Here is a 44166-nt window from a genome sequence, read left to right as displayed (position 1 = left end):
GGTGCCGGCCGCTTCACTGGTGGATCCGCCGGCGCGCCTTCGCCGCGCAAGGCGGCGCGCGCGACGTCCCAGCCCGGCAGGGTGGGCGCCCACAGGGCTGGGCCTTCGATGTAGAGGGTGGGGGTGGTGGAAGGCGTGGTCATGCTGCGGCTCCCTTGCCGAAGATCAGGGCGCAGTTGTTGCCGCCAAAACCGAAGGAATTGCTCAGCGCATGGCGTACCTCGCCGCGCGCACCTTGCAGGCGGATCTGCGGCCCGCATTCCGCATCGAGGGTGCTGCTGTTGATGGTGCCGGGCATCCAGCCGTTTTCCAGCGCCAGCAGGCTGATCACGGCCTCCACGATGCCGGCGGCGCCGAGCGTGTGGCCGGTGAAGCCCTTGGTCGAGCTGGCATGGGTGGTGGCCGGGAAGCGCCGCGCCACCAGGGCGGCCTCCACCTCGTCGTTCTTGGTGCTGGCCGTGCCGTGCATGTTGATGTAGTCGATGGCGGCGGTGGACACGCCCGCGCGCGCCAGCGCGTCGTCCAGGGCGCGCTCGGCGCCCAGGCCTTGCGGATGCGGCGTCGACATGTGGTGCGCGTCGCTGGCTTCGCCGTAGCCCAGCAGCAGCGGTGCTGCGCCGCCGCCGGCATCGGCACGTTCGAGCAGGGCGAAGCCGGCGGCCTCGCCCAGGCTGATGCCGTCGCGCTGCGCGTCGAAGGGGCGGCAGGGCGCGGGCGACACCAGCTCCAGCGAGTTGAAGCCGAACAGCACGCTGCCGCACAGCGTGTCGACCCCGCCCACCACGGCCGCGTCGGCCAGCCCCAGGCGGATCAGGCGCTCGGCTGAGGCAAAGGCCTTGGCGCTGGACGAGCAGGCGGTGGAGATGGTTTCGCACGGGCCTTCGAGGCCCAGCGCCTGCTGCACGAACATGCCCAGCGAGTGCGGCGTGTGCACCAGCGGCCGGCGCTGTGCCGGCTGGAAGCGGCCATCCGCATCGACCTGGGTGTAGGCCGCCTCGGTCTCGCCGATGGCCGAGGTCGAGGTGCCCAGCACCAGGGCCACGCGGCTGGCGCCGTAGCGCTCGCGCGCCGCAATGGCCGCCTGGATGAAGCCGTCCGCCTGCAGGCCGAGCCAGGCCAGCCGGTTGTTGCGGCAGTCCCAGCTGGCCAGTTCCGCGGGCAGCGAAAGCGCCTCGAGTCCCTCCACCCGGCCGATCCAGGTGGGTAGCGGCGTCGGGCCGAAATCGTTGGCGCGCAGGCCGCTGCGACCGGATTGCAAGGCGTCGGCCAGGGCCGTCTTGCCGACGCCCACGGCCGTGGTGGCCGTGAAGGCGCTGATGCGAAGGGGAGGAATGGGAGAAGGCACGGGATGCAAGCGAGGATGGACGAAAGCGCCGTTTGTAACAGCTAGGGCCTGTGGGCGCCATGCAAGGGCCGGCCGGTGCTGCGCAACGCCAGGGCCACCAGCACCACCACCGGCAGGCCCAGGGCCGCGGTTGCGTTGAAGAACGCCGAATAGCCGAAGTGGTCGACGAACTCGCCGGAAAAGCCCGCGATGAACTTTGGGGCAAGCAGCATCATCGAGCTGAACAGCGCGTACTGTGTGGCCGAGTAGTTCACGTTGGTCAGGCTCGACAGATAGCCGATGAAGGCGGCCGAGGCGATGCCGCCCGCCAGGTTGTCGGCCGAGACCACGACGATCAACGCAGACAGGTCGCGCCCGTGCCCGGCCAGCCAGGCGAACAGCAGGTTGCTGGCGGCGCTGAGCACCGCGCCCAGCATCAGGATGCGCGCCACCCCGAAGCGCGCCGAGAGCACGCCGCCGACGAAGGCGCCCACCAGCGTCATGATCACGCCGAAGATCTTGCTGACCGAGGCCACCTCGTCCTTCGTGTAGCCCATGTCCACGTAGAAGGGGTTGGCCATGATGCCCATCACCACGTCGCTGATGCGGTAGACGGCGATCAGCGCCAGGATGAGCGCGGCCTGCCAGCGGTAGCGCCGGATGAAGTCGGCAAAGGGCTCGATCAGCACGTCGCGCACCCATTCGCCGGCATCGCGGGCGGCCGGCAGCTCGCGCCGCTGCGGCTCGGGCGAGAGCAGCACGGTGAACACGCCGACGAGCATGGATGCCGCCATCGCCAGGTAGGCGGCCTGCCAGGCCCCGTTCTGGTAGCCGCCGGCGCCCGGCACCTCGGCCCGCGCGGCCAGCCACAGCACGCCGGCGCCGGCCCAGATCATGGCCACGCGGTAGCCGGTCTGGTAGGCGGCGGCAAGCGCCGCCTGCTTGTCGGTGGCGGCCGATTCGATGCGGTAGGCGTCCAGCGCGATGTCCTGCGTGGCCGAGCCGAAGGCCACCAGCAGCGCGCACCACACCAGCGGCGTGAGCTGCGCGCTGGGGTCGTTGAAGGCCATGCCCACCAGCCCGGCCATGACCAGGGCCTGCGCCAGCAGCAGCCAGCCGCGGCGCCGGCCCAGCCAATGGGTGAGCGGCGGCACGGGCATCCGGTCCACCAGCGGGGCCCAGACCCACTTGAAGGCATAGGCCAGGCCCACCCAGCTGAGATAGCCGATGGCGGCGCGGTCGATGCCGGCCTCGCGCAGCCGGAAGCTCAGGGTGCCCAGCACCAGCAGCAAAGGCAGCCCGGCCGAAAACCCCAGCGCCAGCATGCGCAGCGTGGGCGGTTCGAGGTACACCGCAAGCGCTTCGCGCCAGGAGCGGGCGGGCTTGTCGGATTCCGGGGCGGCGGCGGGAGTGGACGACTCGGCGGCCTTCGAGGGAAGATGCATGCAGACAGTGAGGTGAGCTCTCCTTATTATTCCCGCATGTGTTTCCACTGCCACTTTTCTTCCGGTCGCCGCCTGCCTGAGGCGGCTCGCCGCGCCTTCCTCCTGGCCGCCGGCGCGGGCCTGGCGGCGCCGGCCCTGGCGCAGGTGAGCGTGGGTGCGCCTTCGGCGGCGCGCAGCCTCGTGCCGGCCGAAGACCTGGAGCAGGCTGGCGCGCAGCAGTACGCGCAGCTGCTGGCCCAGGCCAGGCAAAAGGGCGCGCTGGCGCCCGACAGCAACCCGCAGCTGCGCCGCCTGCGCGCCATCGCCGCCCGCATCATTCCCTTTGCGCCGCAATGGAATCCGCGCGCCGCGCAGTGGAAGTGGGAAGTCAACCTCATCGGCAGCAAGCAGGTCAATGCCTTCTGCATGCCCGGCGGCAAGATCGCCTTCTACACCGGCATCCTCGACCAGCTGAAGCTCACCGACGACGAAGTCGCCATGGTGATGGGCCACGAGGTGGCGCACGCGCTGCGCGAGCATGCGCGCGAGCAGCTGGCCAAACGCACCGGCACCGGCCTGGCCCTGTCGATCGGCGCGCAACTGCTGGGCCTGGGCCAGGTGGGCGACCTGGCGGCGCGCGGCGCCACGCAGCTGCTGTCGCTGCAGTTCAGCCGCACCGATGAATCCGAAGCCGACCTGGTCGGCCTGGAACTGGCCGCGCGCGCCGGCTACAACCCCGATGCTTCCGTCACCCTGTGGCAGAAGATGGGCAATGCCTCGGCGGCCAGCCAGAGCGGGGGCCTGAGCTTCCTGTCCACGCACCCGAGCGGCCCGGACCGCATCCGCAACCTGCAGGAGAACATCCCCAAGGTCGAGGGCCTGTACCAGGCCGCCAGGCGCTAGCGGGACTGGGCATGCGCTTCCTTGTCGGCACCGCCTCCTGGACTGACAAGACGCTGATCGACTGCGGGCGCTTCTACCCGGCCGACTGCAAGACGCCCGAGGCGCGGCTGCGCTTCTATGCATCGAACTTCCCGCTGGTGGAGGTCGATTCCAGCTACTACGCCATTCCGGTGCCGGCCACCGCGCAGCTCTGGGTGGAGCGCACGCCCGATGACTTCGTCTTCAACGTGAAGGCGTTTCGCCTCTTCACCGGCCACTGGACCGAGACGAAGGTGCTGCACAAGGACATCCAGCAGGCGCTGGGCGCGGGTGGCCAGCGTCTGTACTACAAGACCGTTCCCGAAGAGATCCGTGCGGAACTGTGGAAGCGCTTCGGCGAGGCGCTCGAACCGCTGCGGCTGGCCGGAAAGCTCGGCCTAGTGCATTTCCAGTTTCCGCCGGCGGTGCGCTACAGCAAGGAAGCGATGGCCCACATCGAGAAGTGCCTGGCCTGGCTGCCGCAGCACACGCTGAGCATCGAGTTCAGGCACAAGTCGTGGTGGGACGGGCCGGAACGCACGGCCAGCACGCTGGACTTCCTGCGCGAGCACCGGCTGGTTCACACCATCGTCGACGGACCGCAGGGTGCCGACAACAGCGTGCCGGCCCTGTGGGAAACCACGCACCCCGACTACCTGCTCTTGCGGCTGCACGGCCGCAACGCGCTCACCTACAACGCCAAGGGCGCCGCCTCGGCCGCCGAGCGCTTCGACTACGACTACCCCGACCAGGAACTGCGCGAGCTGATGGCCGAGGTCGTGCGCCTGGCCTACAAGGTCAGGAACGCGCACATCGTGTTCAACAATTGCGACGAGGACAAGGGCCAGCGCAACGGCATCAGCTTCCTGAAGATGCTGCTGGCCAACGAGTAGAGCTCCTCACACGTGGCGGGTGATGCCGCCATCCACCCGGATGTTCTGCCCCGTGATGTAGCCCGCGTCGTCCGACAGCAGGAAGGCCGCCGTCTTCGCGATTTCCTCCACCTTGCCCAGCCGCGCCATCGGAATGCCCTCGGCGATGTCCGGCTTGTGCGCCAGGCTGTCGATGTAGCCGGGCAGCAGCGCGTTCATGCGGATGTTGTGGGCTGCATAGCGGTCGGCATACAGCTTGGTGAATGCGCCCACGGCCGCGCGGTACACGCACGACACCGGAAACTTCGGCGAAGGCTCGAAGGCCGCGAAGGTGGTGATGTTCACGAACGCCCCCTTGCCCTGCTGGAGCATCAGCGGCGTGACCAGGCGCGCCATGCGCTGCACCGACAGCACCATCATGTCGTTGCCCAGCAGCCAGCTTTCGTCGGCGATGTCGAGCAGGTCGCCCTTGGGCGGATGGCCGGTGTGGTTGACCACCGCATCCACCCGGCCGAAGGCCTTCACCGTGCCGTCGACCAGGCGCTGCAGGTCTTCCAGGCTGGCCACCGAGCCGCTCAGGCCAAAGCCGCCGAGCTCCTTGGCCAGCGCCTCGGCGCTGCCGGAGGGCGACATCAGCGCCAGCCGGTAGCCCCGTGAATGCAACTCGCGCGCAATGGCAGCGCCCATGCCGCGGCCGGCGGCGGTGACGATGGCGACGGGCTTGTTTGGGTTGGAGCTCATGGTCTTCCTTTCCTTGTCTTGATTCTTGGCGGGACGGAGCGCGATTAGAACGCCAGCGCCTTGGCACACTGCTTGCATCGCATCTTGTACACAAGACAGGATGCTTGATGATGGTGCACGGTTCGGACCCGATGGCGACAGCAGCGGCCCCGGCGCAAGGGGGCGGCGCCGAATGGATCACGCGCCTGGACTCGCCGCTTCTCGGCGCGCCCACCGGCGCGCTGGCAGGCCTTGTCTTCGCGGCCAAGGACAACATCGACGTGGCCGGCCTGCCCACCACCGCGGCCTGCCCGGGCTTTGCCCGCACAGCCACCGTGCACGCGCATGTGGTGCAGCGCCTGCTCGATGCCGGTGCGGTGCTGGCCGGCAAGACCAACCTGGACCAGTTCGCCTGCGGGCTCAACGGCACGCGCTCGCCCTATGGCGCAGTGCCCAACAGCTTCGACGCGCGTTACGTGTCGGGGGGCTCCAGCTCGGGGTCGGCCGTGGTGGTGGCTTCGGGCCAGGTGGACTTCGCGCTCGGCACGGACACGGCGGGCTCGGGCCGCGTGCCGGCGGGCCTGAACAACATCGTGGGCCTGAAGCCGTCCAAGGGCCTCATCAGCGCGCGCGGCGTGGTGCCGGCGGCGCAAAGCGTCGATTGCGTTTCCATCTTCGCGCGCACGGTGAACACGGCCGTGCAGGTGCTGAAGGTGGCGGCCGGCTTCGATGCGCAAGACCCGTTTTCGCGTGCGCTGCCGCTCAAGCAAGAGCCTTTTGCGCCGCGCTTTCGCTTCGGTGTTCCCTCGGAGTTGGAATTCTTCGGCGACGCGCAGGCGGCCCACGAGTTCCAGAAGGCCATCGTGCAGCTGCAGGCCTTGGGCGGCGAGCCGGTGCAGATCGACTATGCGCCGCTGGCCGAGGCCGCCGGCCTGCTCTACGGAAGCGCGCTGGTGGCCGAGCGCTATGCCGCGGTGCGCGAGTTCTTCGATGCCCACGAAGCCGAAGTCATGGAGCCGGTGCGCAGCATCCTGGCCAGTGGCCGCGCCTACAGCGCCGCCGACCTGGTCGACGCGCAGGCGCAGCTGCGCGCGCTTGCGCAGCAGGTGGCCCCGATGTGGCAGCGCATCGACGTGCTGCTGCTGCCCACCGCGCCCACGCACTACCGCATCGACGAGATGCTGGCCAACCCCGTGGCGCTCAACCGCAACCTGGGCGCCTATACCAACTTCGTCAACCTGCTGGACTACGCCGCCATCTCCGTGCCCAGCAGCCTGCGGCCCGACGGCCTGCCCTTCGGCATCACGCTGGTGGGCCCGTGCGGCAGCGAACTGCAGCTGGCCGAGCTGGGCCAGCGCTATCACCACGCCACCGGTCTTACGCAAGGCGCGACCGGCGAGCCGCTGCCACCGCCCGCCGACCTGGGCCTGGCCGAGCCGGCGACGGTGCGGGTGGCGGTGGTGGGCGCGCATCTGTCGGGCATGCCGCTCAACGGCCAGCTGGTCGAGCGCGGCGCGGCGCTGCTGGAAAAGACGCGCACCGCGCCCCAGTACCGCCTGTATTCCTTGCCCGGCACCGTGCCGCCCAAGCCCGGCCTGGTGCGCGTACCGCCGGCCGAAGGCGCCGCCATCGAGGTGGAGGTGTGGCAGATGCCGGTGGCGCACTACGGCAGCTTCGTCGCGCTCATCGGCGCGCCGCTGGGCATCGGAACGCTGCAGCTGGCCGACGGCAGCAGCGTGCAGGGCTTCCTGTGCGAGGCCCTGGCCACCGAGGGCGCCACCGACATCACGCAGCTGGGCGGCTGGCGCCGCTACATCGAACTGCGGCAGCAAGCCGCTGCCTGAACCGCAACCTTCTTCATTCCCGCCAGGAGCTCTACCCATGAAACGCACCCTGCAACCCCAGGCCGCCTCCATCATCTCGACGCCGCGCCGCCAACTGCTGCAGGCGGGTGCCGCCGGCCTCGCCGTGCTCGCAGCACCGGCCATCGTCCGCGCACAAGGCGCCGCCAGGATCCGCGTGGGCTACTGGCCGATCGCCGCCGGCCTGCCGTTCTATGCTGCGGTGGAGCAGGGTTACTTCAAGGCCGCCGGCATCGACGTGGAAGTGCAGCGCTATGCCGGTGCGCAGCAGATCATGGAGGCCATGCTGGCGGACCGCTGCGACGGCAGCGCCAACGGCACCGGCTCGGCCAACATCGCCATCGGCGAGATCGCCGCGCCGGGCAGCTTCAAGATCTTCTGCTCCAACCCCAGCAACGCGAAGAACGTACTCGACCAGGTGCTGGTGCCGGCTTCAAGCACGGCCAAGGCGATGGCCGACCTCAAGGGAAAGCGCGTGGCCTCCGGGCCCGGTATCCAGAACGTGACGCTGGCCAGGACGGTGCTGGAGCGCGGCGGCGCCACCGGTGCCACGGTGGTGGAGCTGCCCATCGGCCAGCACGTGGCGGCGCTGGCGGCCGGCCAGGTGGATGGCTGCTACACGCTGGAGCCCACCGGCACCATCGGCCGCCTCAACGGCTCCACCCGCGTGCTGGAGTCGGGCGTCATTGCCAAGTACGTGCTGGGCGACCCGATGGCACCCTGGTTCGGCGGCTCGGCCTCGCTCACCTCGGCTTTCATCAAGAAGAACCCCGAGGCAGCGAAGAAGTTCATCGGCGCCTATGCGCAAGGCGTGCAGTACGTGCGCACCAAGCCGGCCGAGGCGCGCCAGTACCTCAAGGGCTACACCGCCATCGAAGGCCCGCTCACCGGTGAGGTGCCGCTGGCCGCCTACACGCTCTACAACGAGTTCACGCCGGCCGACGTGGCGTACTTCCAGAAATTCTTCGACCTGTTCGCCGAGAAGGGCATCTTCTCCTCGCGCCTGATGGTCGATTCCATGCTCTACAAGGGATGACCATGGCCGACTCCGCACAACAGGCTGGCGCCGCGCCCTGGCAGCCGCCTGCCGCCAGCGCGGCCGGCGCACCGACGCCGCCGCGTCCTTCGCCATGGCTCAAGGCGCTGCCTTTCATCGGGCCGGTGGTGCTCTTCATCGTGTGGGACCTGGCGGTGCGCTCGGGCCTCATCAAGGCCATCTTGCTGCCCCCGCCGGCGGACACCATCGCCACGCTCCTCACCGGCCTGGCCGGCGGGGCGCTGCTGGGCGACTTCGCCGTGACGGTGTGGCGCACGCTGCAGGCTTTTGTCATCGCCGCCGTCGTGGGCGTGCCGCTGGGCGTGCTGCTGGGCAGCAACGAGAAGGCGTACCGCAGCGTCGAGTTCCTGATCGACTTCTTCCGCTCCACGCCGTCGTCGGCGCTCATTCCGCTGTTCCTCATGATCTTCGGCGTGAGCGACGTCAACAAGGTGGCCATTGCCGCCTTCGGCGCGCTGCTCATCGTGGTGTTCAACAGCGCCTACGGCGTGATGAACGCCCGCAAGCAGCGCGTGATGGCGGCCAAGGTGATGGGTGCCTCGCGCTGGCAGATCTTTCGCGACGTGCTGGTGTGGGAAAGCCTGCAGCCCACCTTCGTGGGCCTGCGCTCGGCCGTGTCGATGGCGCTGGTGATCGTGATCGTGGCCGAGATGTTCATCGGCTCCGACTCGGGCCTGGGCCACCGCATCATCAACTCGCAGCAGGTGATGAATGTGCGCGACATGTACGCCTCCATCCTGGCGGCGGGTGCGCTGGGCTATGCGCTGAACATCCTCTTCCTTGTCGCCGAACGGCGGATCGTGCACTGGAGCGGACGATGAGAAGCGTCGACAACGTCATCAACGGCCCGGTGTACGCCGACGTGCCCAAGGCGCCCTTCGTGCCCGGGCCGGCGGGCACGCACATCACCATCCGCGGGCTGACCAAGTACTTCGCCGGCTGGCCGCTGTACGAGAACTTCGACCTGGACATTCCGAAGAACCGCATCGTGTCGGTGTTCGGGCCCAACGGCTGCGGCAAGAGCACGCTGATCAACATGATCGCGGGGCTCATTCCCATCGATTCGGGCGAGATCCTGTTCGACGGCAAGGCGCTCAAGGACACCAAGATCGGCTACGTCTTCCAGAACTACCGCGAGGCGATGTTCCCGTGGATGCGCACCATCGACAACATCGCCTACCCGCTCAAGCTCGAGGGCCGCAGCAAGGCGCAGGTGGACCGGCGCATGGAAGAGCTGGTGGCGTCCTTCGATGTGAAGTTCGACCTCAGGCGCTATCCGTACGAGCTCTCGGGCGGGCAGCAGCAGACGGCGTCGATCATGCGCGCGCTGGCGCCCGAGCCGGAGGTGCTCTTCCTCGACGAGCCCTTCTCCGCGCTCGACTTCGAGATGACGCTGTTCATTCGCGAGAAGCTGCAGGAAGTGTTCATGCAGACCGGCACCACCATGCTGCTGGTTTCGCACGACCTGGAAGAGGCGGTGTACCTGGCCGACCAGGTGCTGCTGCTCACCAAGCGGCCCACGCGGGTGGCCGAGATCCTGCCCTACGGCGATGCGCGGCCGCGCACGGTGGAGACGCTGAGCGAACCCAGCTTTGTCCGCACCAAGAAGCGCAGCCTCGAGATCTTCCAGCGCGAGGTGCGGCGATGACGCGCATGACGCCGGCGCAGATCGAAGCCTATGTGGATGCCAGTGCTGCCGCGCTGGACCTGAAGCTGCGCCCCGAGCACCGCGAGGGCGTGCTGCGCTACTTCCAGCTGGCCGCCGACATGGCTGCCCTGCTCGATGCGGCGGCGCTGGACCCGCATGTCGAGCCGGCCGTCAATTTCGTGCCGGTGCCTGCCGGCCACAAGGCGCAGGCATGAACGCCGCTGCCGATCTGCTGCGCAAGAGCGCCGCCGCCATGGCCGAGTCGGTTCGCGCCGGCTCGGTGAGTGCCGGTGCGCTGGTGCAGGCCAGCCTGGCGCGCATCGAGGCCACCGATGGCCGCGTCAACGCCTTCACCGAGCGCACGCAGCAGCGGGCGCTGCAGCGCGCCGCCGCGCTCGATGCGCAGCTGGCGGCCGGCGGCGAACAGGCGCAGGCGCTGCGTGCGTTGCCGCTGCTGGGCGTGCCCTTCGCGGTGAAGAACCTGTTCGACATCGAGGGCGTGCCGACGCTGGCCGGCTCGAAGATCGAACGCGACAGCCCGCCCGCCAAGGCGGATGCGGCGCTGGTGCAGCGCCTGGAAGCCGCCGGCGCCGTGCTGGTGGGCGCCCTCAACATGGACGAGTACGCCTACGGCTTCACCACCGAAAACAGCCACGAAGGCCCGGCGCGCAATCCGCATGACCTGACGCGCATCGCCGGCGGTTCGTCCGGCGGCTCGGGTGCGGCCGTGGCGGCGGGGCAGGTGCCGCTCACGCTCGGATCGGACACCAACGGCTCGATCCGCGTGCCGGCCTCGCTGTGCGGCGTGTTCGGCCTCAAGCCCACCTTCGGCCGCTTGCCGCGCACCGGCAGCTATCCCTTTGTTTCCAGCCTCGACCACCTGGGGCCGTTTGCCCGCTCGGTGCGCGACCTGGCGTTGGCCTACGACGCGATGCAAGGCCCGGAGACGGGCGAGGCGCGCGATCCAGGTTGCCTGCAGCGCGCCGCCGAGCCGGTGGCACCACTGCTCGTGCAAGGGGCGCACAGCCTGCGGGGCTTGCGCATCGGCGTGCTGGGCGGCTACTTCCGCGCGCGCGCCCTGCCCGAGGCGCTGGCGGTGGTCGACCGGGCCGCCGCCGCGCTCGGCGCCAGCGAGACGGTCGAGCTGCCCATGGTGCAGGCCGGCCGCGCCGCCGCCTTCCTCATCACCAATTCGGAAGGCGCGGCCTTGCATCTGCCCGACCTGCGAAAGCGGCCCGAGGACTTCGAGCCCCTGTCGCGCGACCGCTTCCTGGCCGGCACCCTGCTGCCGGCCGCCTGGGTGGCCCGTGCGCAGCGCGTGCGCCGGCTCTATGCCGAGCGCGTGGCCCGGGTGTTCGATCGATTCGACGTGCTGCTGGCGCCCGCCACGCCCTGCGCGGCCACGCCCATCGGCACCGAGCACCTGGACATCGACGGGCAGCGCCTGCCGTTGCGGCCCAACCTGGGCGTGCTGACGCAACCCATCTCCTGCATCGGCCTGCCGGTGTGCGCGGTGCCGGTGTGGGGCGGTGACGAACGCGCCGCGCCCTTGCCGTCCAAGCTGCCCATCGGCGTGCAGGTGATCGCCGCGCCCTGGCGCGAAGACCTGGTGCTGCGCGTGGCCGCCGCCCTGGAAGCCGCGGGCGTGGCCCACGCCCCGGTGGCTCAACTCTGAATACGAGCAAGACCATGATCGACGCCGACAAGGACATCAACCTGCCCGACGTGCTGGCCGAAGTGACGGCTGCCTTCGCCCGTTATGAAGACGCGCTGGTGAACAACAAGGTCGAGGTGCTCGACGAACTGTTCTGGGCCAGCCCGCACACGCTGCGCTACGGCGCCACCGAGAACCTGTACGGCTACGAGGCCATCCAGGCCTTTCGCGCGGCCCGCCCGGCGCAAGGGCTGGCGCGCGAGGTGCTGCGCACCGCCATCACCACCTACGGGCGCGACTTCGCCCACACCGCCATCGAGTTCCGCCGTGTGGGCGGCAACCGCGACGGCCGCCAGACCCAGACCTGGGCGCGCACTGCGCAAGGTTGGCGCGTGGTGGCCGCGCATGTGAGCCTCATCGCCTGAATCCGCACCGGCTTGATGCGCGGGGCCCGCCAAAAGGAGCACTTTTTTCGGCACGCTTTATGCATCCAGTCTTGTATCCAAGATCGATCCGTCAGCCAACCTAGTCCGGAGAGCACCATGCAGATCAAGGTCAATCGTCGCGATTCCATGAAGTCCCTGGCCGCGCTGGGCGCGGTGGGAACCCTCGGCGGCTGGAGCGCTCTGGCGCAGGCCCAGGCCAATCCGCTCACGGTGGGCGTGATCTACGTCGGCCCGCGCGACGACTATGGCTACAACCAGGCGCATGCCATGGCCGCGGCCGAACTCAGGAAGCTGCCGGGCGTGAAGCTGGTCGAGGAAGAAAACGTGCCCGAGACGGCGGCCGTGCAGAAGACCATGACGGGCATGATTTCGCAGGACGGCGCCAAGCTGCTCTTTCCCACGTCGTTCGGCTACTTCGACCCGCACATCCTGGCGCTGGCGCCCAAGAACCCCGACGTGCGCTTCGCCCATTGCGGCGGCCTGTGGTCCGAGGGCAAGCCCAAGAACGTGGGCAGCTTCTTCGGCTACATCGACGAGTGCCAGTACCTCAACGGCGTGATCGCCGGGCACATGAGCAAGTCCAAGAAGATCGGCTTCATCGCGGCCAAGCCGATTCCGCAGGTGCTGCGCAACATCAACGCCTTCACGCTGGGTGCGCGCTCGGTCGATCCGTCCATGACCACCGCCGCCATCTTCACCGGCGACTGGTCCATGCCCGTGAAGGAGGCCGAAGCCACCAACAGCCTGGCCGACCAGGGCGTGGATGTGTTCACCATGCACGTGGACGGGCCCAAGGTCATCGTGGAGACGGCGGCCAAGCGCGGCAAGATGGTGTGCGGCTACCACGCCAGCCAGGCCAAGCTCGCGCCCAACGCCTACCTCACCGGTGCCGAGTGGAACTGGATCACCGCCTACAAGACGATCCTGGAAGCCGCACAGGCCGGCAAGCCGCATCCCAACTTCCTGCGCGGCGGCCTGAAGGAAGGCTACGTGAAGATGTCGCCCTACGGCGCGATGGTGCCCGAGGGCGCGCGCAAGCAGGCCGAGGACATCAAGGCCAGGATGGTGGCCGGCAGCTTCGACATCTTCAAGGGCGGGCTGAAGGACAACAAGGGCGCGGTGGTCGTGCCCGCCGGCAAGTCCTTCAGGCAGACCGACGTGGAGCTTGAGAAGATGAACTACCTCGTCGAAGGGGTTGTCGGCACGCTGTAGGCGCGAGGCGAGGCATCCGATGCGTGATTCGTTGCGTGAATTCGCCCTGCCCGTGCTGGCCATCGCGGCGGCGCTGCTGCTGTTCGGCCTGCTGGTGTCCTTCACCGGCGTGAGTCCGCTCGAGGTGTGGTTCATTCTGTTCAAGGGCGCCTTCGGCGACTGGTTCTCCTGGCAGAACACGCTGCAGCGCGCGGCACCACTGATGCTCACCGCGCTGTGCGTGGCCATTCCGGCGCGCGCGGGGCTGGTGGTGATCGGCGGCGAGGGCGCGCTGGTGCTGGGCGGCCTGGCCGCCGCGGCCGTGGCGCACGCGGTGCCACTGCCTTTCAACATGCTCGGCAGCCTGGTGGTGTGCCTGGCCGGCGCCGTCGTGGGCGCCGCCTGGATCGCGCTGGCAGGCTGGCTGCGCCAGCACCGCGGCATCAACGAGACCATCAGCAGCCTGCTGCTGGCCTACATCGCCATCGGCATCTTCAAGCACCTGGTGGAAGGCGCGCTGCGCGACCCGGCCAGCCTGAACAAGCCGTCGACCTACTCGCTGGACGCGGGCCTGCTCATCGGCGGCATCGCCGGCTCGGATGTGCACTGGGGCCTGGTGATCGGCGTACTCGCCTGCATCGCGCTGGGCTTCTGGCTGCGCGCCACGCCGTCGGGCTTCTCGGTGCGGGTGGTGGGCGGCAACCCGCGCACCGCCCAGCTGGTGGGGCTGCCCGCCGGCAAGCTGATCGTCGGCGCCTGTGCCATCGGCGGCGCCTGCGCGGGCCTGGCTGGCGCCATCGAGGTGGCGGCGGTGCACACCAATGCCAATGCCTCGCTGATCGCGGGCTACGGCTATGCCGGCATCCTGGTCGCCTTCATCGCGCGGCACAACCCGCTGGCCATCATTCCGGTGGCCATTCTCTTCGGCGGCTTCGGCGCGGCCGGCAGCATGCTGCAGCGGCGCCTGGGCCTGCCCGACGCCTCGGTGCTGGTGCTGCAGGGCATCGCCTTCGTGCTCATCCTGGCCAGCGAAGGGCTGCGCACGCTCGACTGGAAAGGCTTCGGCGCCCGGCAGCTGCAGCAGCTGCGCCTGGTGCCGAAGATGCCGACATGACCGCCGACCAGTGGATCGCCTTGATCGCCGGCATCGTCGGCGGCGCACTGCGCGTGGGCGCGCCCTTTCTCTTCGTGAGCCTGGGCGAATGCCTCACCGAGAAGTCGGGCCGCATCAACCTGGGCCTGGAAGGCGTGCTGGTGCTCTCGGCCATGGCCTCGTTCGGCGGCGCCTACCTGACGGGCTCGCCCTGGCTGGGCGTGCTCATCGGCGCGAGTGCCGGGGCGCTGCTGGCGCTGCTGCATGGCCTCTTGTGTTCCATCGATCGGGTGAACGACGTGGCCACCGGCATCGCGCTCATGCTGCTGGGCATGGGGCTGGCCTTCTACCTGGGCAAGCCGCTGATCCAGCCGCAGGCGCCGCAGATTCCGGCCATTGCGCTGGGCGACTGGAGCAGCAACGCGGCCGTGCGCGCGGCGCTGCAGGTCAATGCGCTGGTGCCGGTTGGCGTGGTGCTGGCGCTGCTCATGGCGTGGGGCTTTGCGCGCACGCGTTTCGGCCTGCTGGTGCGGCTGGCGGGGGATTCGTCGAGCGCGGCGCGGGCGCTGGGCTACTCGGTGTCGGGCATCCGCATCGCGGCCACCACGGCGGGCGGCTTCATCGCGGGCCTGGGCGGCGCGTCGCTCACGCTCTTCTATCCGGGCAGCTGGAACGAGGGCATCAGCAGCGGCCAGGGCCTGATCGCGGTGGCGCTGGTGATCTTCGCGCGCTGGAGCCCCCTGCGCTGCGTGGGCGCGGCGCTGCTGTTCGGCGGCGCGGGCGCCATCGGGCCGGCGCTGCAGTCGGTGGGCATCGGCTGGGGCTACCACCTGTTCAACACCGTGCCCTATGTGCTCACGCTGGCGATCCTGTACCTGAGCTGCAAGCCGGGCGAGGTGGCCGCGGGCAGCCCGGGCGAACTCTCTTCCGCACGCTAGCATGAAAGCTCCCCCCAGCCTTGCCCACTTCGTGTGGCTTCTGCACCCCCTCAAGGGGGCAACACCAGCGGCCTGGCAGAGCCAGTTCCGCGGTGTTTCCCGGCTCGGACGCGCCGATTTCATGCGGCGTTGGTGGCGCGCGTTGCAATGGACCATTGACATGACCGAACGCTTCGTCGACGCCAACCCCTACCCCTGGCCCTACAACGGCGCGCTGCGGCCCGACAACACGGCGCTGATCGTGATCGACATGCAGACCGATTTCTGCGGCAAGGGCGGCTACGTGGACGTGATGGGCTACGACCTGTCCCTCACGCAGGCGCCCATTGAACCCATCCGCGGGCTGCTGGAGGTGATGCGCGCCCAGGGCTTTCACGTCATCCACACGCGCGAAGGCCACCGGCCCGACCTGGCGGACCTGCCGGCCAACAAGCGCTGGCGCTCGCGGCAGATCGGCTCAGGCGGCGTCGGCATTGGCGACGCGGGGCCGTGCGGCCGCATCCTGGTGCGTGGCGAGCCGGGGTGGGAAATCATTCCGTCGCTCGCGCCCCTGCCGGACGAAGTCGTCATCGACAAGCCGGGCAAGGGCTCGTTCTATGCCACCGACCTGGACCTGGTGCTGCGCACGCGCGGCATCGAGAACCTGATCCTCACCGGCATCACCACCGACGTGTGCGTGCACACCACGATGCGCGACGCCAACGACCGCGGCTATGAATGCCTGCTGCTGTCCGATTGCACGGCCGCCACCGACCACGGCAACCACCTGGCGGCGCTGAAGATGATCACCATGCAAGGCGGCGTGTTCGGCGCGCATGCCAGCTCGCACGCGCTCATCGCCGCGCTGGAGGCATCCGCATGATCGCGCCGCTCGACCCGCAGCCGCGCGAGACTGGCGCACTGGCGCTGGACACCTACGAGCTCACCAAGCGCTTTGGCGCCTTCACGGCGCTGGACCATGTGACCATGCGCGTGGAGCCGGGCAGCGTGCATGCACTGCTGGGCGAAAACGGCGCCGGCAAGAGCACGCTGGTGAAATGCGTGGCGGGCTTCCAGGTGGCGGAGGAGGGCAGCATCCTCATCGACGGGCGCGAGCAGAGCATTGCCAACCCCATCGTCGCGCGCGCCCTGGGCATCGGCATGGTCTACCAGCACTTCACGCTGGCGCCGGGCATGACGGTGGCCGAGAACCTGCTGCTGGCCGGCGGCCGCACGCCGGCCGTGATCGACTGGAAGACCCAGCGCGCCGAGCTCCAGGACTTTCTCGCGACCACGCCCTTCAGCCTGGACCTGGACGCGCGCCCCGCGGACATGGCCGCCGGCGAAAAGCAGAAGCTCGAGCTGCTCAAGCAGCTGTACCTCCAGCCCCGCCTGCTCATCCTCGACGAGCCCACCTCGGTGCTCACGCCCCAGGAGGCCGATGAAGTGCTGGGCCATGTGCGCGAGTTCGCCCGAAGCGGGCTGTGCAGCGTGCTCCTCATCACCCACAAGTTCCGCGAGGTGATGCAGTACGCCGACGACGTGACCGTGCTGCGCCGCGGCAAGGCCGTGCACCACTGCAGCGTGGCCAGCACGCAGCCGGCGCAGCTGGCCGCCGCGATGATGGGCGAGGCCGCAGGCTCGCCGCAGGTGGCGGCCGAGGCCGCCTCGGCGCGCATCCCGCGCACGCCTGTATCGGCCACCGCGCCGAATGCCTTGCAGGTCGAGGGGCTGCGCGCCCTGGGCGACCGGGGCACGCTGGCCGTGCACGACCTGAGCCTGCAGGTGCGCGCGGGCGAAATCCTGGGCGTGGCCGGCGTCTCCGGCAACGGCCAGCGCGAACTGGTGGAGGCGCTGGTGGGCCAGCGCGCGCGGCTGGGCGGGCTGGTGCATGTCAACGGCAAGCCCTATCACGCACGCCGGGAAGAAAACCGGGCGCTGAAGGTGCGCAGCCTGCCCGAGGAGCCGCTGCGCAACGCCTGCGTGGGCGACCTCAGCGTGGCCGAGAACATGGCGCTGCGCGACTTCGACGCGCCGCCGCTGGCGGCCCGGGGCGTGCTGCGCTTTCCTGCCTGGCGCAGCCGCGCGCGCGAATGGATTCGCGAATACGGCGTGAAGACCCAGGGCGAGGATGCGCCCATCCGCAGCCTGTCGGGCGGCAACGTCCAGCGGGCTGTGCTGGCACGCGAGCTGGCCGGCGAGATCGCGGTGCTGATCGCGGCCAATCCGGTGTTCGGCCTGGATTTCGCGGCGGTGGCGGAAATCCACGCGCGCATCCTGGACGTGCGCGCGCGCGGCGGCGCGGTGCTGCTCATCAGCGAAGACCTGGACGAACTGCTGGGGCTGGCCGACCGCATCGTCGTGATGAGCGAAGGCCGCATCGTGTTCGAAACACCCGCGGCGGGCGCCGAGCGCCACGTGCTGGGGTCGCACATGGGCGGCGGCGAGCACGGCCACGCCCATCCGCCTTATCAACACGCTGCCTGAGGCCCGGCCCATGACAAGAAAGCTGCAGTTCGACGCCCAGCCCTTCGGCTTCGAGTGCGAGGTGGAGCGCACGGCGCTGGTCATCATCGACATGCAGCGCGACTTCATCGAGCCGGGCGGTTTCGGCGAGAGCCTGGGCAACGACGTGGCGCTGCTCGCGGCCATCGTGCCGGCCTGCCAGGCCGTGCTGACGGCCTGGCGCCAAGCCGGCGGCCTGGTGGTGCACACGCGCGAGTCGCACCGGCCCGACCTCGCCGACTGCCCGCCTGCCAAGCGCAACCGCGGCAACCCGCTGCTGCGCATCGGCGACCTCGGGCCCATGGGCCGCATCCTCGTGCAGGGCGAGCCGGGCAACCAGATCATCGATGCGCTCAAGCCTGCGGCGCTGGAAATCGTGATCGACAAGCCCGGCAAGGGCGCCTTCTATGCCACGCCGCTGCAGGCCAGGCTGCAGGAGCGTGCGATTCGCAAACTGCTCTTCATGGGCGTGACCACCGAGGTGTGCGTGCAAACCAGCATGCGCGAGGCCAACGACCGGGGCTACGACTGCCTGCTGCTGGAAGACTGCACCGAAAGCTACTTTCCCCGGTTCAAGACAGCCACGCTGGAGATGGTGCGCGCCCAGGGCGGCATCGTCGGGTGGACGGCCCCGAGCGCCCACCTGCTGGCGGCCATGGGCAAGGCCCAAAACGCCTAATATTTGCCCGTGACCCTCGTCCGCTCACCTTCTCGCTCTTCCTCGTCGCCCGAATCCGTCGTGTTCCGCACGCGCGCGGACGAGGTGTATGCGCAGCTCAAGCGCGACGTGGCCGAGTTCCGCCTGGTGCCAGGCGACCGCTTCACCGAGAACGAGATCAGCGAGCGGCTGAACGTGTCGCGCACGCCGGTGCGGCAGGCGCTGTTCCGGCTGCAGCAGGAAGGCTTTGTCGAGGTGCTGTTCAGAAGCGGCTGGCGCGTGCTGCCCTTCGACTTCGACCAGTTCGAGCAGCTGTACGACCTGCGCATGGTGCTGGAGACCACCGCCGTGCACCGCCTGTGCGAGGCCGACCACCGGGTGGACCGCAGCCTGCTGGCCGAGCTGGCGGCCATCTGGCTGGTGCCCGCCGCGCAGCGCAGCGCCGACACCGCCCAGGTGGCCCAGTGGGACGAGGAATTCCACTGCGCGCTGGTGGCCGCCGCCGGCAACAACGAGATGGCCCGCATCCACCGCGACGTGACCGACCGCATCCGCATCATCCGGCGCCTTGATTTCACCGTGCAGCGCCGCATCGACACCACCTACGACGAACACGCCAAGATCCTCAAGGCCATCCGCGCCAACCGGGGCGACCAGGCCGCCATGCTCTTGCGCGCGCACATCGAGACCAGCCAGGCCGAGGTGCGCAAGATCACGCTGCACCAGGTGCACATGGCGCGGCACGCGGTGGGGTCGGGGCGCTGAGGTGTTCGCGCTCAGGCCAGTTGCGCGAGGCGCTCGCGCAGGAACTCCATGAAGGCGTAGGCAATGACGGGCAGCTGGCGTCCGCGCAGGCTCGCCAGCACCAGCTCGCCGCGCGGAAAGCCCCGGTCTTCGATCTCCCGCGCCACCACGTCACGCTCGTCGGGCAGGACGCCGATGGCCATCTGGAATGAAATCGAGCGCTGGTCGAAGACGCAGCCGCGCAGGAACTCGAAGCTGTTGCTCTCCACCATCGGCCCCAGCCGGATGGAGCTGCGGGAGAGAAAGCGTTCCAGCAGCTGGCGGCCGCCGGTGTCGCGGTTCGGCAGCACCAGCGGGTAGTCGGCGCAGTCGCGAAGTCGCAGGCCGCCGCCTGTGCGCCGCGCCAGCGGGTGCTGTGCGTGCATGAGCGCCACCAGGCGCTGCTCCAGCGAGGCGCTGCGCTCGATGTCGCTTTCCGGTTCGAGGTTGAAGACCAGCGCCAGGTCGGTGCCGAAGCTGCGCAGCGCCTCGGCGGCCTGCACATGGTCGCCGATCCGCACATCGAAAGCCACCAGCGGATGCGATTGCCGGAATGCCTGGATGGCCTGGGGCAGGAAGCGCGGTGCGAGCGCCTGGCTGGCCACCACCCGCACCGTGCCCCGGCGCAGGCCCTTGAGCTCCTCGATCTCGGAGCGCACCTGATCCAGCTCGGCCGCGCGGCCGCGCACGTAGCGCATGAACAGCTCGCCGGCGGTGGTCAGGCGCATGCCGCGCGGCAGCCGCTCGAAGATCGGCGTGCCCAGCTCCTCCTCGATGTCCTGGATGCGGCGGTTCACCGCCGAGGGCGCCACGTGCAGCCGTTCGGCGGCCTGGCGGATGGAGCCCGCGCGCGCCACCTCGTCGGCATAGCGCAGGAAGCGTAGATGGTTCATGCCTCGTGACCTGTGAATCCGGATGACGCGCCAGCTGCATGAAGCGGGCCAGCGTCGTGAGCGCCAGCGTTGCCGAAACGGCAACGCACAGTACGTCAAACGGTACGAATTCGGAGCGGCTTCTGGCACGTTGACTGCGTGCTTGCTGCGCATGAACCGCAAGACCGCCGCCCGGCGCACCAAAGTCGATCAGCCCATGCGTTTCGGCCCCGCGCCGCACAACGCCTGGACCCTCGACGACCAGGGCCTGAGCCTGGTGCGCACACCGAAGCGCCCCAGGCCGGTGCGCATCGAGGCGCGCCCCCAGGCCATCGAATTCGACCTGGCGCGCAGCGCGCTGCTGGTGGTAGACATGCAGAACGACTTCTGCCACCCCGAAGGCTGGTTCGGCCAGAAGGGCCTGGGCGTGAAGGCGGCGCGCAAGCCCATTCCCGTCATCGCCCGATTGCTTGATGCCTGGCGTGCGGCCCAAGCGCCGGTGGTGTGGGTCAACTGGGGCATTCGCGCCGATGCGCGCAACCTGAGCCCGACGATTCATTTCAAGGGCAAGCGCAGCGCCGAAGGCGTGGGCTATGCCGAGCGCTCGCCCATCGACCACGGGCCCGCGCTGGTGCAGGGTGAGTGGGGCGCCCGGGTGGTCGATGAACTGAAGGTGCTGCCCGAGGACATCACGGTGCACAAGCACCGCCTGAGCGGCTTCTGGGACAACGAGCTGGACAGCCTGCTGCGCCAGCAGGGCATCGGCACGCTCTTCTTCGCCGGCATCAACACCGACCGCTGCGTGTTCTCGACGCTGCAGGACGCGGCCTTCCTTGGCTACGACTGCGTGCTGCTGGAAGACGCATGCAGCACGCCGTCGCCCGCGCATGTGACGCGCGGCATCCACTTTCTCGTCGAGACGCTGCATGGCTTCGTGGCCCGGGCAGATGCATTGACGAGCGCACTTCCTTCTTCCCAACGCAACACCAGGAGTTCCAGATGAACATGCTCCGCTTCTTTCCTCGCGTCCATCGCCGAACGGCCTTTGTGATCGGCGCCGGCGTGCTCGCCTTGTCCGGCAGCGTCGCCAGCGCGCAGACCTCCATCCGCATGGTGCTCAACTGGAAATACGAAGGGGCGCAAGCCTGGTTCTTCCTCGCCCAGGACAAGGGCTACTTCAAGGCCGAGGGGCTGGACGTGACCATCGACCAGGGCGAAGGCTCCGCAGCCTCCATCCCGAAGGTGGCGGCCGGCGCCTACCAGGCTGGCTTTGGCGACAGCAACGCGCTCATCGACCTGGCCGCCAAGCGCCCGGACGAGGCCCCGGTGGGCGTCTTCATGCTCTACAACACGCCGCCCTTCACGCTGGTGGTCAAGAGCGACAGCCCGATCCGCACGCCCAAGGACCTGGAAGGCAGGACGGTGGGCGGCCCGGCCAACGACGGCGCGCTCAAGCTCTTCCCGGCCTTCGCCAAGATCGCCAAGGTCGATGCGTCCAAGGTGAGCATCACCAACATGGCACCCAACCTGCGCGAGCAGATGCTCTCGCGCGGCCAGATCGACGCCGCCTTCGGCTACGTGACCACCGTCACCTTCAGCGCCAAGGCGATGGGCCTGGACCCGGCCAAGGACCTGCGCTTCATCCGCTACGGCGACCACGGCATGGACCTGTATTCCAACACCGTGTTCTTCTCGCGCAGCTTCGCCAAGGACAAGCCCGAAGCCGTGCGCGGCTTCGTCAAGGCGCTCAACCGCGCCATTGCCGACGTGATCGCCAATCCGGATGCCGGCGTCGATGCGGTCATGAAGCGCGAGCCGCTGCTCAAGCGCGACGTCGAGAAGGAAAAACTGCTGGCCACCCTGCGCAACGACATGAGCCACCCCGAGATCGCCCGCATCGGCCTGGGCGACATCGACGAGGCGCGCATGAAGCGCGGCATCGACATCGTGGCCGACGCCAACCAGCTGCCGCGCACGCCCGCCGTGGGCGAAGTGTTCGACCGCAGCTTCCTGCCGCCGCGCGCGCAGCGCCCCTCCAGCCTCATCCAGCCCTGAACCCCACGCCTTCAAACAGACAGACAAGCGAAAGACGAACATGGATCTCCAACTCAAGGACAAAGTGGTGCTCATCACCGGCCCCGCCAAGGGCATGGGCAGCGCGGTGACGCTGGCCTTTGCAAAAGAAGGCGCCAGGCTGGTGCTGGCCGGGCGAGATACCGCGGCCATCGAGCCGGTGGCGCAGCAGGCGCGCGCGCTGGACGTCGAAGTCATCGTGGTGCCCTGCGACCTCACGCAGAGCGCGCAGACCGAAGCGCTGGCCGCGCGGGCGCTCGACGTGTTCGGCCGCATCGACGTGCTGGTCAACGTGGCCGGCGGCTCGGGCCCCATCGGCAAGACGGGTTGGGAAACCACGGCCGAGGAATTCGACGAGATCGTGCAGCTGAACATGAAGGGCTGCTTCAACACCATGCACGCCGTGCTGCCCTCGATGATCGAGCGCCGCAGCGGCAAGGTGGTGAACGTGGGCGGCACCTTCGGCATGCGCGGCCGTGCCGGGCGCATGGCGTATTCGGCTTCCAAGTGGGGGCTGCGCGGCATCACCAAGAGCTTTGCGCTGGAGGCGGGCCCCTACGGCATCAACGTCAACTGCGTGGCGCCGGGCATGGTCGACGGCCCGCGCTTTCGCGAGAAGGTGTGCGCCAACATGGCCAGCAAGCTGGGCATCACGCTGGAAGATGCGATGCAGCGCCATGCGGCCGACTACGCGTTGCGCCGCGTGTCCACCGATGCGGACGTGGCCCATGCGTGCCTGTTCATGGCCAGCGAGGTCTCGCGCCAGATCACCGGCGTGGACCTGCCGGTCGATGGCGGTTGGGCCGCGCTGTGAACGGGAGGCGCGCCATGAAGGAAGTCGACCTCGTCATCCGCGGTGCCCAGGTGGTGTCGCCGGACCGCATCGTGCCTGCCGCCGTGGCGGTGGCCGGCGAACAGATCGTGGCGGTGGGCCACGACGACACCATGCCGCCCGCGCGCGAGGAACTGCGCGCAGACGGCCTGTACCTGCTGCCCGGTGCCATCGACAGCCACGTGCACTTCCGCGATCCGGGCTACCCGCACAAGGAAACCTGGAAGACCGGCTCGGCCGCCGCCGCGCTGGGCGGCGTGACCACGGTGTTCGAGATGCCCAACACCAATCCTGCCACCGGCACCATCGAGGCGCTTCGCATCAAGCAGAAGGCGGCCGAGGCCTCGTACGTGGACTTCGGCATCCACGGACTGCTGGGCGACGACACGATCGACCGGCTGGAAGAGTTGCTGGAAGGCGGCGTGACCAGCTTCAAGGCCTTTGTCGGCAACACCTTCGGCAACCTGCCGGCCCCCACCGACGGCGCGCTGCTCGAAGGCTTCGAGACGCTGGCGCCGCTGGGCATCCGCACCGTGGTGCATGCCGAGAACTCATCCATCCTGCAGCGCAGGCAAAAGCAGATGCAGGCGGCCGGGCGCATCGACGCCATGGCGCACCTGGCGGCGCGGCCCGCGGTGGCCGAGATCGAGGCCATCGGCCGCGTTCTGACGCTGGCCGAATGGACCGGCGCGCGCGTGCACATCGCGCATCACAGCGCGGCCGATTCGCTCTATCTGCTTCGCGAGGCGCGTGCGCGCGGCGTGGACGTGACGGCCGAGACCTGCCCGCAATACCTGCTGCTCAACACCGACCACATGCGCACGCTCGGCGGCGTGATGCGGCTGAACCCGCCCATCCGCGAGCCGCGCCACAACCAGCCGCTGTGGAATGCGCTGATGGATGGCACGCTGGACATGATCGCCACCGACCACGCGCCGCACGCGCCGGAAGAGAAGACGCGTCCCAACATCTGGGAATGCGACTGCGGCTTCCCGGGCGTGGAGACGCAGATGCCGCTGATGCTCACGGAAGTGAATCGAGGTCGCGCCAGCCTCATGGACTACGTGCGCTGGAGCGCGGTCAACCCGGCCAAGGCCTGGGGCCTGTACGGCACCAAGGGCGTGATCGCGCCCGGCGCGCATGCCGACATCGCATTCGTCGACATGAGCCGGACCGGCGTGCTCTCGCAGAACAAGCTGCAGAGCATCAGCAAGATCTCGCCGTGGAACGGACGCGCGGTGCAGGGCTACCCGGTGCACACGCTGCTGCGCGGCCGATTCGTGATGCGCGAAGGCCGCCTGGTGCAGGACATGGCCGGCTGGGGCCGCAGCGTGAAGAGCGTGCAGCGCATGCCGACGGCCAAGCCGCGCAACACCGAGCACTACAGCAGCGCCATCCTGCGCACGCCGCCCGGCGTGCCCGAAACGGCCACGCCCGTGGGCGAAATCGATTGGAGCCGTGCATGAGCGCGGGCCGTGTCCAGCAAGTGGGCGTGTGGCGCATTGGCTGCAGCGGACCGGGCGACCTGCGCGGCGTGCAGGCGCTGATCGATTCGGGCGAGTTGGTGCCCCAGGACATCGTGGCCGTGATGGGCAAGACCGAAGGCAATGGCTGCGTCAACGACTTCACGCGCGAATACGCGGCGTCGGCGTGGTGCCAGCTGCTGGCGCCGGCGCTGGGCTGCACGCCGCACGAGGTGCATGGGCGCGTGGCGCTGGTGATGTCCGGCGGCACGGAAGGTGTGCTGTCGCCGCATTTCACTGTGTTCACGCGACGCTGGGTCGACGGCGCTGCCAACGCAGGCAAGCGGCTGGTGGTGGGCGTGGCGCACACGCGCGACTTCCTGCCCGAAGAAATTGGCCGCGCCGCGCAGATCGACGCCACGGCGCAGGCGGTGGAAGAGGCGATGCGCGATGCCGGCATCGACGGCGCAAGCGACGTGCACTTCGTGCAGGTCAAGTGCCCCTTGCTGACTTCCACCAAGGTGTCGGCCACCTTGTCGCGGGGCGCGGCGCCCGTCACGCACGACAGCTACGAGTCGATGGGCTATTCGCGCGGCGCCTCGGCGCTGGGCGTGGCCGCGGCGCTGGGCGAAGTGGCGCGCGAACGCATTGCAGATGCGGCCGTGCTGTCGGACTGGGGCCTGTTCTCGGCGCGGGCTTCTGTCTCGGCGGGCATCGAGTTGGAGGGCAATGTGGTCATCGTCCTGGGCGAGTCGCGCGCCAGCGCCTCGCCGTTTCGCATCGCACACACCGTGATGCAGGACGCCATTGATGCCGCCAGCGTGCGCGGCCTGCTGCGCGAAGCCTTCGGGCTCGACGTCGAGGCGGATGCGAAGTTGCTGTCGAAGCGGCTGGTCAACCTGCTGGCCAAGGCAGAAGCCAGCCCGGACGGCCGCGTGCGCGATGTGCGCCACACCATGCTCAACGACTCGGACATCCATGCCACGCGCCACGCACGCGCCGTGGTCGGCGGCGTGCTGGCCTCGCTGGCCGGAAACACGGCGCTGTATGTGTCGGGCGGCGCCGAGCACCAGGGGCCGGCCGGCGGCGGGCCGGTGGCCGCCATCGTGCGCGCGGACGAATACGAGAGGACCTCATGACACAAGACTTCATCCAGTTGTCCGACGTGATGCTGCGCTATGGCGGCGGCACCATCGCGCTGGACCACACCACGCTGGGCATTGCCAAGGGGGACTTCGTCGCGCTGGTGGGGCCCAGCGGCTGCGGCAAGTCGACCATCCTCAAGCTGGTGGCCGGGCTCCTGCGGCCCAGCGCCGGCGCCGTGATCGCCGGTGGCCGCGAAGTGGGCGCGGCCGGCGTGCAGCCGCCCGACGGGCGCCACGCATCGGACGCGCCGCGCCTTCGCATCGGCCTGGCCTTCCAGAACCCGACCATGCTGCCCTGGCTGACGATCCGCGAGAACGTGATGATTCCGCTGAAGGTGGTGCAGCCCTTCCGCAGCGAATGGCGGCAGAAGAAGCGCGGCGAGTATGCCGAGCGCGCCGACGCCCTGCTGGCCCAGGTCGGCCTGCGAGGCTTTGGCGACAAGCGGCCCTGGCAGCTGTCGGGCGGCATGCTGCAGCGCGCATCGCTGTGCCGCGCGCTGGTGCACGAGCCCGAGCTGTTGCTGCTGGACGAGCCCTTCGGCGCGCTGGACCAGTTCACCCGCGAGGAGCTTTGGGACATCATGCAGAAGCTCTGGATGGAGCGCCGCCCCACCGTGCTGCTGGTGACGCACGATCTGCGCGAGTCGGCTTATCTGGCCAATCGCATCTGCGTCATGAGCGCACGGCCGGGCCGCATTCTCGAAACGCGCGATGTCGGCTTCGCCCGCCCCCGCACGCTGGAAGGCAGCTATGCGCCCGAGTTCGCGGCGCTGGTGCAGCAGCTGCGCATGCGGATCGCCCAGGCGCGCAGCGACGGTGATGCATCGCGTACCGACGCAGGCAACGAGCCGGTGTTTGCGTCGGCGGCCCCGCGCGGGGAGGCCGTGGCATGAGCGCGGCGCCATCCCCCAAGCTGCGGCAGCGCCTGCTGTCGGGCAGCGCACTGGTCGGCTTCTTCGTGCTGTGGGAGCTGGTGTGCCTGGCCACCGGCGTGTCCGACCTGGTGTTGCCGCGGCCCAGCCAGATCGCGCTGGTGCTGGTGCAGAAGATGTCGCTCCTGTGGCCGCACACGCTGCAGACGCTCTACACGACCTTCGTCGGCTTCGCGCTCGGCGTGCTCGTGGGCGTGCTGCTGGGCGTGCTGATCGGCTCGTCCAAGCTGGCCTACGACGTGACCTATCCGCTGCTGGTGGGTTTTTCCAGCATTCCGAAGGTGGCGGTGGTGCCGCTGTTCGTCGTGTGGTTCGGCGCGGGCACCGTGCCGGCCATCCTCACCTCGATGGTGATCAGCATCTTTCCGGTGGTCGTCAACGTCGCCACCGGGCTGGCCAGCACCGAGCCGGAGCTGGAGGACGTACTGCGCGTGCTGGGCGCCCGCAAGCGCGACATCCTGTGGAACGTCGGCCTGCCGCGCACGCTGCCTTACCTGTTCGCCTCGCTCAAGATCGCCATCACGCTGTCCTTCGTGGGCACCGTGCTGAGCGAAACGGTGGCGGCCAACAAGGGCATCGGCACGGTGATGATGATCGCCAGCGGCAACTTCGATGTGCCGATGGTGTTCGCGGGCCTGTTCCTGCTGGCGCTGATGGGTGTGCTGCTCTATGCGGTGTCCGCCTTCCTGGAACGCCGCATGACCGGCTGGGCGCAGCGCAAGAACGATATGGTGATGGCATGACCCCAAGCAAACGCATCCACATCACCGCCGGCGGCCTGCACTTCGTGGCCGAAACCCATCCCGACGCGCCGCTGACCGTGGCCGCCTTCGAGAAGCTGCTGCCTTATCGGCAAAAGCTCATCCATGTGCGCTGGAGCGGGGAGGGCGTCTGGGTGCCGCTGGGCGAGTTCCAGCTCGGCGTGGGCTTCGAGAACCACACCAGCCATCCGTCGGTGGGCGACATCCTGTTCTACCCCGGCGGCTACAGCGAGACGGAAATCATCCTCGCCTACGGCGCCTGCAGCTTCTCCAGCAAGCTGGGGCAGCTGGCGGGCAACCACTTCCTCACCATCACCGAAGGGCGCGAGCAACTGCGCGCGCTGGGCACCAAGGTGCTGTGGGAAGGCGCGCAGGACGTGCTGTTCGAACCCGAGTGACATCTCTTCCCAGGTCTCTTTCCAAGGAAACTCCCATGACATCCTCCATCGGCCGCCGCCACATCCTGCGGGGCCTGGCCGGCGCCGCCGTGCTTGCTTCGCCGCTGGTGCGGGCCGCCGACGGCCCGACGCCGGTGCGCTTCGTGCTCGACTGGAAACTGCAGGGCGTGCATGGCTGGTTCCAGCTCGCGCTCTCGCGCGGCTATTTCGCCGCCGAGAAGCTGGACGTGACCATCGACCAGGGCGAAGGCTCGGCGGCCAGTGTCACCAAGGTCATGGCCGGTGGCTACCAGACCGGATTCGGCGACGTCAATGCCATTGCGCAGATGGCGGCCACCCGGCCCGGCGAGGCGCCGGTGATGGTCTACATGCTCTACAACCGCGCGCCGTATGCCTTGATCGTGAAAGCGTCCAGCCCGGTTCGCAGCATGCGCGACCTGGAGGGACGCACCCTCGGCTCGCCTGCAGGGGGTGCCGCCGCGAAGATGTTTCCCGTGGTGGCCGCGCGGGCCGGCATCGACGCCGCCAAGGTGCAATGGATGAACATGGCGCCCAACCTGCAGGAGCAGATGCTGCTCAAGGACCATGTGGAAGGCTCGGCCGTGTTCTCGGTCACCAGCTACATGAACCTGGTGGCGCAGGGCGTGGACCCCGACCGCGACATCCGCTGGTTCCACTACGCCGACCACGGGGTGGACCTGTATGGCAACGGCGTGCTGGTGTCGCGCAGCTTCCTGCGCGAACGGCCCGAGGCGGTGGCCGGCCTGGTGCGCGCCATTCATCGGGCCGTGCGTGACACGCTGGCCGACCCGGGCGCCGCGATGGCCGCGTTGAAGGCGCGCGAGCCCTTGCTGGACGTGGCGCTCGAAAAGCGCCGCCTGCTGTATGCGCAGCGCACGGTGATCCTCACGCCCGAAGTCGGGGTGCGCGGCCTGGGCGATGTCGATGACGAGCGCATGGGCCGTGCCATGGCCCAGCTGCAGCAGGCCTTTTCGTTACCGCGTGCGCCGGCGCCGCAGGAGGTGTTCGACCGGCGCTTCCTGCCGTCGCTGGCCGAGCGCAAGGCGGCCTTGGCCTGAGCATTGCATAGCGGATCGCCATGACCCAGCAGATGCCTTCCACCTCCACGCAACTCGACTGCGCCTGGCTGCTGTCCGAGCCGGGCGTTACCTCGCCGCAGCCCGACATGCGCATCGCTATCGGCGGCGACGGACGCATCGAAGCGATGGTGCCGACGGATCAGCCCGCAGGCGGGCCGCGCCGGCTGGCGCTGCCCGCCCTCTCGAACGCGCACGACCATGGCCGTACCTTCCGCAGCGCCACCCTGGGTGCCTACGACAAGCCGCTGGGAAGCTGGATCCCGTTCCTGGGCGTGGTGCCGGGCATGGACCCGTACCTGTGCGCCGCCACCTCCTTCGCGCGCTCGGTGCGCCACGGCGTTGCCAATCTCATGGTGCACTACACGCGCGTGCAAGGCGGCATGCCCTTCGTCGACGAGGCGCGGGCGGTGGCGCGAGCGGCGCGCGACGTCGGCGTGCGCATCGGCTTGGCCGTGGCCATGCGCGATCGCAACGGCATTGCCTATGAAGATGACGCGGCGGTGCTGCGCGCATTGCGCCCGGGCATTCGCGACGCAGTGGCCGGACGCCTGTCCGCCAAGGCCGTGGCACCGGCGCAGCAGATCCGGCAGGTGGACGAGGTGGCCCAGATGCTGGAGGAAGAAGGCCTTGCCGGCCAGGTGACTGCGCAGTACGGCCCGGCCGCGGTGCAGTGGTGCAGCACGCCGCTGCTGGAGGCCATTGCGCTGGCCTCGGCCGACACGGGCCGGCCGGTGCACATGCATTGCCTGGAGACGCCCTACCAGCGTGCCTGGGCCGACCGCCACCATCCCGAGGGCATGCTGCGCTTCCTGGACCGGATCGGACTGCTCAGCCCGCGCCTCACGCTCGCGCATTGCACCCACGCCCGGCCCGAGGAACTGGCCCTGCTGGCCGAGCGCGGCGTGACCATTGCCGTCAACACCAGCTCCAACCTGTACCTCAAGTCGGGCATCGCGCCGGTGGCCGAGATGCTGCGACAGGGCTGCCGCGTCGCCATGGGCCTGGACGGCACCGGCATCGACGAGGACGACGATGCGCTGCGGGAAATGCGCCTGGCCTACATGCTGCACCGGGGCTGGGGCTTCGACACCACCATGACGCGGAAGCAGCTGTGGGACTTTGCCGGCCGCCATGGCGCGCGCAGCGTGAGCGGCGCAGGCGCCATCGCCACCGGCCGCCTGGCGCCCGGCGAGCCGGCCGACCTGGTGCTGCTCGATTGGGAGCGGCTCGACGACGATGCGATCTTCGCCGACGTGGACCCGATGGACCTGCTGCTGGCGCGTGCCAACGGCACTCACATCGACAAGGTGCTGGTGGGCGGCCGGACGGTGGTGGAAGGCGGGCGCGTCACCGGCATCGACGAGCCGCAGTTGCGCGCCGAGCTGGTCGCCCGCGCCCTCGCCGCACTGGCGGCGGACGGTGCCCACGGCCAGTGGCTCCAGACACTGCGCGCACTCGCGCAGGACCTGGCCCCCTTCTACAGCGAAGGGCCGCTGGGCTGCTGCAGCTAGAGCGTGAACTCGTAATCCACCGTGATCGGCGCGTGGTCGCTGAAGCGCACGGTCCTGTAGATCTCTTCGCTGCGCGCCAGCTGGGCGATGGCCGGGGTCGCCAGGTGGTAGTCCAGCCGCCAGCCCACGTTCTTGGCGCGCGCCTGGCCGCGATTGCTCCACCAGGTGTAGCAGTCGTCGGTGGTGTCGGGTTTGAGCAGGCGGTACACGTCCACCAGGCCCGCGCCTTCGGCGCCGATGTCCAGCAGGCGGGTCATCCAGGCGCGCTCCTCGGGCAGGAAGCCGCTGTTCTTCAGGTTGCCCTTCCAGTTCTTAAGGTCGGCTTCCTTGTGCGCGATGTTGATGTCGCCGCACAGCACGAACTCGCGCTCCTTCTTGAGCTGGACCAGGTGCGGAAAGAAGCCGGCCAGGAAGCGGAACTTGGCCGCCTGGCGCTCCTCGCCCGACGAGCCGCTGGGGAAGTAGCAGCTGATCACCGAGAACTTGCGCTTTGGCGTGTCGAAGCGCAGCTCCAGATAGCGGCCTTCGGCGTCGAATTCCTTGTCGCCCCAGCCCACCACCACGTCGCTGGGGGCATGCTTGGTGTAGACGGCCGTGCCGGCGTAGCCTTTCTTCTCGGCGAAGTGGAAGTGACCCTTGAGGCCGGCCATCTCCTCGAAACGGCCCTCGATGTCGCTGGCCTGGACGCGGATTTCCTGCATGCAAATACAATCCGGCGCCAGTTGCGCCACCCAGTCGGCGACGCCCTTGGTGGTGGCCGAACGCAAGCCGTTGAGGTTGAGGCTGGTGAGTTTGAACAAGGAAGGATTCCCGATGGCTTCAGAGGTGGTGGTGGGTCAGGACAAGACCGGCGAAGGCGAGCTTGCCCAGCAATTCGTGCAGTTCGCGCTGGATTCGGGGGTGCTGCGCTTCGGCCAGTTCAAGACTAAGGCGGGCCGCATGAGCCCCTATTTCTTCAATGCCGGCCTGTTCGACGACGGCGCCAAGATGGCACGGCTGGCGGAATTCTATGCAGACCGGCTGATCGCCAGCGGCCTGGAGTTCGACATGATCTTCGGGCCCGCCTACAAGGGCATTCCGCTGGGCGCGACGGTGGCCACCGAGCTGGCGCGGCGCGGACGCAACATTCCTTTTGCCTACAACCGCAAGGAAGCCAAGGATCACGGCGAAGGCGGCACCCTGGTCGGCGCGCCGCTCAAGGGCCGGGTGCTCATCGTCGACGACGTGATGTCCGCCGGCACCGCCGTCAGGGAGTCGATTGCCGCCATTCGCGCGGCCGGCGCTACGCCGCATGCGGTGGCCATCGCGCTCGACCGGCAGGAAAAAGCGACGGAAAACGGCGTGGACGTGGACCACAGCGCTGTGCAGTACGTCCGCAATCAGCTGGGCATGCAGGTTGTTTCGATTGCCTCGCTGGGCGACTTGCTTCAGTATCTGAGCACCCAGGCCGACAACGGCCTGGACGAGCACAAGCAGGCTGTGCTGGCATACCGGGCCCGCTACGGGGCGGCCTGAGGCCTGCAGCAGCGCTTGTCGTCCCTTCATACTCTTGTTGTTCTCCGACCGAGGTGTTGCCGGTGCGCCAGTTCGCCTTTTCTGCCATTGCCGCCAGCCTTGCGCTGCTGATGACCTGCACGGCGCAAGCACAGCCGCAGCGCGGTGACGCTGCCGCCGGTGGCGCGGGTATCTACTCCTGTGTCGACTCCCGCGGGCGCACCATCACCGCTGACCGTCCGATTGCCGACTGCAGCGACCGCGAACAGCGCGAACTCAACCCCAGCGGCACCGTCAAGCGCAAGGTCGACCCGACGCTGACGGCCCGCGAGCAGGCCGAGCGCGAAGAGAAAGACCGCCTGGCCCAGCAGGCGCAGTTGCGTGCGCAGGAAGAGCGCCGCCGCGAGCGTGCCCTGCTCATCCGCTACCCCACGCCGGCCGCGCACGACCGCGAGCGTGCCGACGCGCTGGCGCAGATCGATGTGGTGATCCAGGCCGCCCGCAAGCGCGTGGGCGAGCTGGCGCTGGACCGCAAGAAGGTGGACGAGGAGCTGGAGTTCTACAGCCGCGACATCAGCCGCGCGCCGGCCTCGCTCAAGCGCGAGCTGGACGACATCCAGCAAAGCACGGCGGTGCAGAACCGCTTCATCGCCGACCAGGAAGACGAGAAGCGGCGGGTGAACGCCCGCTTCGACGACGAGCGCGTCCGCCTGTCCAAGCTGTGGCCACCGCAGCCTGCGGCAGCCGCCGGCGTCACCCCAACCGGGACTTCAGCAAAGCGTTGACCTGGGCCGGGTTGGCCTTGCCGGCACTGGCCTTCATCACCTGGCCGACCAGGGCGTTGAAAGCCTTGTCCTTGCCGGCGCGGTATTCGTCGATGTTCTTCTGGTTCTTGGCCAGCACGTCATCGACGATCTTCTCCAGCGCACCGGTGTCGTTCATCTGCTTGAGGCCCTTGGCCTCGATGACGGCGTCCACGTCCTGGCCTTCGCCGGTCCACAGGGCCTCGAATACCTGGCGCGCGGCGTTGTTGGACACGGTGCCGTCACCGATGCGGGCAATCAACTGGGCCAGCTGCTTCGCGCTCACCGGGGCGGCCTCGATGCCGATTTCCTGCGCGTTCAGCCGGCGCGCGATCTCGCCGGTGATCCAGTTGCTCGCCAGCTTGGGCGCGGCGCCGGCGGCCACGGCCTCGTCGAAGTAGCGGGCCAGCGCCAGGCTCGAGGTGAGCTGCGTCGCGTCGTAGGCCGACAGGCCGTGTGCCTGCTGGTAGCGCTCGGCCATGGCGCGCGGCAGCTCGGGCATGGCGCCCTTCACGCGCTCGATCCACTCGGCCGAGATGGCCAGCGGCGGCAGGTCCGGGTCGGAGAAGTAGCGGTAGTCGGCCGCGTCTTCCTTGGTGCGCATGGCACGCGTCTCGCCGGTGTCCGGGTCGAACAGCACCGTGGCCTGCTCGATGGCGTGGCCGTCTTCCAGCTGCTCGATCTGCCAGCGGATCTCGTAGTCGATCGCCTGCTGCATGAAGCGGAAGCTGTTGAGGTTCTTGATCTCGCGGCGCGTGCCCAGCGGCTGGCCCGGCTTGCGCACCGAGACGTTGGCGTCGCAGCGGAAGGAGCCTTCCTGCATGTTGCCGTCGCAGATGCCGATCCACGTCACGATCTTGTGCAGCTCCTTGGCATAGGCCACGGCCTCGGCGGTGGAGCGCATGTCGGGCTCGGTCACGATCTCCAGGAGCGGCGTGCCGGCGCGGTTCAGGTCGATGCCCGACTGGCCGACGAAGTTCTCGTGCAGCGACTTGCCCGCGTCTTCTTCCAGGTGCGCGCGCACCAGGCGCACGGTTTTGAACTCTTCGCCCAGGTAGAAGCTCACCGTGCCGCCTTGCACCACCGGGATCTCGTACTGGCTGATCTGGTAGCCCTTGGGCAGGTCGGGGTAGAAGTAGTTCTTGCGCGCAAAGACGCTGCGCGGGGCGATGTGGGAGCCCAGCGCCAGGCCGAGCTGGATGGCGCGCTCCACGGCGCCCTTGTTCATCACCGGCAGTGTGCCGGGCAGGGCCAGGTCCACGGCGCAGGCCTGCGTGTTGGGCTCGGCGCCGAAGGCCGTGGCTGCGCGGCTGAAGATCTTGCTGGCGGTGGACAACTGGGCGTGGGTCTCGAAGCCGATGATGACTTCATAGCCCTGCACCAGCGGGCCGGTCGGACGGCCCTGTTGCTGTGCCTCGAAGGTGTTCACTTGTTCGTTGCTCATGTCAGAAGCCCTCCGGCGTGCGCGTGTGCCAGTCCGTGGCCTGCTGGAAGCGGTGCGCGGCATTGAGCAGCTTCGCTTCGTTGAAGTAGTTGCCGATCAGTTGCAGGCCGACGGGCATGTGGCCATCAAAACCGGCGGGGAGGCTCATGCCAGGGAGGCCGGCCAGCGAGCCGGGCAGGGTGAAGATGTCCGCCAGGTAGTCGGCCACCGGGTCGTCGCCGTGCTCGCCGATCTTCCAGGCCACGGTGGGCGCGGCCGGGCCGGCGATCACGTCGCAGTCCTTGAAGGCGTTCTGGAAGTCGTCGGCGATCATGCGGCGCACCTTCTGCGCCTGCAGGTAGTAGGCGTCGTAGTAGCCATGGCTCAGCACATAGGTGCCGATCATGATGCGGCGCTTGACCTCGTCGCCGAAGCCCTCTTCGCGCGTCTTCTTGTACATGTCGGCCAGGTCGGTGTAGTGCTTGGCGCGGTGGCCGAACTTGACGCCGTCGAAGCGGCTCAGGTTGCTGGACGCTTCGGCCGCGGCCAGGATGTAGTACACCGGAATGGACAGCTCGGTACGCGGCAGCGACACCACCACGCGCTTGGCGCCCAGCTTCTCGTACTCGGCCAGGGCCGATTCGACGGCGGCGCGCACGCCGGGCGCCACGCCCCCATTGCCGGACTCCAGGAATTCCTTGGGCACGCCGATGCGCAGGCCATCGAGCGAGTCGTTCAGCGAGCGCGCGTAGTCTTCGGCCGGGCGGTCGAGCGAGGTGGAGTCGCGGTCCGGGTCGGGGCCGCACAGGGTGCTCAGCAGCAGCGCGCAGTCCTCGGCGCTGCGGGCCATCGGGCCGGCCTGGTCGAGGCTGGAGGCAAAGGCCACCATGCCGTAGCGCGAGGCCCGGCCGTAGGTGGGCTTGATGCCGGTGATGCCGCAGAAGGAGGCCGGCTGCCGGATCGAGCCGCCGGTGTCGGTGCCGGTGGCCGCGGGCGCGAGGCGGGCTGCCACCGCGGCGGCGCTGCCGCCGGACGAGCCGCCGGGAATGCGCTCCGGGTCCCAGGGGTTGCGCACCGGCACGGCCTTGTCGTGGCCCACGGCCGGCACGGCCACGTTCTCGTTGGCCGAGCCCATGGCGAACTCGTCGCAGCTGAGTTTGCCCAGCGTCACCACGCCGGCCTCGGCCAGCTTGCGCACCACGGTCGCGTCGAAGGGCGACTGGTAGCCCGCCAGGATGCGCGAACCCGCCGTGGTGGGGAAGTCGGTCGTGACGAAGATGTCCTTGTGGGCAATGGGCACGCCGGCCAATGCGCCGGCGTTGCTTGCGGCGATCTTCTCGTCGGCGGCGCGGGCCTGCGCCAGGGTGGCGTCTTCATTGAGGGCCACGAAGGCGCCCAGCTCGGGATGCGATTTCACCCGGGCCAGGAAATGCTGGGCCGTCTCGACGGCCGACACCTTGCGCTCGGCCAGGGCCTTGGCGAGCTGGGTGACACCCAACTGGTGGAGGTCTTTCTTGCTGATGTCGCTCATCACTCGATCACCTTGGGCACGAGGAACAGGCCGGCTTCCACCGCCGGTGCGCTCTTCTGGTTGGCTTCGCGGTTGTTGGGCTCGGTGACCACGTCGTCGGCCAGGCGCAGGGTCACGTCCTGCACGGCCGCGACAGGATGGGCCAGGGGCTCGACGCCGGTGGTGTCGACGGCGCGCATGCGCTCGACCAGGCCGAAGAAGCCGTTGATCTGAGTGAGCATGCGCTCGCTTTCGCCGGTGCTCAGGTCGAGCCGGGCGAGCGACGCGATGCGCGCGATATCGGATGAGGACAGGGACATCGTAGAAAAGGCCGGAAAAACCGGCGTAAAACACGGCCCGGCAGGGGGCCGCGGACGCTGGACTCAGAGGGGATTCGGGTATTATCCCGCCTTTGCCGCAACGCCCGCGAACGCGTCGGCTTTTGCTGCAAAAGCGTTCAATTCATCCCCTTCAAAACGAAAAATGGGCGACGACATGCCGAAGCGCATGCGTGTCCCAGAGGATCCTGCACATGTTCGGAGCTTTCCGTCGGTATCTTTCCACCGACCTTGCCATCGACCTCGGAACTGCCAACACCCTGATCTTTGCCCGCAACAAGGGCATCGTGCTGGACGAGCCTTCGGTGGTCGCCATCCGTCATGAAGGCGGTCCGCACGGCAAGAAGGTGATCCAGGCCGTGGGCCGCGAGGCCAAGGCCATGCTGGGCAAGGTGCCCGGCAACATCGAGGCCATCCGCCCGATGAAAGACGGCGTCATTGCCGACTTCGTCATCACCGAGCAGATGATCAAGCAGTTCATCAAGATGGTTCACCCGCGCTCGCTGCTCACCCCCAGCCCGCGCATCATCATCTGCGTGCCCTGCGGCTCCACCCAGGTCGAGCGCCGCGCCATCAAGGACGCGGCCGAGGCCGCCGGCGCCACCTCGGTCTACCTCATCGAGGAGCCCATGGCCGCCGCGCTGGGCGCCGGCCTGCCGGTGTCCGAAGCTTCCGGCTCCATGGTGGTCGATATCGGCGGCGGCACCACCGAAGTGGGCGTCATCTCGCTGGGCGGCATGGTCTACAAGGGGTCCGTGCGCGTGGGCGGCGACCGCTTCGACGAAGCCATCATCAACTACATCCGCCGCAACTACGGCATGCTCATCGGCGAGCCGACGGCGGAAGTCATCAAGAAGAGCATCGGCTCGGCCTTCCCCGGCTCCGAGGTGAAGGAAATGGAAGTCAAGGGCCGCAACCTGTCCGAAGGCGTGCCGCGCAGCTTCACCATCAGCTCCAACGAAGTGCTGGAAGCGCTCACCGAGCCGCTCAACAACATCGTCTCCTCGGTCAAGAACGCGCTGGAACAAACGCCGCCCGAACTCGGCGCCGACATTGCCGAGCGCGGCATGATGCTCACCGGCGGCGGCGCGCTGCTGCGCGACCTGGACCGCCTGCTGGCGGAGGAAACCGGCCTGCCGGTGCTGGTGGCCGAAGACCCGCTGACCTGCGTGGTGCGCGGCTGCGGCATTGCGCTGGAGCGCATGGACCGGCTGGGCAGCATCTTCACGAGCGAGTGACGCTCCCCCCCAGCCTTGCCCACTTCGTGTGGCTTCTGCACCCCCTCAGGGGGCAACACCTGCGGCCCGGCAAAGCCGGTTCCGCGGTGTTTCCCGACTCGGGTGGTGCGTGATTTAAGGCTTCGGGTCTCTCCCTCAACCATCTCGCTCGTGGCATAAACAGGCATGCCGCTCGGCACTCTTGATCGAACCGCACCGCCCCTGTTCAACCAGGGGCCGTCGGCGCTTTCCAAGCTGATCCTGTTCAGTGCGCTGGCCATCTTCCTCATGGTGGCGGATGCGCGCTTTCATCTTGTCCAGCCGATCCGCAGCGTGGTCGGCACCGTTCTCTATCCGGTGCAGTGGCTGGCCCTGAAGCCGGTGCAGATGGTGCTGGGCGGCAGCAAGTACTTCGACGACCTGCAGACTGCGCAGCGGCGCGAGGAAGAGGCGCGCAAGGCGCTGGCCAGCCAGGCCGAGCGCGCGAGCCAGGCCGACGCCATGGCGCAGGACAACGCCCGCCTGCGGGCCCTGCTCGAGTTGCGCCAGACCACCCTCACGCCGGGCCGTGCGGCCGAGGTGCTGTACGACGCGGCCGACCCCTACAGCCGCAAGATCATCATCGACCAGGGGCAGACGCAGGGGATCGTTCCAGGCTCGCCGGTGATCGACGCGGACGGGGTGCTGGGGCAGGTGACGCTGGTCAACGCCTTCACCAGCGAGGTGACGCTGGTGATCGACCGCGACCTGTCCATTCCCGTCCAGAACACCCGCACCGGCGCGCGCAGCGTAGCCTTCGGCGATGCGACGGCGCACGGCGCCGGCATGGAACTGCGCTTCATGGGCGCCAACGCAGACCTGCGCGAAGGCGACCTGCTGGCCACCAGCGGCGTGGACGGTGTCTATCCCGCCGGCGTGCCGGTGGCCCGCATCGACCGCATCGAGCGGCGTGCCGATTCGGCCTTTGCCCGCATCTACTGCATGCCGCTGGCCACGGTGTCGGGTGCGCGCTATGTGCTGGTGCTGGCGCCGGTGGGGCAGCAGGCGCTGCGGCCCGCACCGCTGTCCGGCGATCCGCTGGCCGTGAGCAAGAAGAAGGAAAAGGACAAGGAGAAGTCGGACAAGGCCAAGGGCAAGGGCAAGGCAGAAAAGCCGACCGACAAACTCTCGGACAAGCCGGCCGACAAGGCGCCCGAGGCGGCCGCGCCAAAGCCCGCGACCCAGGCCGCGCCGCAAAAGCCCGGCGCGCAGCAGCAATCGGCGCCCAAGCCGGGTGCCGCGGCGGCAAACAAGCCCGAAGGGAGGTCGCCATGATCATGCGCCCCGGCCAGCAGCAGCTGCTGCTGCCGCTCAACCCCGGCTTCATGTGGGCCAGCCTGTTCGTGGCGATGCTGCTCAACATGCTGCCGCTGGGCCGCATCGCCTGGATGCCCGACCTGCTGGCGCTGGTCATCGTGTTCTGGGGCGTGCACCAGCCGGCGCGGGTGAGCATCGGCATTGCCTTCATGTTCGGCCTGGCCATGGACGTGCAGCAGTCGGCGCTGCTGGGCCAGCATGCGCTGTCCTACACCACGCTGGGCTTCATGGCGACCATGATCCACCGGCGGCTGCTCTGGTACCCCCTGTTTTCGCAGGCGCTGCAGGTGCTGCCGCTGTTTGCGCTGTCGCATCTGATCGAGTTGGGGCTGCGGCTGATCGGCGGCGGGGTGTTTCCCGGCTGGTCGGTGCTGCTGGCGCCGCTGATCGAGACGGCGCTGTGGCCCTTCGCGACCATCCTGCTGCTGGCGCCGCAGCGGCGCGCGCCCGAGCCGGACGCCAACCGGCCCTTGTGAAACTCCGCGCCCGTTCCTAAGCTCACAAGGCCATGACCGAGATCCGCAACGTCGCTGCCGACCTGGCGCGCTTTCGCCGGCGCGTGGTCGTGATCGCCTTGGCGGTTCTGTTCGCCTTCGGCCTGCTGGCTGCGCGACTGGTGTTTTTGCAGGTGGTGCGCCACGAGGACCTGGCCGAGCAGGCCGAAAGCAACCGCACGGCCATCGTGCCGGTGGTGCCCAACCGCGGGCTCATCCTCGACCGCAACGGCATCGTGCTGGCTTCCAACTACTCGGCCTACACGCTGGAGATCACGCCTTCGAAGGCGGGCGACGTGGAGGAGACCATCGACGGGCTGTCCGAGGTGGTCGACATCACCCCGCGCGACCGCCGCCGCTTCAAGCGCCTGCGGGAGGACTCGCGCAGCTTCGACTCGGTGCCGATCCGCACGCGCCTGACGGACGAGGAGGTGGCACGCTTCGCTGCCCAGCGCTATCGCTTTCCTGGCGTCGAGATCAAGGCGCGCCTGTTCCGCAACTACCCCAACGGCGAAACGGCCAGCCACGTGCTGGGCTACATCGGCCGCATCAACCAGCGCGAAAAAGAGGCGATGGAAGACTGGGAGGACGAGGACCAGGCCAACTACAAGGGCACCGACTACATCGGCAAGCTCGGCGTGGAGCAGAGCTACGAGAGGCCGCTGCACGGCCACACCGGCGTGGAGCAGATGGAGACCTCCGCAGGCGGACGCGCGGTGCGCCGGCTGGCCAGCCATCCGGCCACACCGGGCGATACGGTGATGCTGGCCGTGGACATCAAGCTGCAGAAGCTCATCGAGGACATGTACGGCGACCGGCGCGGCGCGGTGGTGGCCATCGACCCCAAGACCGGCGAGGTGCTGGCCTTCGTGAGCAAGCCGACCTTCGACCCCAACCTGTTCGTGGAAGGCATCGACTCCGAGAGCTGGAAGGAACTGTCGGAGTCCATCGACAAGCCGCTGCTCAACCGCGCGCTGCGCGGCACCTATCCGCCCGGCTCCACCTACAAGCCCTTCATGGCGCTGGCGGCACTGCAGACCGGCAAGCGCGCGGCCAACGTGTCGGTGCTGGATCCGGGCTACTTCAATTTCGGCGGCCACCGCTTCGGCAGCCCCGAGGGCTACCTGGGCAACGTCGACATGCGCCGCTCGATCCAGGTGTCGAGCAACATCTACTACTACTCGCTGGCCAACGAAATGGGCGTGGACATGATCCACGACCAGATGAAGCCGCTGGGCTTCGGCCAGATCACCGGCATCGACATCGGCGGCGAGGTCCGCGGCGTGCTGCCCAGCACCGAATGGAAGCGCAACGCCTACAAGCGCCCGGAAATGAAGAAGTGGTATGCCGGCGAAACCATCTCGCTGGGCATCGGCCAGGGCTACAACAGCTTCACCATGCTGCAGCTGGCGCAGGCCACCAGCATCGTGGCGTCCGGCGGCATCAAGCATCGCCCCCACCTGGTGCTGGCCACGCGCGATACCGTGACCGGCGAGACCACGCCGCTGCCGCAGCCGCCTGGCGAGAACCTGGGCCTCAAGCCAGCCAACATCGCCGTCATTCGCGAAGGCCTGGCCAGCGTGGTCACCGGCGGCACTGCGCGCGGCGTGTTCGCCGGCGCCGGCTATGCGGCCGCGGGCAAGACCGGCACGGCGCAGGCCGTGGGCATGGCGCCCAACGCCAAGTACAACGCCAAGGCGCTCGAGGAGCACCAGCGCGACCACGCCCTGTTCATGGCCTTCGCGCCGGTGAATGACCCGAAGATCGCGGTGGCCGTCATCGTCGAGAACGCCGGCTGGGGCGCCGGCGCCGCGGCACCGATCGCGCGGCGCATCTTCGACTACTGGCTGCTCGACCAATACCCGAGCGAAGCCGACATGGCCGCCATCCGCCAGGGCAAGGCCACCGCCCCCATCGGCAAGCCGCGCGTGGCCAGCGAAGTTGCTTGGCCGGCGCCCGCGAGCCCCACTGCCGCGCCCTGAGGCGCTGAACCGGCTACTTGAAGAAGGCGTCGTGCGCCGTCTTGAGGATCAGCGCGCTGACGACCGCCATGAACACCTTGCGCACGAACCCGGCCCCGTGCTTGAGCGCCACGCGCGCGCCCAGCAGGCTGCCGGTGACGTTGGCCAGCGCCATCACCAGGCCGTAGTGCCACCACACATGGCCCTTCATGGCCAGCAGCAGCAGGCCGCCGAGATTGGTGGTGGTGTTGAGCAGCTTGGCCGAGGCCGAGGCGTTGAGAAAGTCGTAGCCCAGCACCCGCACCATGGCAAAGATGAAGAAGCTGCCGGTGCCGGGGCCGAAGAAGCCGTCGTACATGCCGATGACGAAGCCGACCGCGCACATCACCGCCAGCTCGGCGCGCGCCGCGAAATTGGGCGCGTGGTGCCGGCCCAGGTCCTTGCGCGCCAGCGTGTAGAGCAGCAGCCCCAGCAGGATGAAGGGCAGCAGCTTGCGCAGGAAGTCGCCCGGCACCAGGGTAAGCAGCCAGGCGCCGGTGAGTGCGCCGGCAAAGGCGCAGCCGGCGGCCGGCAGCAGGGCATGCCAGCGCATGTGCACGCGCCGGCTGAACTGCACCGTGGCAGCCGCCGTGCCCCAGACCGAGGCGCTCTTGTTGGTGCCGAACAGCGTCGCAGCCGGTGCACCGGGAAAGACCGAGAACAGGGCGGGGACCAGGATCAGTCCGCCACCGCCGACGATCGAATCCACGAAGCCGGCGAACAGCGAGGCGAGGGTGATGACGAGCCATTCCATAAGGGGCGGCATTGTCCCATCGCGGCTGCTATGGATTTGATAGCGCGCGAGCCGGACGCACAAAAGCGGGAAGACAAAAGAAAAGGCGCCGACCAGCGGCGCCTTGATCAAAAAAATAGCATCTCGTGTCGGATGCCTTGTCGTGTTCGTTTTGTGGTTACCGAATTTGTCTCCTCGGCCCCCGCGCTGCGGGAGGGCCCCGGCTGCGAGTGCATGGATTGTGAATCAATGCACTCGCCAGGTGCATCAGGATTAACCCGCCTCATGCACCATCGTGGTAGCGCTGTCGTGGCGCACCCAGGCCGCGGCCTTCTCCGCAATCATCAGGGTGGGGCTGTTGGTGTTGCCGCTGGTGATGGTGGGCATGGCGCCAGCGTCCACTACCCGCAGGCCGGCGATGCGGCCGCCCTGGCCGTCGCGCACCCGCAGGCGCGAGTCGAGCACTGCCATCGGGTCGTGGTCAGCGCCCATCTTGGTGGTGCCCACGGGGTGGAAGATGGTGGTGGCGATGTCGCCTGCCAGGCGGGCCAGTTCCTCGTCGCTCTGGTACTGCACGCCTGGCTTCCATTCGGTGGGCTTGAACGGGGCCAGGGCGGGCTGGGCCACGATGTTGCGGGTGACGCGCAGCGAATCGGCCGCCACCTTGCGGTCTTCGTCGGTGCTCAGGTAGTTGGGCGCGATGGCCGGCGCGTCTGCAAAGCGGGGACTCCTGATGCGGACCGTGCCGCGGCTGGTCGGGTTGAGGTTGCACACGCTGGCCGTGAAGGCCGGAAAGCTGTGCAGCGGCTCGCCGAAGGCATCCAGCGACAGCGGCTGCACGTGGTATTGCAGGTTGGGCCATTCGAGCTCGGGCGAGCTCTTGGTGAAGGCGCCCAGCTGGGACGGTGCCATGCTCATCGGCCCGCTGCGCTTCCATGCGTACTCCAGGCCGATGCGCGCCTTGCCGAACAGGGATGACGCCAGCACGTTGAGCGTGGGCGCCCCTTCGATCTTGAACACCGCGCGGATCTGGAGATGGTCCTGCAGGTTGGCGCCCACGCCGGGCAGGTCGGCCTGCACCTCGATGCCGTGCGCGCGCAGCAGTTCGCCCGGGCCGACGCCCGAGAGCTGCAGGATCTGCGGCGAGCCGATGCTGCCGGCGCACAGCAGCACTTCGCGCGTGGCCCGCGCATGCACCATCTGGTGGCCGTCCCACACCTGCGCGCCGGTGCAGCGCAGGCTGCCGTCTTCCTGGCGTTCGATGTCCAGCTTGCACACCTGTGCGCTGGTCCACATCTCGAAATTCGGCCGGCCGTAGCAGGTGGGCCGCAGGAAGGCCTTGGCACTGTTCCAGCGCCAGCCGTCCTTCTGGTTGACCTGGAAATAGCCCACGCCTTCGTTGTTGCCGCGGTTGAAGTCGCTGGAATGCGGCACGCCCGCCTGCTGCGCCGCCTGCGCGAAGGCATCGAGGATGTCCCAGCGCAGCCGCTGCTTTTCCACGCGCCACTCACCGCCGGCGCCATGCAATTCGTCGGCACCGAGGTAATGGTCTTCGTGCTGCTTGAACGCGGGCAGCACCTCGTTCCAGCGCCAGGCGTCGTCGCCCGTCAGCCGCGCCCACTGCTCGTAGTCGCGCGACTGGCCGCGCATGTAGATCATCCCGTTGATGCTCGAGCACCCGCCCAGCGTCTTGCCGCGCGGATAGCGCAGCGACCGCCCGTTCAGCCCCGCATCCGGCTCCGTGTTGTAGAGCCAGTCCGTTCTCGGATTGCCGATGCAGTAGAGGTACCCCACCGGAATGTGGATCCAGTGGTAATCGTCCTTGCGCCCCGCCTCGATCAACAGCACCCGTTTGTCCTTGTCGGCCGACAGCCGATTGGCCATCAAGGCCCCGGCCGTGCCGCCGCCGATGACGATGTAGTCGAAGGTCGTGTCGGTCACGACGCTCTCCCCCAGCCTCGCCCACTTCGTGTGGCTCTGGCACCCCCTCTCCGGGGGCAGCCCCGGCGGCCCGGCGAAGCCGGTTCCGCGGGACTCCTGGCCTTGAAAGGCAGAGCAATCATTTGGCCGTGGGCATCGCGAACTCGGCCCCCTTCGCAATGCTCTCCGGCCAGCGCTGCATCACGCTCTTTTGCTTGGTGTAGAAGCGCACGCCCTCTTCGCCGTACGCATGCATGTCCCCGAACAGCGAGCGCTTCCAGCCCCCGAAGCCATGCCAGGCCATGGGCACCGGAATGGGCACGTTGATGCCCACCATGCCCACCTGGATGCGCCGCGCAAACTCGCGCGCCACATTGCCGTCGCGCGTGAAGCAGGAGACCCCGTTGCCGAACTCGTGCGCGTTGATCAGCGCCACCGCTTCCTTCAAGTCATGCACCCGCACGCACGAGAGCACCGGCCCGAAGATCTCTTCCTTGTAGATGCGCATGTCCGGCGTCACATGGTCGAAGAGCGTGCCGCCCATCCAGAAGCCGTCCGCGCAGCCCGGCCCCGCCTGCTTGCCGTCGAAGCCGCGCCCGTCCACCAGCAGCTGGGCGCCTTCCTTGACGCCCTGCTCGATGTAGCCGCTGATGCGCTCGTGCGCCGCGCGGGTGACGATCGGGCCCATCTCGGCCGCCAGGTTCTCCCCGTCGAGC

Annotated in this window: 43 protein-coding genes; 32 read left to right on the top strand and 11 right to left on the bottom strand. The window is 68.7% G+C overall.

The genetic code is table 11. From position 1 onward, the window contains the following. Positions 1-139 precede the first annotated feature (139 nt). Complete coding sequence (locus tag VSO01S_RS13215; RefSeq protein WP_174544731.1) at positions 140-1345, bottom strand: beta-ketoacyl-[acyl-carrier-protein] synthase family protein; 1206 nt, start codon at positions 1343-1345, stop codon at positions 140-142. A gap of 41 nt (positions 1346-1386) precedes the next feature. After that, positions 1387-2769, bottom strand: a complete 1383-nt coding sequence (locus VSO01S_RS13210) for an AmpG family muropeptide MFS transporter (RefSeq protein WP_068643083.1) — start codon at positions 2767-2769, stop codon at positions 1387-1389. Positions 2770-2805: 36 nt separating this feature from the next. On the opposite strand from VSO01S_RS13210, the gene VSO01S_RS13205 reads away from it, so the two are divergent. Both VSO01S_RS13205 and VSO01S_RS13200 read left to right on the top strand, forming a co-directional pair. Continuing rightward, complete coding sequence (locus VSO01S_RS13205) at positions 2806-3651, top strand: M48 family metallopeptidase (protein ID WP_084241852.1); 846 nt, start codon at positions 2806-2808, stop codon at positions 3649-3651. Between the two features lie 11 nt (positions 3652-3662). Further along, positions 3663-4562 carry a DUF72 domain-containing protein gene (locus VSO01S_RS13200; RefSeq protein WP_068643079.1) on the top strand — a complete coding sequence of 300 codons (900 nt, stop codon included), beginning with the start codon at positions 3663-3665 and terminating at the stop codon, positions 4560-4562. 6 nt (positions 4563-4568) lie between these two features. Here VSO01S_RS13200 and VSO01S_RS13195 read toward each other — a convergent pair whose 3' ends face one another. Continuing rightward, entirely contained in the window at positions 4569-5282 is a 714-nt protein-coding gene (locus VSO01S_RS13195; RefSeq protein WP_068643077.1) for an SDR family oxidoreductase, read from the bottom strand. Between the two features lie 107 nt (positions 5283-5389). On the opposite strand from VSO01S_RS13195, the gene atzF reads away from it, so the two are divergent. The 14 genes from atzF to VSO01S_RS13125 all read left to right on the top strand — a co-directional run bounded on the left by atzF (position 5390) and on the right by VSO01S_RS13125 (position 19057). After that, complete coding sequence (atzF, locus tag VSO01S_RS13190) at positions 5390-7105, top strand: allophanate hydrolase (protein WP_068643075.1); 1716 nt, start codon at positions 5390-5392, stop codon at positions 7103-7105. Between the two features lie 37 nt (positions 7106-7142). Then, positions 7143-8159, top strand: coding sequence for an ABC transporter substrate-binding protein (locus tag VSO01S_RS13185; RefSeq protein WP_068643073.1), 1017 nt, complete (start codon positions 7143-7145; stop codon positions 8157-8159). 2 nt (positions 8160-8161) lie between these two features. Next, positions 8162-9001, top strand: a complete 840-nt coding sequence (locus tag VSO01S_RS13180; RefSeq protein ID WP_068643095.1) for an ABC transporter permease — start codon at positions 8162-8164, stop codon at positions 8999-9001. Further along, positions 8998-9828 (top strand): ABC transporter ATP-binding protein, encoded by an 831-nt coding sequence (locus VSO01S_RS13175; RefSeq protein ID WP_068643071.1) that lies wholly within the window; start codon positions 8998-9000, stop codon positions 9826-9828. Before VSO01S_RS13180 ends, VSO01S_RS13175 begins: the two co-directional genes overlap by 4 nt. After that, entirely contained in the window at positions 9825-10043 is a 219-nt protein-coding gene (locus tag VSO01S_RS13170) for an AtzG-like protein (protein ID WP_068643069.1), read from the top strand. The genes VSO01S_RS13175 and VSO01S_RS13170 overlap by 4 nt, the downstream gene beginning before the upstream one ends. Beyond that, positions 10040-11503 (top strand): AtzE family amidohydrolase, encoded by a 1464-nt coding sequence (locus VSO01S_RS13165; protein ID WP_068643068.1) that lies wholly within the window; start codon positions 10040-10042, stop codon positions 11501-11503. Before VSO01S_RS13170 ends, VSO01S_RS13165 begins: the two co-directional genes overlap by 4 nt. A gap of 14 nt (positions 11504-11517) precedes the next feature. Next, a complete protein-coding gene (hpxZ, locus tag VSO01S_RS13160) occupies positions 11518-11907 on the top strand; it encodes an oxalurate catabolism protein HpxZ (protein ID WP_068643066.1) in 390 nt (129 codons plus the stop codon). Between the two features lie 117 nt (positions 11908-12024). Next, positions 12025-13140, top strand: coding sequence for a BMP family ABC transporter substrate-binding protein (locus tag VSO01S_RS13155; protein WP_068643064.1), 1116 nt, complete (start codon positions 12025-12027; stop codon positions 13138-13140). Between the two features lie 19 nt (positions 13141-13159). Beyond that, positions 13160-14233 (top strand): ABC transporter permease, encoded by a 1074-nt coding sequence (locus VSO01S_RS13150; protein WP_068643062.1) that lies wholly within the window; start codon positions 13160-13162, stop codon positions 14231-14233. After that, the gene (locus VSO01S_RS13145; protein ID WP_068643060.1) at positions 14230-15150 is read left to right on the top strand and encodes an ABC transporter permease; all 921 of its coding nucleotides are present in this window, start codon (positions 14230-14232) and stop codon (positions 15148-15150) included. The genes VSO01S_RS13150 and VSO01S_RS13145 overlap by 4 nt, the downstream gene beginning before the upstream one ends. Positions 15151-15310: 160 nt before the next feature. Next, positions 15311-16012: a biuret amidohydrolase gene (biuH, locus tag VSO01S_RS13140; protein WP_068643058.1), complete on the top strand. Its 702-nt coding sequence runs from the start codon at positions 15311-15313 to the stop codon at positions 16010-16012. After that, positions 16009-17616, top strand: coding sequence for an ABC transporter ATP-binding protein (locus VSO01S_RS13135; RefSeq protein WP_068643057.1), 1608 nt, complete (start codon positions 16009-16011; stop codon positions 17614-17616). The genes biuH and VSO01S_RS13135 overlap by 4 nt, the downstream gene beginning before the upstream one ends. A 10-nt stretch (positions 17617-17626) precedes the next feature. After that, positions 17627-18313, top strand: a complete 687-nt coding sequence (locus VSO01S_RS13130) for a cysteine hydrolase family protein (protein ID WP_174544730.1) — start codon at positions 17627-17629, stop codon at positions 18311-18313. 9 nt (positions 18314-18322) lie between these two features. Beyond that, entirely contained in the window at positions 18323-19057 is a 735-nt protein-coding gene (locus VSO01S_RS13125) for a GntR family transcriptional regulator (protein WP_068643093.1), read from the top strand. Positions 19058-19068: 11 nt separating this feature from the next. On the opposite strand, the gene VSO01S_RS13120 is transcribed toward VSO01S_RS13125, so the two are convergent. Further along, positions 19069-19968 carry a LysR family transcriptional regulator gene (locus tag VSO01S_RS13120; RefSeq protein ID WP_068643055.1) on the bottom strand — a complete coding sequence of 300 codons (900 nt, stop codon included), beginning with the start codon at positions 19966-19968 and terminating at the stop codon, positions 19069-19071. A 151-nt stretch (positions 19969-20119) separates the two neighbouring features. Between VSO01S_RS13120 and VSO01S_RS13115 the strand changes: the two genes are divergently transcribed. From VSO01S_RS13115 to VSO01S_RS13070, 10 genes are read left to right on the top strand one after another with little or no spacing between them, the layout of a single operon-like run. Next, positions 20120-20950: a cysteine hydrolase family protein gene (locus tag VSO01S_RS13115; protein ID WP_068643089.1), complete on the top strand. Its 831-nt coding sequence runs from the start codon at positions 20120-20122 to the stop codon at positions 20948-20950. Then, a complete protein-coding gene (locus VSO01S_RS13110; RefSeq protein WP_068643053.1) occupies positions 20947-22002 on the top strand; it encodes an ABC transporter substrate-binding protein in 1056 nt (351 codons plus the stop codon). Before VSO01S_RS13115 ends, VSO01S_RS13110 begins: the two co-directional genes overlap by 4 nt. Before the next feature lie 40 nt (positions 22003-22042). Beyond that, complete coding sequence (locus VSO01S_RS13105; protein ID WP_068643051.1) at positions 22043-22834, top strand: SDR family NAD(P)-dependent oxidoreductase; 792 nt, start codon at positions 22043-22045, stop codon at positions 22832-22834. A 14-nt stretch (positions 22835-22848) separates the two neighbouring features. Next, positions 22849-24318 (top strand): allantoinase AllB, encoded by a 1470-nt coding sequence (allB, locus tag VSO01S_RS13100; RefSeq protein ID WP_068643049.1) that lies wholly within the window; start codon positions 22849-22851, stop codon positions 24316-24318. Beyond that, positions 24315-25454, top strand: a complete 1140-nt coding sequence (atzD, locus tag VSO01S_RS13095; protein ID WP_068643047.1) for a cyanuric acid amidohydrolase — start codon at positions 24315-24317, stop codon at positions 25452-25454. Before allB ends, atzD begins: the two co-directional genes overlap by 4 nt. Further along, on the top strand, positions 25451-26353 hold the full coding sequence (locus VSO01S_RS13090) for an ABC transporter ATP-binding protein (RefSeq protein WP_068643045.1): 903 nt from the start codon (positions 25451-25453) through the stop codon (positions 26351-26353). The genes atzD and VSO01S_RS13090 overlap by 4 nt, the downstream gene beginning before the upstream one ends. Continuing rightward, positions 26350-27135: an ABC transporter permease gene (locus VSO01S_RS13085; RefSeq protein ID WP_068643043.1), complete on the top strand. Its 786-nt coding sequence runs from the start codon at positions 26350-26352 to the stop codon at positions 27133-27135. Before VSO01S_RS13090 ends, VSO01S_RS13085 begins: the two co-directional genes overlap by 4 nt. Further along, positions 27132-27551: a DUF3830 family protein gene (locus VSO01S_RS13080; RefSeq protein WP_068643041.1), complete on the top strand. Its 420-nt coding sequence runs from the start codon at positions 27132-27134 to the stop codon at positions 27549-27551. The genes VSO01S_RS13085 and VSO01S_RS13080 overlap by 4 nt, the downstream gene beginning before the upstream one ends. A 35-nt stretch (positions 27552-27586) precedes the next feature. After that, a complete protein-coding gene (locus VSO01S_RS13075) occupies positions 27587-28630 on the top strand; it encodes an ABC transporter substrate-binding protein (RefSeq protein ID WP_084241851.1) in 1044 nt (347 codons plus the stop codon). A gap of 20 nt (positions 28631-28650) precedes the next feature. After that, on the top strand, positions 28651-30162 hold the full coding sequence (locus VSO01S_RS13070; protein WP_245684198.1) for an amidohydrolase family protein: 1512 nt from the start codon (positions 28651-28653) through the stop codon (positions 30160-30162). On the opposite strand, the gene VSO01S_RS13065 is transcribed toward VSO01S_RS13070, so the two are convergent. After that, the gene (locus VSO01S_RS13065; protein WP_068643039.1) at positions 30159-30962 is read right to left on the bottom strand and encodes an exodeoxyribonuclease III; all 804 of its coding nucleotides are present in this window, start codon (positions 30960-30962) and stop codon (positions 30159-30161) included. The two genes, VSO01S_RS13070 and VSO01S_RS13065, sit on opposite strands and share 4 nt — an antisense overlap. A 13-nt stretch (positions 30963-30975) precedes the next feature. On the opposite strand from VSO01S_RS13065, the gene pyrE reads away from it, so the two are divergent. Next, a complete protein-coding gene (gene pyrE / locus VSO01S_RS13060) occupies positions 30976-31677 on the top strand; it encodes an orotate phosphoribosyltransferase (protein WP_068643037.1) in 702 nt (233 codons plus the stop codon). Between the two features lie 110 nt (positions 31678-31787). Further along, positions 31788-32441: a DUF4124 domain-containing protein gene (locus VSO01S_RS13055; protein WP_245684199.1), complete on the top strand. Its 654-nt coding sequence runs from the start codon at positions 31788-31790 to the stop codon at positions 32439-32441. Here VSO01S_RS13055 and gatB read toward each other — a convergent pair. The 3 genes from gatB to gatC are packed head-to-tail and all read right to left on the bottom strand — an operon-like array spanning position 32410 to position 35712. Further along, positions 32410-33903: an Asp-tRNA(Asn)/Glu-tRNA(Gln) amidotransferase subunit GatB gene (gene gatB, locus VSO01S_RS13050; protein ID WP_068643032.1), complete on the bottom strand. Its 1494-nt coding sequence runs from the start codon at positions 33901-33903 to the stop codon at positions 32410-32412. The two genes, VSO01S_RS13055 and gatB, sit on opposite strands and share 32 nt — an antisense overlap. Before the next feature lies 1 nt (position 33904). Beyond that, on the bottom strand, positions 33905-35413 hold the full coding sequence (gene gatA / locus VSO01S_RS13045) for an Asp-tRNA(Asn)/Glu-tRNA(Gln) amidotransferase subunit GatA (protein WP_068643030.1): 1509 nt from the start codon (positions 35411-35413) through the stop codon (positions 33905-33907). Then, positions 35413-35712: an Asp-tRNA(Asn)/Glu-tRNA(Gln) amidotransferase subunit GatC gene (gene gatC / locus VSO01S_RS13040; RefSeq protein ID WP_068643028.1), complete on the bottom strand. Its 300-nt coding sequence runs from the start codon at positions 35710-35712 to the stop codon at positions 35413-35415. Before gatC ends, gatA begins: the two co-directional genes overlap by 1 nt. Before the next feature lie 212 nt (positions 35713-35924). Between gatC and VSO01S_RS13035 the strand changes: the two genes are divergently transcribed. The 4 genes from VSO01S_RS13035 (at position 35925) to mrdA (ending at position 40779) form a co-directional block, all read left to right on the top strand. After that, positions 35925-36968 (top strand): rod shape-determining protein, encoded by a 1044-nt coding sequence (locus tag VSO01S_RS13035; protein ID WP_068643026.1) that lies wholly within the window; start codon positions 35925-35927, stop codon positions 36966-36968. 165 nt (positions 36969-37133) lie between these two features. After that, positions 37134-38261 (top strand): rod shape-determining protein MreC, encoded by a 1128-nt coding sequence (mreC, locus tag VSO01S_RS13030; RefSeq protein ID WP_084241850.1) that lies wholly within the window; start codon positions 37134-37136, stop codon positions 38259-38261. Next, complete coding sequence (gene mreD, locus VSO01S_RS13025) at positions 38258-38779, top strand: rod shape-determining protein MreD (RefSeq protein WP_068643024.1); 522 nt, start codon at positions 38258-38260, stop codon at positions 38777-38779. Before mreC ends, mreD begins: the two co-directional genes overlap by 4 nt. A 32-nt stretch (positions 38780-38811) precedes the next feature. Next, positions 38812-40779, top strand: a complete 1968-nt coding sequence (mrdA, locus tag VSO01S_RS13020; protein WP_068643022.1) for a penicillin-binding protein 2 — start codon at positions 38812-38814, stop codon at positions 40777-40779. A 13-nt stretch (positions 40780-40792) separates the two neighbouring features. On the opposite strand, the gene VSO01S_RS13015 is transcribed toward mrdA, so the two are convergent. The 3 genes from VSO01S_RS13015 to VSO01S_RS13005 all read right to left on the bottom strand — a co-directional run. Then, positions 40793-41551 carry a sulfite exporter TauE/SafE family protein gene (locus tag VSO01S_RS13015; protein WP_068643020.1) on the bottom strand — a complete coding sequence of 253 codons (759 nt, stop codon included), beginning with the start codon at positions 41549-41551 and terminating at the stop codon, positions 40793-40795. Positions 41552-41803: 252 nt separating this feature from the next. Further along, positions 41804-43471, bottom strand: a complete 1668-nt coding sequence (locus VSO01S_RS13010) for a GMC family oxidoreductase (RefSeq protein ID WP_068643018.1) — start codon at positions 43469-43471, stop codon at positions 41804-41806. A gap of 118 nt (positions 43472-43589) precedes the next feature. Further along, positions 43590-44166: aldehyde dehydrogenase family protein (locus VSO01S_RS13005; RefSeq protein ID WP_153305256.1), on the bottom strand; the 577-nt coding region annotated here is incomplete at its 5' end.

The organism is Variovorax soli NBRC 106424 (genome assembly GCF_001591385.1).
Taxonomy (GTDB): Bacteria; Pseudomonadota; Gammaproteobacteria; order Burkholderiales; family Burkholderiaceae_C; genus Variovorax; species Variovorax soli.
This window is presented reverse-complemented; position numbering and strand designations above follow the sequence as displayed.

Coding starts and splice junctions, on each gene's coding strand:
- VSO01S_RS13210 (WP_068643083.1), bottom strand. CDS start 2,769: ATGCATCTTCCCTCGAAGGCCGCCGAGTCGTCCACTCCCGCCGCCGCC.
- VSO01S_RS13205 (WP_084241852.1), top strand. CDS start 2,806: ATGTGTTTCCACTGCCACTTTTCTTCCGGTCGCCGCCTGCCTGAGGCG.
- VSO01S_RS13200 (WP_068643079.1), top strand. CDS start 3,663: ATGCGCTTCCTTGTCGGCACCGCCTCCTGGACTGACAAGACGCTGATC.
- VSO01S_RS13195 (WP_068643077.1), bottom strand. CDS start 5,282: ATGAGCTCCAACCCAAACAAGCCCGTCGCCATCGTCACCGCCGCCGGC.
- atzF (WP_068643075.1), top strand. CDS start 5,390: ATGATGGTGCACGGTTCGGACCCGATGGCGACAGCAGCGGCCCCGGCG.
- VSO01S_RS13185 (WP_068643073.1), top strand. CDS start 7,143: ATGAAACGCACCCTGCAACCCCAGGCCGCCTCCATCATCTCGACGCCG.
- VSO01S_RS13180 (WP_068643095.1), top strand. CDS start 8,162: ATGGCCGACTCCGCACAACAGGCTGGCGCCGCGCCCTGGCAGCCGCCT.
- VSO01S_RS13175 (WP_068643071.1), top strand. CDS start 8,998: ATGAGAAGCGTCGACAACGTCATCAACGGCCCGGTGTACGCCGACGTG.
- VSO01S_RS13170 (WP_068643069.1), top strand. CDS start 9,825: ATGACGCGCATGACGCCGGCGCAGATCGAAGCCTATGTGGATGCCAGT.
- VSO01S_RS13165 (WP_068643068.1), top strand. CDS start 10,040: ATGAACGCCGCTGCCGATCTGCTGCGCAAGAGCGCCGCCGCCATGGCC.
- hpxZ (WP_068643066.1), top strand. CDS start 11,518: ATGATCGACGCCGACAAGGACATCAACCTGCCCGACGTGCTGGCCGAA.
- VSO01S_RS13155 (WP_068643064.1), top strand. CDS start 12,025: ATGCAGATCAAGGTCAATCGTCGCGATTCCATGAAGTCCCTGGCCGCG.
- VSO01S_RS13150 (WP_068643062.1), top strand. CDS start 13,160: ATGCGTGATTCGTTGCGTGAATTCGCCCTGCCCGTGCTGGCCATCGCG.
- VSO01S_RS13145 (WP_068643060.1), top strand. CDS start 14,230: ATGACCGCCGACCAGTGGATCGCCTTGATCGCCGGCATCGTCGGCGGC.
- biuH (WP_068643058.1), top strand. CDS start 15,311: ATGACCGAACGCTTCGTCGACGCCAACCCCTACCCCTGGCCCTACAAC.
- VSO01S_RS13135 (WP_068643057.1), top strand. CDS start 16,009: ATGATCGCGCCGCTCGACCCGCAGCCGCGCGAGACTGGCGCACTGGCG.
- VSO01S_RS13130 (WP_174544730.1), top strand. CDS start 17,627: ATGACAAGAAAGCTGCAGTTCGACGCCCAGCCCTTCGGCTTCGAGTGC.
- VSO01S_RS13120 (WP_068643055.1), bottom strand. CDS start 19,968: ATGAACCATCTACGCTTCCTGCGCTATGCCGACGAGGTGGCGCGCGCG.
- VSO01S_RS13115 (WP_068643089.1), top strand. CDS start 20,120: ATGAACCGCAAGACCGCCGCCCGGCGCACCAAAGTCGATCAGCCCATG.
- VSO01S_RS13110 (WP_068643053.1), top strand. CDS start 20,947: ATGAACATGCTCCGCTTCTTTCCTCGCGTCCATCGCCGAACGGCCTTT.
- VSO01S_RS13105 (WP_068643051.1), top strand. CDS start 22,043: ATGGATCTCCAACTCAAGGACAAAGTGGTGCTCATCACCGGCCCCGCC.
- allB (WP_068643049.1), top strand. CDS start 22,849: ATGAAGGAAGTCGACCTCGTCATCCGCGGTGCCCAGGTGGTGTCGCCG.
- atzD (WP_068643047.1), top strand. CDS start 24,315: ATGAGCGCGGGCCGTGTCCAGCAAGTGGGCGTGTGGCGCATTGGCTGC.
- VSO01S_RS13090 (WP_068643045.1), top strand. CDS start 25,451: ATGACACAAGACTTCATCCAGTTGTCCGACGTGATGCTGCGCTATGGC.
- VSO01S_RS13085 (WP_068643043.1), top strand. CDS start 26,350: ATGAGCGCGGCGCCATCCCCCAAGCTGCGGCAGCGCCTGCTGTCGGGC.
- VSO01S_RS13080 (WP_068643041.1), top strand. CDS start 27,132: ATGACCCCAAGCAAACGCATCCACATCACCGCCGGCGGCCTGCACTTC.
- VSO01S_RS13075 (WP_084241851.1), top strand. CDS start 27,587: ATGACATCCTCCATCGGCCGCCGCCACATCCTGCGGGGCCTGGCCGGC.
- VSO01S_RS13070 (WP_245684198.1), top strand. CDS start 28,651: ATGACCCAGCAGATGCCTTCCACCTCCACGCAACTCGACTGCGCCTGG.
- pyrE (WP_068643037.1), top strand. CDS start 30,976: ATGGCTTCAGAGGTGGTGGTGGGTCAGGACAAGACCGGCGAAGGCGAG.
- VSO01S_RS13055 (WP_245684199.1), top strand. CDS start 31,788: ATGACCTGCACGGCGCAAGCACAGCCGCAGCGCGGTGACGCTGCCGCC.
- gatB (WP_068643032.1), bottom strand. CDS start 33,903: ATGAGCAACGAACAAGTGAACACCTTCGAGGCACAGCAACAGGGCCGT.
- gatA (WP_068643030.1), bottom strand. CDS start 35,413: ATGAGCGACATCAGCAAGAAAGACCTCCACCAGTTGGGTGTCACCCAG.
- gatC (WP_068643028.1), bottom strand. CDS start 35,712: ATGTCCCTGTCCTCATCCGATATCGCGCGCATCGCGTCGCTCGCCCGG.
- VSO01S_RS13035 (WP_068643026.1), top strand. CDS start 35,925: ATGTTCGGAGCTTTCCGTCGGTATCTTTCCACCGACCTTGCCATCGAC.
- mreC (WP_084241850.1), top strand. CDS start 37,134: ATGCCGCTCGGCACTCTTGATCGAACCGCACCGCCCCTGTTCAACCAG.
- mreD (WP_068643024.1), top strand. CDS start 38,258: ATGATCATGCGCCCCGGCCAGCAGCAGCTGCTGCTGCCGCTCAACCCC.
- mrdA (WP_068643022.1), top strand. CDS start 38,812: ATGACCGAGATCCGCAACGTCGCTGCCGACCTGGCGCGCTTTCGCCGG.
- VSO01S_RS13015 (WP_068643020.1), bottom strand. CDS start 41,551: ATGGAATGGCTCGTCATCACCCTCGCCTCGCTGTTCGCCGGCTTCGTG.